At 64.8% G+C, this 44,468-nt stretch carries 48 protein-coding genes, 1 tRNA gene and 1 pseudogene; 19 read left to right on the top strand and 31 right to left on the bottom strand.

The annotated features are described in order from the left end of the window. The 4 genes and pseudogenes from sucC to RMO25_RS09710 form a co-directional block, all read left to right on the top strand. Positions 1–177: pseudogene (gene sucC / locus RMO25_RS09725) on the top strand (succinate--CoA ligase subunit beta); the annotation flags it as partial. Positions 178–196: 19 nt separating this feature from the next. Then, positions 197–946, top strand: a complete 750-nt coding sequence (locus RMO25_RS09720) for an electron transfer flavoprotein subunit beta/FixA family protein (RefSeq protein ID WP_309662405.1) — start codon at positions 197–199, stop codon at positions 944–946. After that, entirely contained in the window at positions 943–1,872 is a 930-nt protein-coding gene (locus RMO25_RS09715; RefSeq protein WP_309662404.1) for an electron transfer flavoprotein subunit alpha/FixB family protein, read from the top strand. The genes RMO25_RS09720 and RMO25_RS09715 overlap by 4 nt, the downstream gene beginning before the upstream one ends. Before the next feature lie 2 nt (positions 1,873–1,874). Beyond that, the gene (locus RMO25_RS09710) at positions 1,875–2,549 is read left to right on the top strand and encodes a phytanoyl-CoA dioxygenase family protein (RefSeq protein WP_309662403.1); all 675 of its coding nucleotides are present in this window, start codon (positions 1,875–1,877) and stop codon (positions 2,547–2,549) included. 60 nt (positions 2,550–2,609) lie between these two features. On the opposite strand, the gene RMO25_RS09705 is transcribed toward RMO25_RS09710, so the two are convergent. Beyond that, entirely contained in the window at positions 2,610–3,230 is a 621-nt protein-coding gene (locus RMO25_RS09705) for a hypothetical protein (protein ID WP_309662402.1), read from the bottom strand. 94 nt (positions 3,231–3,324) lie between these two features. Further along, positions 3,325–4,686 (bottom strand): S8 family serine peptidase, encoded by a 1,362-nt coding sequence (locus RMO25_RS09700; RefSeq protein WP_309662401.1) that lies wholly within the window; start codon positions 4,684–4,686, stop codon positions 3,325–3,327. Between the two features lie 70 nt (positions 4,687–4,756). Between RMO25_RS09700 and RMO25_RS09695 the strand changes: the two genes are divergently transcribed. Beyond that, a complete protein-coding gene (locus RMO25_RS09695; protein WP_309662400.1) occupies positions 4,757–5,266 on the top strand; it encodes an RNA polymerase sigma factor in 510 nt (169 codons plus the stop codon). Further along, positions 5,259–5,948, top strand: coding sequence for an anti-sigma factor (locus RMO25_RS09690; protein WP_309662399.1), 690 nt, complete (start codon positions 5,259–5,261; stop codon positions 5,946–5,948). The genes RMO25_RS09695 and RMO25_RS09690 overlap by 8 nt, the downstream gene beginning before the upstream one ends. Here RMO25_RS09690 and nhaA read toward each other — a convergent pair. Then, the gene (gene nhaA / locus RMO25_RS09685) at positions 5,945–7,153 is read right to left on the bottom strand and encodes a Na+/H+ antiporter NhaA (RefSeq protein ID WP_309662398.1); all 1,209 of its coding nucleotides are present in this window, start codon (positions 7,151–7,153) and stop codon (positions 5,945–5,947) included. The two genes, RMO25_RS09690 and nhaA, sit on opposite strands and share 4 nt — an antisense overlap. Before the next feature lie 125 nt (positions 7,154–7,278). On the opposite strand from nhaA, the gene msrA reads away from it, so the two are divergent. Next, the gene (gene msrA / locus RMO25_RS09680) at positions 7,279–7,893 is read left to right on the top strand and encodes a peptide-methionine (S)-S-oxide reductase MsrA (protein WP_309662397.1); all 615 of its coding nucleotides are present in this window, start codon (positions 7,279–7,281) and stop codon (positions 7,891–7,893) included. A gap of 20 nt (positions 7,894–7,913) precedes the next feature. On the opposite strand, the gene RMO25_RS09675 is transcribed toward msrA, so the two are convergent. From RMO25_RS09675 to RMO25_RS09620, 12 genes are all read right to left on the bottom strand, one after another. Beyond that, positions 7,914–7,989 (bottom strand) — tRNA-Phe (locus RMO25_RS09675). 53 nt (positions 7,990–8,042) lie between these two features. Beyond that, entirely contained in the window at positions 8,043–8,240 is a 198-nt protein-coding gene (locus tag RMO25_RS09670) for a DNA gyrase inhibitor YacG (RefSeq protein WP_309662396.1), read from the bottom strand. Beyond that, positions 8,224–9,180 carry a ribonuclease gene (locus tag RMO25_RS09665; RefSeq protein WP_309662395.1) on the bottom strand — a complete coding sequence of 319 codons (957 nt, stop codon included), beginning with the start codon at positions 9,178–9,180 and terminating at the stop codon, positions 8,224–8,226. Before RMO25_RS09665 ends, RMO25_RS09670 begins: the two co-directional genes overlap by 17 nt. Beyond that, positions 9,173–9,745, bottom strand: coding sequence for a nucleoside triphosphate pyrophosphatase (locus tag RMO25_RS09660; RefSeq protein WP_309662394.1), 573 nt, complete (start codon positions 9,743–9,745; stop codon positions 9,173–9,175). Before RMO25_RS09660 ends, RMO25_RS09665 begins: the two co-directional genes overlap by 8 nt. Continuing rightward, complete coding sequence (gene infA / locus RMO25_RS09655; protein ID WP_309662393.1) at positions 9,746–9,994, bottom strand: translation initiation factor IF-1; 249 nt, start codon at positions 9,992–9,994, stop codon at positions 9,746–9,748. 85 nt (positions 9,995–10,079) lie between these two features. Further along, positions 10,080–11,006 (bottom strand): quinone oxidoreductase, encoded by a 927-nt coding sequence (locus tag RMO25_RS09650; protein ID WP_309662407.1) that lies wholly within the window; start codon positions 11,004–11,006, stop codon positions 10,080–10,082. Between the two features lie 54 nt (positions 11,007–11,060). Beyond that, positions 11,061–13,175: a sodium-translocating pyrophosphatase gene (locus RMO25_RS09645; RefSeq protein WP_309662392.1), complete on the bottom strand. Its 2,115-nt coding sequence runs from the start codon at positions 13,173–13,175 to the stop codon at positions 11,061–11,063. 160 nt (positions 13,176–13,335) lie between these two features. After that, positions 13,336–14,301 carry a thiamine-phosphate kinase gene (thiL, locus tag RMO25_RS09640; protein ID WP_405051863.1) on the bottom strand — a complete coding sequence of 322 codons (966 nt, stop codon included), beginning with the start codon at positions 14,299–14,301 and terminating at the stop codon, positions 13,336–13,338. Then, entirely contained in the window at positions 14,298–14,762 is a 465-nt protein-coding gene (gene nusB, locus RMO25_RS09635) for a transcription antitermination factor NusB (protein WP_309662390.1), read from the bottom strand. Before nusB ends, thiL begins: the two co-directional genes overlap by 4 nt. Continuing rightward, positions 14,762–15,673: an alpha/beta hydrolase gene (locus RMO25_RS09630; RefSeq protein WP_309662389.1), complete on the bottom strand. Its 912-nt coding sequence runs from the start codon at positions 15,671–15,673 to the stop codon at positions 14,762–14,764. Before RMO25_RS09630 ends, nusB begins: the two co-directional genes overlap by 1 nt. Then, entirely contained in the window at positions 15,670–16,569 is a 900-nt protein-coding gene (locus RMO25_RS09625) for a pirin family protein (RefSeq protein ID WP_309662388.1), read from the bottom strand. Before RMO25_RS09625 ends, RMO25_RS09630 begins: the two co-directional genes overlap by 4 nt. Next, positions 16,566–16,850 carry a BolA family protein gene (locus RMO25_RS09620; RefSeq protein WP_309662387.1) on the bottom strand — a complete coding sequence of 95 codons (285 nt, stop codon included), beginning with the start codon at positions 16,848–16,850 and terminating at the stop codon, positions 16,566–16,568. Before RMO25_RS09620 ends, RMO25_RS09625 begins: the two co-directional genes overlap by 4 nt. 59 nt (positions 16,851–16,909) lie before the next feature. Here RMO25_RS09620 and RMO25_RS09615 point away from each other — a divergent pair, with 59 nt between their 5' ends. After that, positions 16,910–17,452: a DnaJ domain-containing protein gene (locus tag RMO25_RS09615; RefSeq protein WP_309662386.1), complete on the top strand. Its 543-nt coding sequence runs from the start codon at positions 16,910–16,912 to the stop codon at positions 17,450–17,452. Here the strand turns inward: RMO25_RS09615 and RMO25_RS09610 are convergent. The 6 genes from RMO25_RS09610 to RMO25_RS09585 are packed head-to-tail and all read right to left on the bottom strand — an operon-like array spanning position 17,449 to position 21,552. Then, positions 17,449–18,105, bottom strand: a complete 657-nt coding sequence (locus RMO25_RS09610; RefSeq protein WP_309662385.1) for a glutathione S-transferase family protein — start codon at positions 18,103–18,105, stop codon at positions 17,449–17,451. The two genes, RMO25_RS09615 and RMO25_RS09610, sit on opposite strands and share 4 nt — an antisense overlap. Then, positions 18,102–18,764, bottom strand: coding sequence for a dihydrofolate reductase family protein (locus tag RMO25_RS09605; protein ID WP_309662384.1), 663 nt, complete (start codon positions 18,762–18,764; stop codon positions 18,102–18,104). Before RMO25_RS09605 ends, RMO25_RS09610 begins: the two co-directional genes overlap by 4 nt. After that, positions 18,757–19,254: a VOC family protein gene (locus RMO25_RS09600; protein ID WP_309662383.1), complete on the bottom strand. Its 498-nt coding sequence runs from the start codon at positions 19,252–19,254 to the stop codon at positions 18,757–18,759. Before RMO25_RS09600 ends, RMO25_RS09605 begins: the two co-directional genes overlap by 8 nt. Before the next feature lie 8 nt (positions 19,255–19,262). Further along, on the bottom strand, positions 19,263–20,108 hold the full coding sequence (locus tag RMO25_RS09595) for a VOC family protein (RefSeq protein WP_309662382.1): 846 nt from the start codon (positions 20,106–20,108) through the stop codon (positions 19,263–19,265). A gap of 35 nt (positions 20,109–20,143) precedes the next feature. Further along, positions 20,144–20,881, bottom strand: a complete 738-nt coding sequence (locus tag RMO25_RS09590; protein ID WP_309662381.1) for a DUF1428 domain-containing protein — start codon at positions 20,879–20,881, stop codon at positions 20,144–20,146. Then, the gene (locus RMO25_RS09585) at positions 20,878–21,552 is read right to left on the bottom strand and encodes a glutathione S-transferase family protein (protein ID WP_309662380.1); all 675 of its coding nucleotides are present in this window, start codon (positions 21,550–21,552) and stop codon (positions 20,878–20,880) included. The genes RMO25_RS09590 and RMO25_RS09585 overlap by 4 nt, the downstream gene beginning before the upstream one ends. A gap of 64 nt (positions 21,553–21,616) precedes the next feature. Between RMO25_RS09585 and RMO25_RS09580 the strand changes: the two genes are divergently transcribed. The 4 genes from RMO25_RS09580 (at position 21,617) to RMO25_RS09565 (ending at position 26,277) form a co-directional block, all read left to right on the top strand. Further along, on the top strand, positions 21,617–22,291 hold the full coding sequence (locus RMO25_RS09580; protein WP_309662379.1) for a helix-turn-helix domain-containing protein: 675 nt from the start codon (positions 21,617–21,619) through the stop codon (positions 22,289–22,291). A 59-nt stretch (positions 22,292–22,350) separates the two neighbouring features. Beyond that, positions 22,351–23,355 carry a cobaltochelatase subunit CobS gene (cobS, locus tag RMO25_RS09575; RefSeq protein ID WP_309662378.1) on the top strand — a complete coding sequence of 335 codons (1,005 nt, stop codon included), beginning with the start codon at positions 22,351–22,353 and terminating at the stop codon, positions 23,353–23,355. Between the two features lie 7 nt (positions 23,356–23,362). Next, the gene (gene cobT, locus RMO25_RS09570) at positions 23,363–25,183 is read left to right on the top strand and encodes a cobaltochelatase subunit CobT (protein WP_309662377.1); all 1,821 of its coding nucleotides are present in this window, start codon (positions 23,363–23,365) and stop codon (positions 25,181–25,183) included. A 128-nt stretch (positions 25,184–25,311) separates the two neighbouring features. After that, entirely contained in the window at positions 25,312–26,277 is a 966-nt protein-coding gene (locus tag RMO25_RS09565; RefSeq protein ID WP_309662376.1) for an esterase-like activity of phytase family protein, read from the top strand. Here the strand turns inward: RMO25_RS09565 and rpmB are convergent. Further along, positions 26,274–26,570 (bottom strand): 50S ribosomal protein L28, encoded by a 297-nt coding sequence (gene rpmB, locus RMO25_RS09560; RefSeq protein WP_309662375.1) that lies wholly within the window; start codon positions 26,568–26,570, stop codon positions 26,274–26,276. The two genes, RMO25_RS09565 and rpmB, sit on opposite strands and share 4 nt — an antisense overlap. A gap of 191 nt (positions 26,571–26,761) precedes the next feature. On the opposite strand from rpmB, the gene RMO25_RS09555 reads away from it, so the two are divergent. Then, positions 26,762–27,055, top strand: coding sequence for a hypothetical protein (locus tag RMO25_RS09555; protein WP_309662374.1), 294 nt, complete (start codon positions 26,762–26,764; stop codon positions 27,053–27,055). A 49-nt stretch (positions 27,056–27,104) separates the two neighbouring features. Further along, positions 27,105–27,557, top strand: coding sequence for a nucleoside deaminase (locus RMO25_RS09550; RefSeq protein WP_309662373.1), 453 nt, complete (start codon positions 27,105–27,107; stop codon positions 27,555–27,557). Here the strand turns inward: RMO25_RS09550 and RMO25_RS09545 are convergent. Then, entirely contained in the window at positions 27,554–28,207 is a 654-nt protein-coding gene (locus tag RMO25_RS09545) for an OmpA family protein (protein ID WP_309662372.1), read from the bottom strand. The genes RMO25_RS09550 and RMO25_RS09545 overlap by 4 nt on opposite strands. Positions 28,208–28,346: 139 nt before the next feature. Between RMO25_RS09545 and RMO25_RS09540 the strand changes: the two genes are divergently transcribed. Then, on the top strand, positions 28,347–29,690 hold the full coding sequence (locus RMO25_RS09540; RefSeq protein WP_309662371.1) for a hemolysin family protein: 1,344 nt from the start codon (positions 28,347–28,349) through the stop codon (positions 29,688–29,690). Positions 29,691–29,696: 6 nt separating this feature from the next. Here RMO25_RS09540 and RMO25_RS09535 read toward each other — a convergent pair whose 3' ends face one another. From RMO25_RS09535 to purD, 3 genes are all read right to left on the bottom strand, one after another. Beyond that, on the bottom strand, positions 29,697–30,197 hold the full coding sequence (locus tag RMO25_RS09535) for a hypothetical protein (RefSeq protein ID WP_309662370.1): 501 nt from the start codon (positions 30,195–30,197) through the stop codon (positions 29,697–29,699). A 112-nt stretch (positions 30,198–30,309) separates the two neighbouring features. Continuing rightward, positions 30,310–30,771 carry a hypothetical protein gene (locus RMO25_RS09530; RefSeq protein WP_309662369.1) on the bottom strand — a complete coding sequence of 154 codons (462 nt, stop codon included), beginning with the start codon at positions 30,769–30,771 and terminating at the stop codon, positions 30,310–30,312. After that, complete coding sequence (purD, locus tag RMO25_RS09525) at positions 30,768–32,024, bottom strand: phosphoribosylamine--glycine ligase (protein WP_309662368.1); 1,257 nt, start codon at positions 32,022–32,024, stop codon at positions 30,768–30,770. Before purD ends, RMO25_RS09530 begins: the two co-directional genes overlap by 4 nt. Between purD and xseA the strand changes: the two genes are divergently transcribed. Both xseA and RMO25_RS09515 read left to right on the top strand, forming a co-directional pair. Beyond that, positions 32,023–33,420, top strand: a complete 1,398-nt coding sequence (xseA, locus tag RMO25_RS09520) for an exodeoxyribonuclease VII large subunit (RefSeq protein ID WP_309662367.1) — start codon at positions 32,023–32,025, stop codon at positions 33,418–33,420. The genes purD and xseA overlap by 2 nt on opposite strands. A 4-nt stretch (positions 33,421–33,424) precedes the next feature. Further along, the gene (locus RMO25_RS09515) at positions 33,425–33,628 is read left to right on the top strand and encodes a DUF2093 domain-containing protein (RefSeq protein ID WP_309662366.1); all 204 of its coding nucleotides are present in this window, start codon (positions 33,425–33,427) and stop codon (positions 33,626–33,628) included. A 1-nt stretch (position 33,629) separates the two neighbouring features. On the opposite strand, the gene RMO25_RS09510 is transcribed toward RMO25_RS09515, so the two are convergent. Continuing rightward, positions 33,630–34,163, bottom strand: coding sequence for a hypothetical protein (locus RMO25_RS09510; protein ID WP_309662365.1), 534 nt, complete (start codon positions 34,161–34,163; stop codon positions 33,630–33,632). Positions 34,164–34,382: 219 nt separating this feature from the next. Between RMO25_RS09510 and RMO25_RS09505 the strand changes: the two genes are divergently transcribed. Further along, positions 34,383–37,487: a TonB-dependent receptor domain-containing protein gene (locus tag RMO25_RS09505; RefSeq protein ID WP_309662364.1), complete on the top strand. Its 3,105-nt coding sequence runs from the start codon at positions 34,383–34,385 to the stop codon at positions 37,485–37,487. A 53-nt stretch (positions 37,488–37,540) separates the two neighbouring features. Here the strand turns inward: RMO25_RS09505 and RMO25_RS09500 are convergent, their stop codons facing one another. Beyond that, positions 37,541–38,554, bottom strand: coding sequence for a hypothetical protein (locus RMO25_RS09500; RefSeq protein WP_309662363.1), 1,014 nt, complete (start codon positions 38,552–38,554; stop codon positions 37,541–37,543). 105 nt (positions 38,555–38,659) lie between these two features. Here RMO25_RS09500 and RMO25_RS09495 point away from each other — a divergent pair, with 105 nt between their 5' ends. After that, the gene (locus RMO25_RS09495) at positions 38,660–39,877 is read left to right on the top strand and encodes an aspartyl/asparaginyl beta-hydroxylase domain-containing protein (RefSeq protein WP_309662362.1); all 1,218 of its coding nucleotides are present in this window, start codon (positions 38,660–38,662) and stop codon (positions 39,875–39,877) included. Between the two features lie 5 nt (positions 39,878–39,882). Here RMO25_RS09495 and RMO25_RS09490 read toward each other — a convergent pair whose 3' ends face one another. The 3 genes from RMO25_RS09490 to RMO25_RS09480 all read right to left on the bottom strand — a co-directional run. Then, positions 39,883–41,349, bottom strand: a complete 1,467-nt coding sequence (locus RMO25_RS09490) for a sulfotransferase (protein WP_309662406.1) — start codon at positions 41,347–41,349, stop codon at positions 39,883–39,885. Positions 41,350–41,415: 66 nt separating this feature from the next. Further along, a complete protein-coding gene (locus RMO25_RS09485; RefSeq protein WP_309662361.1) occupies positions 41,416–42,864 on the bottom strand; it encodes a sulfotransferase in 1,449 nt (482 codons plus the stop codon). Continuing rightward, a partial coding sequence (locus RMO25_RS09480; RefSeq protein ID WP_309662360.1) for an AAA family ATPase occupies positions 42,861–44,468 on the bottom strand: 1,608 nt, incomplete at its 5' end. The genes RMO25_RS09480 and RMO25_RS09485, both read right to left, overlap by 4 nt.

Here is a 44,468-nt window from a genome sequence, read left to right as displayed (position 1 = left end):
GCCGCCGCCCGCGAGGTCGATTTGAAGGTCCCGCTGGTGGTCCGTCTTGAGGGCACCAACGTCGCGGAAGGCAAGCAGATCCTCGCCGAGAGCGGCCTGCCGATCGTCGCCGCCAACGACTTGGGCGACGCCGCGCAAAAGATTGTCTCCGAGGTGCGCCAAGCAGTGCCGGCGTGAGAATGATGGGAGCGAACGCATGAAGCTGCTGGTCGCGGTCAAGCGGGTGATCGATTATAACGTCAAGCCGCGGGTCAAGATGGACGGTTCGGGGGTTGACCTCGCCAACGTCAAGATGAGCATGAACCCGTTCGACGAAATCGCCGTCGAGGAAGCGACGCGCCTCAAGGAAAAGGGTGTCGCGACCGAGGTCGTCGCGGTATCGATCGGGCCCGCCAAGGCGCAGGAGACGCTGCGCACCGCGCTGGCGATGGGCGCCGACCGCGCGATCCTCATCCAGACCGACGAAGAGGTGGAGCCGCTCGGCGTCGCAAAAATCCTCGCCAAGATCGCCGCGGAGGAACAGCCCGGCATGATAATCCTCGGCAAGCAGGCGATCGACGACGACAGCAACGCCACCGGCCAGATGCTCGCGGCGTTGCTCGGTTGGCCGCAGGGCACGTTCGCGTCGAAGGTGGAGGTTAGCGGCGGCAAGGTCAGCGTTGAGCGCGAAGTCGATGGCGGCGCGGAGACGGTGCAACTGACGCTGCCGGCCATCGTCACCACCGATTTGCGGCTGAACGAACCCCGCTACGCGAGCCTGCCCAACATCATGAAGGCCAAGTCGAAACCACTGGCGATCAAGACGCCCGACGAACTCGGGGTCGACATTGCCCGGCGGCTGGAGACTTTAAAAGTGGTCGAACCGGCCAAGCGCAGCGCGGGGATCAAGGTCGGGTCGGTCGACGAACTGGTGGCTAAGCTCAAGAGCCTAGGAGTGGCGGCATGAAAACCCTGGTCCTGGTCGAGCATGACGGTAAGGCGGTCAAGGACGCGACGCTGGCGACGGTGACGGCGGCGGCGAAGCTTGGCGATGTCCATCTGCTGGTCGCCGGCAAGGATGTCGGCGCGGTGGCCGAAGCGGCGGCCAAGATCGCCGGTGTTGGCAAGGTCTATGTCGCCGACGCCGCGCATCTTGAGCATCAATTGGCCGAGGACGTTGCCCCGGTCGCCGCCGCGCTGATGGGCCACCACGACGCCTTCCTCGCTTCGTCGACAACGACCGGCAAGAACATTGCCCCGCGCGTCGCTGCCTTGCTCGACGTGATGCAGATTTCGGACATCCTGTCGGTCGAGAGCGAGGACACTTTCACCCGGCCAATCTATGCCGGCAACGCCATCGCCACGGTCCGCTCGAAGGATGCCAAGAAGGTCATCACGGTGCGCGGCACGGCGTTCGAAAAGGCCGCGCGTGACGGCGGTTCGGGAACTGTCGAGGCGGTCGACGCCGGATCGCACGACGCGAAATCGAAGTTCGTCTCCGAAGAAATGTCGAAGAGCGAACGGCCCGAGCTGACCAGCGCCAAGATCATCGTTTCGGGCGGTCGCGGGTTTGGCTCCAACGAGCAATTCCACAGCTTGCTCGACCCGCTCGCCGACAAGCTTGGCGCCGGCGTCGGCGCCAGCCGCGCCGCGGTCGATGCCGGCTATGCGCCCAACGATTATCAGGTCGGCCAGACCGGCAAGATCGTCGCCCCCGAAATCTACATCGCGATCGGCATTTCGGGCGCCATCCAGCACCTCGCGGGGATGAAGGATTCGAAAGTCATCATCGCCATCAACAAGGATGAAGAAGCGCCGATCTTCCAGGTCGCCGACGTCGGCCTGGTCGGCGACCTGTTCAAGATCGTGCCCGAACTGACCGAGAAGCTGTGAGTGTGGACCCGCTGTTCGAGCGGGTCGGATGCCGGCATTTTGGGCAGGTCATCGACGTAGGCGAAACAGATCGTCTTCGTGCTATCGTCAACCGTGACGGACGACCCGGCATCCGGCTCACTGAGTCAGCGCTCGCTCCAGTCATCGACCTCATCCGGCACGATGGGTCGGTAGGAAAAATTGCTTCGGCACTCCTCGGGCGTCCAGCATTCGGCGTGCGGGCGATCATGTTCGACAAACATGCGGATGCCAATTGGTCACTCGGCTGGCATCAGGATCGGACGATCGCGGTCTCCGAGAAAAAAGAAACATCGGGCTTTGGCCCTTGGACGACCAAAGAGGGACAAGCTCACGTCCAACCTCCTCAGTCGGTCCTCGAAGCGATGGTAACGCTGCGCGTTCACCTTGATGAAGTTCCGGCCGACAATGCGCCGTTACGCGTGCTAGCCGGAAGCCACCGACTTGGCCGGCTGCAGGAGGATGGGATTGACGAGATCGTCCCTCAATCCGAGATCGTCGAATGCTTGGCCGTCAGTGGTGACATCTGGGCGTATCGAACGACAATCATACATGCATCCGCAGCTTCCGGCTCACCAATCGGGAGCCGACGGGTGCTGCAAATCGATTATGCCGACCGAGCATTGCCGGCACCGTTGCGCTGGGCGATGAGCATCTAACGCAAATCGGGCCCGCCTCCGGAGGATGGAGACGGGCCCGATGGCTGGGGACTGATAAGCCTAGTTGTTGTCAGTGCTGGCGTCGCCGCTGGCCGAGCCATTGGCCGACCCGCTGGCTGAACCGCTGGCGCTGACCGAGCCAGCCACACTGCCCGCGAGGTTGCCGGCTTGATCGCGGATATTGCCGACGGCTGCCGTTGCTCGGTCATGGACGTTGCCGACAGCAGTCGTCGCGCGATCGCGGACGGCGCCGACGGTGTTGGCGATCTGGTTGGTGCCAATCGCCTGGAGGCCGAGACCGGCATTGCCGCTGGCCGAGCCATTGGCCGAGGACGAACCGGCAAGACCGACGCTTTGGCCGAGGCCGCCGGCGCCGACCGCCGAACTGGCGACGCTGCTGACCGAACCGGCGAGCCCGGCATTGGCGCTGGCGCTGCCGTTGCGCGTATCGACCGAGCGGCTGGTCGAGAGGCTGCCGCCGACGGTGTTGCTGATCGCGCCGGTCGCGCTGCCGACGATCGAGCCATTGCCCATGGCGCCGCCGAGCGTGCCGCCGATAGCGCCCGATACCGCGCCGCCAAGGCCGCCGCCGGCACTGCCGCCGAGAAGCTGAGCCTGGGCGGGAGCCGCTACGAGGGCCGAACCGGCCAGCGCGATGGCGAGAAGCTTGGTGGTGAACATGCAAATTCTCCTTTGCTTGCGCGAGGCGTCAATTGCCCCGTCTGCAAAGAAGAACGGCGCCGACGGGGGAGTTCATCCCGGTCGGCGCGAATTTTTATTTGAGACCGACTTCGCGCGGGGCGATGCGGCAGCTCTTGCAGACGATACCCTGGCCGACGCGGCCCTTGCCGGGCACCGCTTCGAGCGCGAGCCGGGCCGACGATCCGGCGGCGGCGAGGCGGGCGGCGACGAGCGGTGCGGCAAAGCTGGTGCCGCGCACGGCGGTGAACCCCTTGCCGGGCAGGGCAGCGACCAGATCGGCGCCGGGCGCGGCGAAATCGAGATGCGCCGACCGCCCCGCTTCGCGCAGCGCGCGGTCACCAGCATCAACCCCGGTCACCGCGACCACGCCGGGATAGGAGGCCGGATACATCGGCGGCGCGGCGGGGCCGTCGTTGCCGACCGCCGCGACGACTGAGATGCCGCGCGCCCTCAATGCGGCGATGGCGCGGGCCATGGTCAGGTTGGCCGGGCCGACCAGGCTGATATTAATCACCTGGGGTCGCTTCGACGCGGCCCAGGCGAGCGCACGGACGATGGTGGTGGCGGAGCCGGCGGCGGGATTGCCGCCATAGACGTCGCCGACGAACAGCTGCGCGCCGCGCGCCGCGCCGCGAAAGGGCCCTTGCTCCCCGACCAGAAGCGAGCCGACGGCGGTGCCGTGGCCGGTCGGCTGGGCCGGTCCGGCGAAACCGTGTTGCTCGATCGCGGCGTGGGCCAGCGACGGGTGTGAGGCAACCCCGCCGTCGATCATCGCGATGCGTGCGCCCGGACGAAGGGCGGGGGCGGCGGCCAGCGTCGCGCTCACTGTGGGCAGCAGGGCGGCCCCGGCCGGCTCGAAGATATGGTTATAGTCGGCTTCAAGCGCGGGCGCCGCCTTGTGCAGCGTCTTCAGCCCGTCGCGGGCATTCATGCCCCTCGGCACCGCCAGCGTGACGATTCGCAAGCCAAGCTCGGGCGTTTGCTGATCAGCTGCGATCCGAAAGCCAAGCTGCTGGGCAGCGGCGAGCGACGCCGCATCGGGGTTGGTGACGATCAACTCGCCCTTGCGAACGGGCTGGCCCTTGCCGTCACGGTCAATCGTGTCACGGTTGGCCTGGATCAGTGCGTTGAGCCGCAGCGCGCGAAGTTCGACCAGCTGGGCTGGCGCGGCGTTCGCGATCCCGAGCGGTTCGCCGATCCGGTCAAGGCTCGGTTGCGTTACTTGCTGAACGTCGCCCGCCGGGAGGCCGAGTGACGAGCCGATCTGACTCAGCGAGTGATCGACCACGCCGCCGACCTGACCGATGGCGTCGCCGACGCCACCCAATGGGCCACCGCCGCCCAATAGGCCACCGCCGCCCAATAGCTGGGCCGATGCCGCGCTGGCGGTCAGGCTTGCCACCAGGATGGCGCAGAGAAATGCACGGTTGGACATTGGTAAACCTTTTCTTATGGCGTTGCGGATGAAACGTCGAACGCGCGCCGTTTCATCCGCATGAGGTGCAATGTCTTCTCCATCCCCGTTCGATTCCGAGCTGGCACCGGTGTGGCCGCGACTCAGGCGCTTCGCCTATGCGCTCGCCAGAAACGCCGCCGATGCCGACGACTTGTCGCAGATGACGGTGGAGAAAGCGTTTCGCTCGTTCGATCAGTATCAGGCCGGAACGCGGTTCGACAGCTGGCTGTTCCGGATTTGCCGCACCGTGTGGATCGACCAGATGCGCTCGCAAACGCGCAAGGCGGCTTACGAGGCGCCGCCCGAAGCGGGCGAGGGGATAGGCCACGATCCACGCGCCGCCACCGACGCGGCGATCGATTTGAAACGTGCGATGGCGGCGATGCAGCGCCTGCCGGAGGAGCAGCGCGAGGTGGTCGCGCTAATCCTTGTCGACGGCTTCGGCTATCGCGAGGCGGCGGAAATATTGGGCCAGCCGATCGGCACCGTGTCGAGCCGGCTGGTGCGCGGGCGGCAGGCCTTGCTCGCGCTGTTGGGCGTGGAGACATCCGATGACTAACGACGAGGAATTCTACGCCTGGCTCGATGGCGAGCTGCACGGTGACAAAGCCGACGAGGTCGCGGCGCGCGTTGCCGCCGATCCGGTGCTGGTCCGGCTTGCCGAGCAACATCGCTCGCTCGGCGCCAGGTTGCGCGATGCCTTGGCCCCAGTGATGGAAGATGCACCTCCGGCGCCGCGCTTTGGTGGCGCGGAGGTGGTCGATCTTCAGGCGCGTCGCGAGACGCGTCGCGTGAGCTTCGGCGTCCCGCAATGGGCGGCGATGGCGGCCACGCTGGCGATCGGGATAATCGTGGGCCAGATGGTCGGCTCCGGCTCCGGCGGGCCGATCGAGAGCCGCGGCGGCGTATTGGTCGCAGCCGCCTCACTCGACCAGGCGCTCGATGCCAGGCTTGCCTCGGAAGGTGGCGACGGGCCGGTGCGGGTCGGGCTGTCCTTTCGTTCACAGGATGGCGCTATCTGCCGCAGCTTCACCGACGAGGGCACCAGCGGTCTGGCGTGCCGCGCCGACAAGCACTGGCGGGTCGAGGGATTGTTCGCCGCGCCGCCGGGACAGAGCGGCGAGTACCGGATGGCGGCGGGCGAAGATCCGCGACTGGCGGCAATGATCGACCAGCGGATCGCCGGCGAGCCGTTCGACGCTGCGTCGGAAAAGGCGGCGCTCGACAAGGGCTGGCGTTAGGTTTCGTCGGCGGCGAAAAGCTCGGCGGCGTCTTCCGTGTCGTCGACGGACGCGGGCACGGACGCAGCCAGCCGCAGCACGGTCCAGCCGGCGAGGGCGGACAGCAGCGAGCCGGCCAGGATGCCTAGCTTGGCCGCCTCCACCTCCTCGGGCGATTTCGGGAAAGCGAGATCGCCAATGAAGAGGCTCATGGTGAAGCCGATACCGCACAGCAGCGATGCGCCATACAGCTGTGACCAGCGCGCGCCGGGCGGCCGTGCGCACAGCCGCGCTTTAACCGCCAGCCAGATCGCCCCGAATACGCCGAGCTGCTTGCCGACGAACAGGCCGGCTAGGACCCCGAGCGGCAACGGCTGGGCGAGAGCGTTTACGCCGCCTGCCAGCACGACACCGGCGCTGGCGAGGCCGAACAGCGGCATCACGCCGAACATCACCCAGGGATGGATCGCATGTTCGAGATGCTTGAGCGGGGAACGCGCTTCTCCGGTGCCGAGCGGGATGGTCAGCGCCGCGACGACGCCGGCGATCGTCGGGTGGATGCCGCTGGCCAGCATCGACAGCCACAGCGCGGCGAAACCGAGTAGATAGGGCCACAGCCGGCGCACGCCGAACTTATTGAGGTCGGCCATGATGCCGGTGATGACCACCACGGCGGCGATCGCCGCGAGGTCGAGGCTGGCAGTGTAAGCGACGGCGATAATCACCACCGCGCCGATGTCGTCGATGATGGCAATGGTGACCAGCAGCAGCTTGATCGACGGCGGCGCGCGGGTTCCCAGCAGCGCCAAAACACCGATGGCGAAGGCAATATCGGTCGCCGACGGGATCGCCCAGCCGCGGACTAGGGCCGGATCGAAATCGGTGACGAGCAGATAGATGAGCGCCGGGACCGCCATCCCCGCCGCCGCGGCGACGATCGGCAAGCGGCGCGCGGCGGCGGTTGCCAGCTGCCCCTGATACCATTCGCGCTTCACTTCGAGGCCGACCAGCAAGAAGAAGATCGCCATCAGCCCGTCGGCGATCCAGTGATGGAGGTCGAGCACGCCGAAGCGCGGCAGACTTGGCCCCAACGGCCAATGGAGGAGCGATTGATAGGCGCTCGCGGCGGGGCTGTTGGCGACGAGCAGCGCCAGCAGCGCCGACCCCATCAGGATCAGCCCGGCGAGCTTCTCGCGCCGCTGGATGGTCGTTTGATCGCCCGCCATGCGCTGGAGCTTAGCCGCCGCAGTGAGCGAGCGCTATTTCTAGCCGACAGGCTCGGCTTGGCTTTATTCGGGCCGGGGACGCGGCAGATGCTTGCAGAAATGCGATTACGGACCACATTGGCGGCATGAAACACATCCCACTCGCCGCCGCAGCGCTTCTCAGCCTGACGGCCAGCTCCGCCCCAGCCATCTCCGCCGCTCCGCCGCGCCTTGAACAGGCCGTCCTCGCCGGCGGCTGTTTCTGGGGCATGGAGGGCGTCTTCGAGCACGTCAAAGGCGTCCGCGACGTCGTTTCTGGCTACGCTGGTGGCGCCCAGAGCAACGCCAATTACCGCGCCGTCAGCACCGAGCGCACCGGCCATGCCGAAGCGGTCCGGATCACCTATGATCCGGCGCAAATCAGTTACGCGCGCTTGCTGACGATTTACGCGACGGTCGCGCACGACCCGACCGAGGTCAATCGCCAGGGGCCCGACACCGGCACCAGCTACCGTTCGGCGATTTTCCCGCAGAATCCGGGCCAGAAGCAGGCCGCGGCCGGTTTTCTCGCCCGGTTAAGTGCGTCGCACCTTTATTCGCGGCCAATCGCGACGCGGATTGAAAGCGGCGGCTTTTACCCGGCCGAGGCCGAGCATCAGGGTTTCATGCGGCGCCACCCTTACTATCCGTACATCCTGGTCAACGACCGGCCGAAGCTGTCGAAGCTCAAAAGCAGCTACCCGCAAGATTGGAAGGCGTAGCCGCTCAGGCTAAACGGAAATGGTGCCCAGGGACGGGATCGAACCGCCGACACCGTGATTTTCAGTCACGTGCTCTACCAACTGAGCTACCTGGGCCCAATTTCGGGCGGCGCGTCATGGGCGCGCGGCCCGCTGAAGCGAGGCGGTCCCTAACCGTCGCCTTCTTCGCTGTCCACCCCGCCGGAGCCGTCCGCCAGGTCAGCCGGCGGGCCCGGAATCCGATAGCCTTCGCCGAGCCATTTCAACAGGTCGCGGTCCTTGCAGCCGCGGCTGCAGAAGGGGGCGTGCGGCTCGACGGCGGGCTGGCCGCACAGCGGGCAAGGCTTGGTTTTAGGCGGGTTCGGCATCGCCGGCCGAAATGGGGACAGAGGGGTCGGCGCGCAAGCTGATTGTCCCACCGACCTGGCGGGCGAGCGCTTCGAGCCAGGCTGGATTGCGTTCGAGCACGGCGATCACGGCGGGGTGGGCGACCAGGCGGCGCGACCCCGATCCGGAGGCGGCGCGGCGGAGCAACGCGCGGGCCTCGGCACTGGCGCGGTCGCTCCAGATTTCGAGCAGTGAGGCGCGGCTGCGCGGGCGGATAATCTGGACAAAGCCGAAGCCGTTGACCGCGGTGCGCTCGAAAGGCTGCGGGAGATGGTCATCGATCGCGGCGGCGGCGGCTTGGCGCGGGACTTTGCCGGCGATGGTCGGCAGGTCGATGCCGATCGATCCGCCAATGCCGAGCCGGCGGATCGCGCGCGCTGCCTCGGTTGCGCCAGCGACGGCGAGTTCGGCAGGCGAAATCGCGCCATCGACGTCGATCAGAGTCATCGCTGGAGTGAGCGAGATGCGCAGCGTGCCGGCGGCGAACGCGACCATGCCGGTGCGCGCCTGCTCGATGGCATCGTCCCAGCCGGCTTCGTCGAGGGCGTTGGCGCCGGGCGACGGGAAAGGAAGCTCGCGTCCGGCGAGAGTGGGTGACGGGGCTGGTGGCTGGTCGGTGGCGAGGGCCAGCGGACGTTTCCATGGCTCGCGACCAGGGATCGCCTCGCGCAGGATCTCGATGTTGAACGTCTCGCCTTGGGTGACTCCGCTGGGTGCCTTGGGCAGCAGGTATTCGGTGCCGTTCGCGTCGCGAGCTATGGCGTTGCGGCTAGACTGGCCGACGTCGATCAGGCGTGCGGCGAGGATCGCCCCGGCGGGCGTCACACCGTCGAGCTCGATGCGTGCTTCGACAATCGCGCCGTCCTCGATCAGCGCCGCGCGAGTCTCCCCGATGCCCCGCTCGATCAGCCATTCAGCCAATCGGGTATCCCGCCGCTTTGAGCAGTAGCCGGGTCTCCGCCAAGGGCAGGCCGACAACGTTGGAATAGCTGCCGGCGATGTGGCGCACATAGACTTCGCCATAGCCTTGCAACGCGTAGCCGCCGGCCTTGCCGCGCCATTCGCCATGGGCGGCGTAAAAGTCGATGTCTTCCGGCGACAAGCGCTTCATGGCGATCATCGTTTCGACGAGACGGGTGCGGAGCGGCTGCCCTGGAGCAGCCAGCGCGACGCCGGTCAGGACCCGGTGCCGACGCCCGGAGAGCAATGCCATACAGGCGCGCAGCGTCGCTTCATCCTCGACCTTGGGCAGGATGCGCCGTCCGACCGCGACTACCGTGTCGGCAGCGAGCACCAGCGCGTCGGGCTCTTGGGTTGCGACCGCCTCGGCTTTGGCCCGCGCCAATCGCAGCGCATGGTCGCGCGGCAGTTCGCCATGCGGCACGCTTTCGTCGACGTCAGCGGGAACCACCGCATCGGGAACAACGCCGATCCGGGCGAGCAAATCGAGACGGCGCGGACTCGCCGAGGCGAGAATTAGGCGCATTTAGGGATATCCGGGCGGTCCTGCGCGGCCGGGCATGAAGCGATAGGTGATGCGGCCCTTGGTCAGGTCGTACGGTGTCAGTTGGACCAGCACTTCATCGCCGGTGAGGACGCGAATGCGGTTCTTGCGCATCTTGCCCGCGGTGTGGCCGAGGATCTCGTGACCATTCTCGAGTTCGACGCGGAACATCGCGTTGGGCAATAGCTCCAACACTTTGCCGCGCATCTCGAGCTGTTCTTCCTTGGCCATCAACCCTCACTGTTGTCTTGCAAAAAGTCGCGGAGCCTTACGCTGGCGGGTGCCAAAAGGGAAGGCGGCGGCGAAACGATGCCGGCTAGATGGTCAGGATGGTCGATCCCGACGTTACTCGCGCTTCCAGCGCGCGATGGGCATCGGCCGCATCGGCGAGCGGGAAACGCTGTCGGACCTCGATCCGCACCTGGCCAGAGGTCACAATTTCGAACAATTCGGCCGCCGACGCCTCGAGCTCGGCGCGGCCGGCGGTATAATGCACCAGGGTCGGGCGAGTCAGGAACAGCGAGCCCTTCTGCGCCAGCACGGTTGGAGAAAAGGGTTCGATCGCGCCCGACGACTGGCCGAAGGTGACCAACAGCCCGCGCGGCCGCAGGCAATCGAGCGATTGCATGAATGTATCGCGCCCAACCGAATCATAGACCACCGGCAGCTTGCCGCCGTGGGTGATGCGCTCAACCTCGGCGACGAAATCCTGGCGGGTATAGACAATCGGATGATGGCAACCATGCAGCCGCGCCAGTTCCGCTTTGTCGTCGGTTGAGACGGTGCCGATCACGGTCGCGCCCAAGGCGGCCGCCCATTGGCACAGTATCAGCCCGACCCCGCCCGCCGCCGCATGGACGAGGATCGTATCGCCGGCTGCGACGGGGTAAACCGAGCGCAGCAGCATCCGCGCGGTCATGCCCTGAAGCATCATCGCCGCGGCCTCGTCGAAACCGATGCCGGCCGGCAGTTTGACCAAGCGGTCGGCGTCGATCAGTCGCATTTCGGCATAGCCGCCGATCGGGCCGGAATAAGCGACCCGGTCGCCGGCCTGCACATTGACGACGCCCCCGCCGACGCTTTCGATCACTCCTGCGCCTTCGACACCAGGGGTGAAGGGCAGCGGCTGGGGATAGAATCCGGTGCGGTGATAGACATCGATGAAGTTGAGCCCCGCCGCATGCTGGCGCAGGCGAACCTGGCCCGGACCGGGCTCGCCAACCTCAACCTCTTCCCACTGCAGGACCTCGGGCCCACCGGTCTGGTGGATGACGATCGCGTGCGGCAGGAATCGGTCCTAGGCCGCGCCCGCCGCCAGCGCCGCGAGCAGCAACAGCGCGACGATGTTGGTGATCTTGATCATCGGATTGACCGCCGGTCCGGCGGTGTCCTTGTACGGATCGCCGACCGTGTCGCCGGTGACCGCGGCCTTGTGCGCTTCGGAGCCCTTGCCGCCGTAATGGCCGTCCTCGATATACTTCTTGGCATTGTCCCAGGCGCCGCCGCCGCTGGTCATCGAGATGGCGACGAACAGGCCGGAGACGATCACACCCAAGAGCAGTGCGCCCAAGGCGGCGAAGCCTTCGGCCTGGCCGGCGATCGCGGTGATCGCAAAATAGACGACGATCGGCGCCAGGACCGGCAGCAGCGACGGGATGATCATCTCCTTGATCGCGGCCTTGGTGACGAGATCGACGGTGCGCGCGTAATCGGGCCGCGAGGTGCCGTCCATGATGCCACTATTGGTGCGGAACTGTTCGCGCACGTCCTTGACGACATCGCCGGCGGCGCGGCCGACCGCGGTCAGCCCCATCGCCCCGAACAGATAGGGCAGCAAGGCGCCGAGTAGCAGGCCGACAATCACGAACGGATTTTCGAGGCTGAAGTTGACGGTGACGCCGGGGAAAAACTCCTTGAGGTCGGTGGTATAGGCGGCAAACAGCACGAGCGCGGCGAGGCCCGCCGAGCCGATCGCATAGCCCTTGGTCACCGCCTTGGTGGTGTTGCCGACCGCATCGAGGGCGTCGGTCTTGGCGCGGACGCTGTCGTCGAGGCCGGCCATTTCGGCAATGCCGCCAGCATTGTCGGTAACCGGGCCGTAGGCGTCCAGTGCGACGACCATGCCAGCCAGCGCCAGCATTGCGGTGGCAGCAAAGGCGATGCCCATCAGACCCGCCAGCAAATAAGCGGTGATGATCCCGGCGCAGATTACCAGCGTCGGCAGCGCGGTCGATTCAAGGCTGATCGCCAGCCCCTGGATGACATTGGTGCCGTGGCCGGTTTCCGACGCCTTGGCGATCGACTGGACCGGGCGGTAGTTGGTGCCGGTGTAATATTCGGTAATCCAGATGATCAGCCCGGTGATGACGAGGCCGAGCAGCATGCACCAATAAAGGTCCATGCCGGTGAAGCTGGTGGCGCCGGCGGTGATCGTCGCATGCAAGTCGCCAAGCGCATATTGGGTGGCGAAGTAGATCGCTATCGCCGAGGTAACGGCGGTAACGCCGAAGCCCTTGTACATCGCGCCCATGATGTTGGTCGCCCCAGAACCTTTGGCGCCCAGGCGGACGAAATAGGTGCCGAGGATGGAGGTGACGATGCACACGCCGCCGATCAACAGCGGCAGCGCCATCAGCGCCAGCAGGCCGTCGCCGGCGGTCTTCACTAGCAAAGCCGTCAGGACCATCGTCGCGCCAACCGTAACAACATAAGTTTCGAACAAATCGGCGGCCATGCCGGCGCAGTCGCCGACATTGTCGCCGACGTTATCGGCGATGACGGCCGGGTTGCGGGGATCATCCTCGGGGATACCGGCTTCAACCTTGCCGACGAGGTCGGCGCCGACGTCGGCGGCCTTGGTGAAGATGCCACCGCCCAACCTTGCGAAGATCGAAATCAGCGAAGCGCCGAAGGCCAGCGCAACCAGCGCGTCGACCACGACCCGGTCATTGGGCGCAAACCCGCGCACCGCGAGCAGATAATAAAAGAAGCTGGAGATGGCGAGCAGCGCTAGGCCGGCAACAAGCATGCCGGTGATTGCCCCGGCGCGGAACGCCATGGTCAGTCCCTGCTGAAGGCCGGTGTTCGCGGCCTCGGCGGTGCGGACGTTGGCGCGGACCGAGATGTTCATCCCGACGAAGCCGGTCGCGCCCGAAAGCAACGCGCCGAGCACGAAGCCCGAAGCCGACAGGCCGCCGAGGAAAAAGAAGACGATTGCGGCGACGACCACGCCGACCATCGCGATCGTCGTGTACTGGCGGCGAAGGTAGGCCGAAGCGCCTTCCTGGATCGCCCCGGCGACTTCGATCATCTTGGCGTTGCCGGCCGAGGCGCTTAGCACCTGGCGGCTGGTGAGGATGCCGTACAGCAAGGCGATAACGCCGCAGGCGATCGCGATCACAATCAAATTCATCGGTGGTCTTCCCCGTCGTTCATGGCGGCAAATCAAAACGGCCGGCGATGCTGATGCAGCCGGCGGATTGGCGCCCCTTTATGGGGTGAAAAGGCGGGTTGCAACCTGCCTGAACGATTAGTGGATGAAGAGCGCGGCCGTCATTCCGCAAGCCAGGCCGCTAAGCGCGACCAGCCATTGGCGAAGCGGAATTGCCGTGATGTTCATGACCCAATGTCTCCGGCAGCGCGACGGGCTTTCCACTGCTGACGAGGCGAAGCGTTTCGCCATCGGCAGCGACAGTCCCGATGCAAGTGATGCTGGTCCCCGAAGGTAAAGAAAGGCTTAACGGGTCGAAACCGGCAGGGAGCGCCGCGAGCAGCGCATAATCGTCGCCGCCGGTCGCCGCGAACAGCCGCGCGCCGAGCCCATCTCCGCGCTCGGCGTTGAACGCCGTGGACAGCGGCAGGGCGTCGAGGTCGAGGGCCGCACTGCAACCGCTCGCCTCCGCCAGCCGCCGCGCGTCGAGCAAAAGGCCATCGGACACGTCCATCATCGCGCTCGCGTGTTGTGCGAGCGCCCGCCCTGCGGCGAGCAACGGGACCGGGCGGCGATATCGCTCGACCAGCGAGCCGACAGCCGCCGGATCCCGCTTCAGCAAAGCCAAACCGGTCGCTGAGTCACCCACCGTGCCCACCAACCACAATTGGTCTCCTGGCTTGGCCCCGCTACGCGCCGGCGTGCTTGGTCCGGCGCGCCCGATCGCGGTCAGTCCGAACACGCGTGGTGCCCCGGCGGGCAACGCAATCGTGTCGCCGCCGATCAGCGCCAGGCCGAAATGCTCGCAGGCTGCGCCGATCCCGTCGATGAACGCCGCGTCCCACTGGTCATCGTCGCTGATGGTCAGCGACAGCAGTGCCGCGGCGGGGGTCGCCCCCTTGGCGGCGAGATCGGACAGGTTCACCGCCACCAGCTTCCAAGCGACGCTATCGGCCGGGTCGGCGGGCAGGAAATGCACCCCTTCCGCAATCGTGTCGTGGGTGATGACCAGGCTCTCGAACAGCGCCGCGTCGTCGGCCAGGCCGCGCGCCGCCGGATCGGTCGCGAAACCACGTAAGCGTTCAATCGCGTCGCTTTCTTGCATCAACCGGCGGGCGCGGCCCGCGCTTCTTTGGCGATGGCGTCGAGCAGGCCGTTGACGAAGCCGCTTTCGCGCTTGTCGTAGAAAGCGTGAGCGACATCGACATATTCGGAAATCACCGAGCCGACCGGAACGTCGTTGCGGGCGAGCAGCTCATAGGCGCCGGCGCGCAGGATCGCGCGCATCGGCCGGTCGAGCCGCTTCAAGCTCCAGCCCTTGGCCAGTCGCGCGGTAATCGCTTGGTCGATCTCGTCGCGGCGCGCATCGACCCCGGTGACGACGTCGTCGAAGAAGCTCCGCTCGGCATCGACATATTGCGTGTCGCCGATCGTCGCGCCGAGGCGGTGGTCGTGGAATTCCTTGATCAGGCGGGCAAGCGGCGTGCCTTCCATTTCCTGCTGATAGAGCGCCTGGACCGCGGCAAGACGGGCGGCGGAGCGCGAACGGGAACGGGCGGCGTTGTTCATCAGGCGGGCGCTGTAGCCGTGCCGTTACCGCCAAGGAAGGGCGCGAGCGCGGCCGCTACGGCTTCGGGCGCTTCCCAAGGTGCGAAATGGCCCACCTCGGGCAGCCGCACGATGGTGAGATCGTCGACCAGCCGGTCGAGGCCGTCGAGCTGGATCGGGAGCAGCGCCGGGTCGCGCATCCCCCACACGACCAGGGTCGGCACTGTCACTTTGGGGAACGCGCCGAGCACCCAGCCGGGGATCGGCACGACCGCGTCGGGCGGCGGCACCACCAGCTGTGACGCGCGGTACCAGTTGAGCATCGCCGTCAGCGCGCCGGGCTGCGACCATTCGGCGATGTAGCGGCGTTTCTCGGCTTCGGGGATCAGCGCCAGATCGACGTGGCCGCCGTAGGTCTTGTCGAAAAAGGTGTCAAAGCTCATCGCCGCGACCGCTTGCTCGAAGCCCGCTGCGCGGAAAGCATTCATATATTGCGAAGCGGCGCGCTGGCCCGCGTCCTCAATCAGGCTCTTTTGGAAGATCACCGGGTGCGGCGAATTGATGATGACGAGGCGCTCGATTCGCGGATCGCCCTTGATCGCCGCCGCCCACGCCGCCGCGCCACCCCAATCGTGCCCGACCAGGGCGAAGCGGTCGATGTCCATCGCGTCGGCGAGGGCGAACAGGTCGGCGACGATTCTGTCGGTCCGATAAGCTTCAACGCCCTGCGGCTTGTCCGAGCCGGCAAAGCCGCGCTGGTCGGGCATGAAGAGGCGAAAGCGATCCTGCAGCAGCGGCGCAACCCCCCACCACGTCCGGTGCGATTCGGGAAAGCCGTGGAGCAGGATCACCGGCGGCGCCGCCGGTTCGCCGGCCACCGCCACGTTCAATGTCACGCCGGTCGACAGCGATACGCGCCGGATCTCGCTCACGGGTAACTGACGGTCGTCGGCACTTCGGGGAGCGGGATGAATTCCTGATCGTCGCCGGGGATCAGCGGAAAGCGACGTGCTTTCCAATCCTCCTTGGCCTGGTTGATGCGGTCACGCGACGACGACACGAAGTTCCAATAGACATGGCGCGGGGTGGCGAAGGCGCCGCCGCCCATCAGCATCAGGCGGGCTTCGCTCGAACCGCTCAATCGCGGCGCGTGGCCGGGGGCGAGAACATAAAGCGCGAACGGCTCGAGCCGCTGGCCGTCGAGCTCGGCTTGGCCGCCGACCAGCATCAGCGCGCGCTCGTCGGCGTCGCTGTCGATCGGCAAGCTGCTGCCGGCGGTCAGCATGATGTCGGCGTAGATGGTCGGCGAATGGCACGGCGTCGCCGCGGTTACGCCCCACAAAGTCCCCATCAGCACGCGGGCTGATGCGCCGCCCGCCTCGACCAATGGCAGGCCGTCGCCCGGCACATGGTCGAACGCCGGGTCGAGCTCCTCCTTGCCGTCGGGCAAAGCGAGCCAGGTCTGCATCCCGTAGAAGCTCGGGCCCGCCGCGCGGCGGTCGGCCGGCGAACGTTCGGAATGGACGATGCCGCTGCCGGCGGTCATCAGATTGACCGCGCCCGGCTCGATCACCTTGCGCGATCCCAGCGAATCGCGGTGCTCGATGGCACCGTCGAACAGATAGGTGACGGTGGCGAGGTTGATGTGCGGGTGGGGGCGGACGTCCATGCCCTCGCCAGGGGCGAGGCGCGCCGGGCCGAACTCGTCGACGAAAATGAACGGGCCGACCATCGTCCGTTCCCGCGTCGGCAGCGCGCGGCGGACCTTGAAAGCGCCAAGGTCGTGGGTAACCGGCGTAATGGTCTGGATGATTGCGTCTGCTATCATGATTCCCCCGGCGCGGTGGCGCGGATCGTGAGCGCGTGGACCCGCTCGACCATCAGATCGCCGAGCGCGTGATAGACCAGCCGCTGGCGCTCGATCCGCGACTTTTCGGCGAAAACAGGGCTCTCGATGCTAAGCGAGAAATGGCTCTCGCCGGCGGGATTGTGGCCGCCGTGGCCGCGGTGGGCCTCGCTGTCGTCGACCAGCTCGATCCGGCTCGGGTCCAGCACTGCCAGCCGCCGCAGCATCTCACTTGCGACTGGACCTGTGGATCGAGCGTTCATCGCGCCTATATAGTCCGGTTCAGCAAGTGAGAAAGTGCGTGGCATCGGGAAATCCAAGAATGCATGGCCGGGTCGAAGGCGCGCGGGATCGTTGCGCCGTATCCGGCTGCGGCGAGCCCGGCGAGTATAAGGCGCCGCTCGAGCCGGCCAATTTCAACGGCCCGGGCAGCTGGCGCTTCCTATGCCTCGACCATGTCCGCGAGCATAATGCGAAGTATAATTTTTTCAGCGGCATGAGCCCGGAGGAAATTGCCGAGGCGCAGACGTCTTTTGGCGGCTGGGAGCGCTCGGTCCGCGCTTTTTCAGCGACCGTCGGCGCGTCTCCCGCTTGGACCGACCTTGACGATCCGCTGGACGCGATTGCCGCGCGGTTTCGTCGCCAGCAGGAATCATCGTCGCGATTTTCGACCCCCGAGCGGCGGGCGCTGGCGGTCCTGGGGCTCGGCGAGGATACCAGCCGCCACGCGCTACGGACCCGCTATTCGAAGCTGGTGCGGCGCTATCACCCCGATAAGAACGGCGGCGACCGCACCCACGAAACACGGCTGCGCGAAGTCATCGAAGCTTATCAGTCGCTGCGGCGATCAGCGGTGTTCGCTTAGTCGCGGTCGGGCGCGCCGAGCGGGAAATAGGGGCGGTACGGCCGTGCGCCTTCAACCGATTTGCTGACTGCCGGATGGGCCAGCAAGCGGGCGCGATAGGCCTTGAGGCGCGGCCGCTGATCGCCGATCTCGTCGACCCAGTCGGCGTAGAACAAGGCGGGCGCGGCAGCGCAATCGGCGAGCGTGAACCGGTCGCCGGCGGCCCACTCGCTGTCGGGCAGATTGGTCTCGAGCCAGTCGTAGGCCGTGCGCAAGGCCTTCAATCCCTGCTCGGCGCCATAGGCGTCGCCGCAGCCTTCGGGCCGGAGGGCGTGGTTGACCGACGGCTGCATGTTGCCCTGGATATGGAGGTCGAAGAAGCGATCGAGGAAACGCGCCCGCCGACCTTCCTCGCCCGTCGGGATCCAGTCGTTCGGGCCAGCGTGATAGGCCTGCAGATGCTCGATGATGCAAGTCGTTTCGGCGATCACTTTGCCGTCGTCGACCAGCACCGGGAATTTGCCGATCGGCCAGATGCGCTTGAGCTCTGCCATTACGCCCGGCTCGGACGGGTCGACGTTGCGGTAGCTGTACGGCGTACCGTCGGCGTCGAGCGGGATCTGCACCTTCCAGCAATAGGAGCTGAAGGGATGGGCGAAGAGGGACAGGCTCACCAGGCGCCCGCTTCCATCTTCTCGCGTCGCACCACTTCTTGCTCGCTGGGCGGCTTGGTCTCGAAGGTACCGGTTGGCACGTCTCCAGCCGGCTCGAAGCAGGCGACGGAAACGCCCTTCGGCGAGACAAAATGGTCGACGAGCTTGAGCGCCCCGGCCTTCTCCGACCCGTCGAAAATCCGCTTGCCCCGGCCCAGCACGATCGGGAAGGTGGTCAGCATCAACCGGTCAATCAGCCTGGCCGACAGCAGCGGCGGGTAGAGAGTGCTGCTGCCCTGAATGAGAAGGTCGCGTCCCGCGGAGGCCTTGAGTTTGGCGACCACCTCGGCGGCGTCGCCCGACAGCTTGTGACTATTGGCCCAATCCAGCGGTTCGTCGGAGTGGGTCAGCACATATTTGTTGATGCCCTGGAATTTCGCGCCGATCGGATTGTCCTGGTTGTACGGCCAGTAAGCGGCGAAAATATCGTAGGTCCGCTTGCCGAGAAGCAGGTCGTATTCACCGGTGATCATCGCTTCGAACGGACCCATGTCGGGATCCCAATATGGTGCCACCCAACCGCCGTGCCGGAAGTCGCTGGTGGGATCTTCATCGGGGCCGCCCGGCGCCTGCATGACACCGTCGAGAGATACGAACACGACTCCGGTGAGCTTACGCATTGATGGTCTCGCCCTTCAGCGCGGCTTCGATTGTCGCGACGTCGATTTTCTTCATCGTCATCATCGCCTCGAACGCGCGCTTGGCCGCGCTTTGGTCGGGATTGTCCATCGCTTCGAGGAGCACGCGCGGCGTGATCTGCCACGAGAAGCCCCATTTGTCCCGGCACCAGCCACACATGCTTTCCTCGCCGCCGGTCTTGGTGATGGCGTCCCAATAGCGGTCGGTCTCTTCCTGATTCTCGGTCACGACCATCAGGCTAAACGCTTCGTTGGGTTTGAAGTTGGGGCCGCCGTTGAGGCCGACGAAGGGCTGGCCGAGCAGAGTGAACTCGACCGTCAATTCTTCGCCCTTGTGGCCCCCCGGAAAGTCGGTTGAGGCATCGTGCGCCGGCCCGACATGAGTGTCGGGAAACACCGACGCGTAAAATTCGGCGGCCTTGCGGGCCTCGCCTTTGTCGAACCAAAGGCAAGTAGTCAGCTTGTTGGACATGATTCCTCCTAAGATTTGCGCGGGCCAACGAGCCCGAAACTGGCGCCTTGAGGGTCAAGGCCATTGAGCGAAAATTCGCCGCCGGGGATCTCCATCGGGCCGTGCAGTATTTGACCGCCGCCCGCCGTCACGGCCGCTTGCGCGCGGTCGATGTCATCGACGCCGAAATAATATGTCCACAGCGACACCGGCAGCTGCGGCGGCTTGCGCATGATCGCGCCGATGCCGACGCCGTTTTGCTGGACGAACAAATATTGACCCATTTCCCCCATATCCATGCCGCCTTCCTGCGCCCAGCCGAAGTGCGAGGTGTAGAATTGGACGGCAGCGTCCTGGTCGGCGGTCGCCAGCTCGTTCCAGCGGACGTGCTGGGCCTTGACCGGATCGAACACATCACTGACCGAGGCGGGCCGATCTGCCGGCGGCGTCGGCGTCATGACATAGAATGGCGTGCCTTGCGGATCGGTGACCATAACGATGCGGCCGACATCGGGAATGTCGAAGGCCGGCATCAACGCCTTGCCGCCGGCGGTTTCGATCGAAGCCACCGATGCATCAACGTCGTCGACGCCGACATAACCGAGCCAAATTGGCCTGGCGCCGTGCCCGCGCATCTCATCGGTCAGGCGCATGACGCCGCCGGCATTGCCGCCATCGGCGCGGGTGATCATCCGGTAATCCATCTCACCCGACGGTTGCGGCTCGATCGTCCAGCCGACGACCGCGTCATAAAAGGTCTTGGCGGCAACCGCGTCGGGGGTGATCAGCTCATACCAAATGAATGCGCCTTGGGCGCCGGTGTTCGAAGCCTCGGTCGAAGCCGAATGCGGCTGGGCAAAAGTCGTGTCGGACATATAAATTTCCTTTCCTGGATTGACGTTGTGGCCGGTCAGGCGTGCGCGGACTCGCGCTTGGCGGTGTCGAGGATCGGCGCGAAGCCGCCCCAGAACATCCGCTGACCGGAAAACGGCATATCACCTTCGGGTTTCAGGCTCTCGTCGGCCATGATCGCCTTCCACGCATCGTCGCGGGTCGCCTTGTCGGGCCACTCGATGAAGGAGAAGACCACGGTCTCACCATCCTCGGCCTTCACGGCCCGGTAGAAATCGGTGACTTCGCCGTGATTCACATCGTCGGCGATCGCTTCGATCACGCGCGACGCGCCGTGCTGGCGGAAGACGCCCGCCATCTTGGTCGCGAGCTGGCGATAGGCCTCGCTTTTGCCTTCGGGGACCGGCACCACGAACCCGTCGGTGTAGCTGCCACCGGGAGCGCCTTCCTCGACGATCGCCTCGAAGCCGCCCATGATCATGCGCTTGCCGTCGAACGGCATGTTCGCGCCCATGTCCTCCATCCGCGGGTCGCTCATCATTTTCTCGTTGGCGGCATCGCGAGTCGCTTTGTCGGGATATTCGAACCAGGAGAAGACGACGTCCTCATCGTCCGTCGCGTTGACCGCCTTCTTGAAGTCGGTGACCTTGCCGCCGGCGACGTCATCGCCCCAGGCCTCGACCATACGGGCCACGCCGAATTCCTGGATCATCGGTGCAAATTCGGCTGCATGCTTGCGATAAGCGTCCTTATTGGCTTTCGGCACGGGGACGATGAACCCCTCGAAATAAGTCATGCTTCTGCTCCTTCGGGTTGGTGTGCCTTGAACACGGCGATCTGGTCGGCGAGCGCGCGCTGGAACGCTGGGCGCGCCTCGGCCCGGGCAAGATAGGCTTTGAGATTGGCCTGTTCAGCCACCAAATCGGTGTGCCGGGCGATCCGCAGGACGGATGCCATCATCAGGTCGCCGATGGTGAAATGATCTTCGAGCCATTCCTTGTCGCCAAGCCAATCGGCAATGCGCTTGAGTTTGAGCCGGGCAAACTCCTCGGCGCCCGGACGGCGCAGGGCAGCCCATTCCTCGCCCTTGTAGAACAGGTCGATGGCGGTCAGATTCTGAATCGCCGGCTCGACGCTGTTCAAGGCGGCGTAGGTCCATTGGATGGCCCGGATCCTGGCGATCGCATCGCGCGGCAGCAGCTTCTCGCTTTTCTCGCCGATGTGCTGGATGATCGCCCCGGTTTCGAAGATTTTCAGCGGACCTTCGCGATAGCAAGGCACCTGGCCGAATGGTTGCTCGAGGTAATATTCGGGCGATCGTTCGCCTTCGAGCAGCTGGACTCGATAGGGCAACCCGATTTCCTCTAGCGCCCAGCGCGGGCGCAAATCGCGGACCAAGCCCTCGGCGAATGGTGGCACCCAGGCGAAAGCGGTGATTTCAATCTCAGCGTTGGGATCGATGGGCATGAATTCCTCCTTGGGCGACTCGATTCGGCTTGCGTTTTGCCCGGAGCACTCCTAAATTGCAACTGTGCAGTTAGATAAAGTAACCGAAGAGCGGCAAACCGAGCCAAAACGCGGCTATGACGACGCTTGCGGAACCGCCCATGCGCTCGAATTGATCGGCGAACGCTGGGCATTGCTGGTGCTGCGGGAATTGATGCTTGGGCCGCGCCGCTTCTCTGGACTGAGGGCCGATCTTCCGGGAATTAGCGCCAACGTGCTCTCCCAGCGACTCGATGAACTCGAGGCGCGAGGCCTGGCGCGCAAGCTGCGCCTGCCGCCGCCGGCGTCGGTGCAAGTCTATGAAGCGACCGCTTGGGGTCTCGAGGCAGAGCTGATCGTCCAGGCGCTCGGCCGCTGGGCGGCGCGGTCGACGCGCCACGATCCGACTTTGCCTATCAGCGGGGTCTCGATCCTGCTGTCGTTCCGCACCATGATCGACCGCGACAAGGCGCGCGACATCGATGCGAACATCGGCTTCCGCTTCGGCGAGAGCGGCTATGTCGCCAGATTGCATGGGGGTACGATCACGGTAGCGCGTGGCCTAACCGACCAATGTGACGTGGTGTTTACGGCCGCGCCGACCGCGCTGGCCGCCGTGGTCTATGGCGGGACGCCACTTGACTCGATCGGCGTCGAGGGCGACATCGCGCTTGCGAAGCGTTTTACGACGCTCTTTCCGCTGCCGCCTAAAGTGGCGTGACCCGACAAATTGGCGCCGCTTATTGAGGCGAATGCGCCCTTGGCCTAAGGCCCCCCACCATGACCGATCTCCCCAACGTGAATCCCGAAAGCCGCAGCGACACGGTGATGATGTCGCCCGACAAGATCGCCAAGGTCCGCGACCTGTTTGGCATCGATTCGGACATGGAAGTGCCGGCGTTCAGCGAGGCCGACGAGCGCGTCCCCGACCTCGACCCGGCCTATGTATTCGATCCCGACACGACGCTGGCGATCTGCGCCGGCTTCGCCCGCAACCGCCGGGTGATGATCCAGGGCTATCACGGCACCGGCAAGTCGACCCACATCGAGCAGGTCGCGGCGCGGTTGAACTGGCCGACCGTCCGCATCAATTTGGACGCGCACATCAGCCGCATCGATCTCGTCGGCCGCGACGCGATCGTCTTGAAGGACGGCCAGCAGGTCACCGAATTTCGCGAAGGCCTGCTGCCGTGGGCGCTGCAGCACCCGGTCGCGTTGGTGTTCGACGAATATGACGCCGGCCGCCCGGACGTCATGTTCGTCATCCAGCGGGTGCTCGAGGTCGAGGGCAAGCTGACCCTGCTCGACCAGAATCGAGTGATCCGCCCCAACCCCTGGTTCCGGCTGTTTTCGACCACCAACACCATCGGACTGGGCGATACGACCGGGCTTTATCACGGCACGCAGGCGATCAACCAAGGCCAGATGGACCGCTGGAATATTGTCACGACGTTGAATTATTTGCCGGCCGCGGTCGAGGCGCAGATCGTGCTCGCCAAATCGGGCGAATATGACAATCCCGACGGCAAGGCCGAGGTCGACAAGATGATCAAGGTCGCCGAGCTGTCGCGCCAGGGCTTCATGAACGGCGACATCTCGACCGTTATGAGCCCGCGCACGGTGATCACCTGGGCCCAGAATGCGCTCATCTTCGGTGACCTCGGCTTCGCCTTTCGCGTCTCGTTCCTCAACAAATGCGACGAAGCCGAGCGGCCGCTGATCGCCGAATATTACCAGCGGGTGTTCGGCACCGACCTGCCCGAAAGCGTGGTCGGCAAGGCGTGACGCAGCTGTGAGCCAGCCGGCTCTCCTCGACCAGTTTCGGCGCGCGCTGGCCGGCGCGGCGCGGGCGATCGCCAAGGATCCCGAAGTCGAAGTCGTGTTCGCGTCCGAGGTCGCGCCGCCCTCCGGAAAAACGGCCCGCGTGGTGCTGCCCGGGCCGGCGTTCGAACCGCGGCTGGTGGCCGAGGCGCGCGGTGCGGCCGATGCTTTGGCGCTCAGGCTCCGCCATCACGACGCCAAGCTCCACGCATCGCATGTGCCGATGGACCTGGAAGCGCGGGCGGTGTTCGATGCCCTTGAGACCGCCCGGGTCGAGGCGCTCGGGGCCCGGGCGATGGGCGGCGTGCGGGCGAACCTGGCCGAGCTGACCGAAGCCCGGGTGCGCGGCGATGCGATCACCCGCGCGCGCACCGCCGAGGAAGTGCCGCTGGCGACCGCGGTCGGCTTGATTGCCCGCGAACGGCTGACCGGAGCCGTGCCGCCCAAGGCCGCGCGCGCCGGTCTGAAATTGCTCGCCCCGTGGATCGAGGAGAAAGGCGCCGCCGAGCTCGATGCGCTGGCACTAACGCTCGACGATCAGGCGGCGTTCGCCAAGTTGGCGCGGCGGCTGCTCGAGGATCTCGACCTGGCCGCCGCTGAGGACCCGTCGGACCAGGATCTGGAAGCCGGCGGGGACGACGACCAGGGCGATGACGCCGGTTCCGACGAGGGCGCCGACGAAGGCGACGAGGGCGCCCCCGCCGGCGGCGATGTTGAGCGGCGCGGGGAGGAATCCGAGGACGGGCTGGACGAGGAACAAGGCTCGGACGAAATGGATCTTGGCGACGAGCAATCTTCCGCCGACGATGAGGTCAGTGAAACCGCCCAGGCCGCCGCCGGCCGCCGCAATTGGGATCTGGCGCCGCCAACCGACTACAAAGCCTTCACCACCCGCTTTGACGAAACCGTCGAGGCTGATGATTTGTGCGACGTCGAGGAATTGGGGCGGCTGCGCGCCTATCTCGATCAGCAAATGGCCAGCTCGCAAAGCGTCGTCACCCGGCTCGCCAACCGCTTGCAACGACGATTGATGGCGCAGCAGGCGCGCAGCTGGGAGTTCGACCAGGAAGAAGGGATGCTCGACGCCGCCCGGCTGGCCCGGGTGATCGTCAATCCCGCATTTTCCTTAAGCTACAAGGTTGAGCGCGACACCGAGTTTCGCGACACGATCGTCAGCGTCCTGATCGACAATTCGGGGTCCATGCGCGGCCGGCCGATCGCCATCGCCGCGATTTGCGCTGACATATTGACGCGGACCCTGGAGCGCTGCGGCGTCGCCACCGAAGTCCTCGGCTTCACCACCCGGGCGTGGAAAGGCGGGCAGAGTCGCGAGGCGTGGCTGGCCGACGGCCGACCGGGGCATCCAGGCCGGCTCAACGATCTTCGGCACATCATCTACAAGCGCGCCGACGAGCCCTACCGCCACGCCCGCCGCAATCTCGGGTTGATGATGCGCGAGGGGCTGCTCAAGGAGAATATCGACGGTGAAGCCTTGCTGTGGGCGCATCACCGGCTGATTGCGCGGCCCGAGGAGCGCCGCATCCTGATGGTCATTTCGGACGGCGCACCGGTCGACGATTCGACTGCCTCGGCCAATGGCGGGACCTATCTCGAGCATCATTTGCGACAAGTGATCGACTGGATCGAGCGCCGCTCACCGGTCGAGCTGATCGCCATTGGCATCGGCCATGACGTCACCCGCTATTACAACAAGGCGGTGACGATCATGGACGCCGACCAGTTGGGCGGGGCGATGATCGAACAATTGGCGGACTTGTTCGATATGGGCTGAACCGGCAAAAAAATGGGCCCGGCACGATTGCTCGCACCGGGCCCCCCTCGATACGCGACGCGAGGGAACCAGGACGGGGAAAGGGGGAAACCCCGCGCCTTGAGACGCTTATGTTCGAATGGAGCCATATGGACGCTGAACGGGGAGTGCAGCGACAGTTCAGGATGCGGGCGTTCATCGCCAGCCTGATCCTGGTCACTGTGGTTCTCCAGGCGCATCGCTGGTTCCTCCTCTTTCCCAATCACCACGAACTTGGCTGGCGAACCGCGCGTATCGAATTTCGCCCCATTGCGTTCGACTCGGCCAGCCTGGCGCCGTTCAAGTTGGCTGGGGCATGGCAGTTGACCAGCGACGATCCGCGCTTCGGTGGCATTTCAGCGCTGGCGATCGATCGCGGTCGGATGCTTGCGCTCACTGACTCTGGCGTCCTGGTTCGGTTCAGCGCGCCCGGCCAACCACAGGGCCCGGCGTGGATTGGCGAGTTGCCGGACGGACCGGGTAGCCCGGACTTCAAACGCAACCGCGATTCCGAGGCGCTACTGCGCGATCCGGATGGTCGCGGCTGGTGGGTGGCGTTCGAGAACCGCGACGAATTATGGCTCTACGACGCAGGTTTGGGTCATGCGCTCAAGCGTATTCAGCTTGGCGACCATGGTTGGGGGTCAAATCGCGGGGTCGAAGGGCTGGCGGCGGAAGGCGCGAGCCTGTTGCTGCTGCCCGAAAGTGGCAACAGCCTGTTGCGGGTCACTGGAACCCAAGCTCGCTTGGTGCCCATTGCCGATGCCCGCGGCCGAATCTCCGATGTCGCAGCGGTTGGCCCCGGCCAATATCTCGCCATCGAACGCCGACTGACCCCGTTGGGGTTCCGCAATGTGCTGGTGCAGCTGGAAAAAACGGCGTCTGGCTACCAATTTGGTCGCCGCACGGCGTTACCGCTTGGCCCGCTCGACAATGTGGAAGCGCTGGCTCTCGAACGCTTGCCGAATGGCACGTGCCGGCTGTGGCTAATGACCGATGATAATGTACAGCCGCCGCTACGGACGTTGCTGATTGCGCTGGACATGCCCGCAGTCAGGCGAGCGGCAAACCGTTAGGCTGCGGCGCCCTCTTTCGCCTTCTTGGCGATTTCGCGCTTCAACTTGCGGGCCTTTGCGGACAATTTGCCCGCGCTGGTTTTGGTCAGCCAATTATCGAGGCCGCCGACATGCTCGACTGAACGCAGGCCGTGGGTCGAGACCCGGAGCTTGACGCCTTGTCCAAGAGAATCGGAAAGCAGCGTCACATTCTGCAAATTGGGCAGAAAGGTCCGCTTGGTCTTGTTGTTGGCGTGGGAAACATTGTTGCCCACCTGCCGGCCCTTGCCGGTCAGCTCGCATACCCGCGACATGATGTTTCAATCCTGATTTGCCAGATTTGGCCTGATTTGCCAGATTTGGACTGATTTGACCGAGCACATAAAGGCGCCCGGAACGAGCGGCCCGTTACCCGCTTGCGCATGGTGCGTCAACTTGGCACGGGGGGAAACACCTCGTTAGTTCTGCGTTGTTACAATCCCAAGCACAGTCAGGAACACAGCGCATGCGAGCGATTTTACTCGTCCTCATCCTGGCCGTGGTCGCCATTATCGCTTTGGTGGCCACCGGTCTTATTGATATCCGGCAAGTGCGTGGCGCCAAGGCCCCGGATGTCAGCGCGACCAGCAATGGCGTCACTGCCAAGGGCGGCCAAACGCCCGCCTTCGACATCGAGACCGGATCGGTTTCGGTCGGTACGCGCGACGCCAAGGTCAAGGTTCCGGCGCTGCGGGTCAATCCCGCCAGCGATAACGCCCCGGCGGCGCAGAACCAGGCGGCGCCCGTTAACGGCATGTAGCATTGGCATGCGGCTTCACGGGGCGACCGGCCTGCGCTAGCCGCTCGCCATGAGTTTTCCGCTCCCTCCGCCGATGCGCCGCGCGCTGGTTCTTGCCGCCGAAGCGGCTGCGGCGGGCGAAGTGCCGGTTGGCGCGGTGGTGACATGCGGTGACGAGGTCGTGGCCGAAGCCCGCAACGCCATGCGCGGGTCGCACGATCCCACTGCGCACGCCGAGATGGTCGCGATCCGCAGGGCGGCCGAGAAGCTTGAAACCGCGCGCCTCGACTACTGTACCTTATGGGTAACGCTGGAACCGTGCGCGATGTGCGCGGCGGCGATCGGCATCGCCAGGATTTCAGCGCTGCGGTTTGCCGCCGAAGATCCCAAGGGTGGCGGCGTAGTCCATGGGCCGCGTATCTTCACGCAACCGACCTGCCATCACCGGCCGGACGTGCTCGGCGGGATCGGCGAGGCGGAGGCCGCGGCGCTGCTGCGCGACTTCTTCGCCATGCGGCGTTAGCGCAGCGGCACCACCTTGATTTCGACCCGGCGGTTCAGTGACCGGCCCGCCTCGGTGCCATTGTCCCCAATCGACTGGCTGGCGCCAAATCCCCGGGTGGCGATGCGCGCGGCGCTGACGCCGCGGGATCGCAGCATCGCCGCGACGGCCTGCGCACGCTTTTCTGAAAGGGCTTTGTTGCCGGCCTCGGTTCCCGTCGAATCGGTATGGCCGAGCACATCGACCAGCGACCGATCATATTTTTTCAGGGTCAGGCCGATTTCGCCCAGAGTCGAAAAGGCCTGCTGGCTGATATCCGAGCGCCCGACATTGAAGGTACTGCTCGAAGGCAGTCGCACAAACAGTCGGTCACCCGAGCGGATGACATCGACCCCGGTGCCGGCGGATTCGCGGCGCAGGTCCTGTTCCTGCTGGCTGACATAATCCGCAATCGCGGTTGGCGCGACCGGCTTGAGACCTGCGGCGCGGGCTTTTTTCAGGCGCATCGCATAGCCGCCGATTACGTCGCCGAGCAAATAAGCGGGCACGGCAGGCATCAGCGCAGCTTGCGGCGGCCCGTAGGGAGCGGGCGCAAAAACGTTGCCGCATCCTGCCGTCGCCAACAATGGCCCGGCCAGCGCCAACGCGGCAAGGGTGCGGAAACGACGCATAGAGTGACTCCCCGTTCAATGTCTGGAATAGATGTGCAACCGGCATTCATCATAGGTGGTTCCGCCGGTGAATCGACCATTGAATATAGCGGGCCGCTTGTGGCCGACCCTAGGACAAGGCTAAATCGCCGTTCCGCTTATGAGCGACCACTTACTTCCATTCCCCTGGCTCGACCTGGTGTTGATCCTGGCGCTGATCACCCTCAACGGCGTCCTGTCGATGAGCGAGCTGGCGATCGTTTCATCGCGCGAGGCGCGCCTGAAAGCGATGGTCAAGTCGGGCAGTGCCGGCGCGAAATGCGCCCTGACACTGGCCGCCGAGCCGGGTCGCTTCCTGTCCACCGTCCAGACCGGGATCACGCTCATCGGGATTCTCGCCGGCGCATTTTCCGGCGCCCGCCTCGGCCAGCCGGTTGGCCAGCGGATCGCGCTTCTCGGCATCGACGCGGAGACCGCCGCGACCCTGGGCTTTGGCCTGGTGATTGTGGTCACGACCTTCGCTTCGTTGGTCATCGGCGAAATTGTCCCCAAGCAGTTCGCGCTACGCTCACCCGAGAGCATCGCGGCGATCGTCTCGCGCCCGCTCTATTGGCTGTCGAAAGTCACGGCGCCGTTTGTCTGGCTGCTCGACCGAACCAGCGCGATGATTTTCAAGGCGTTGCGGCTTGACCGGGAATCGCGCAACGCGGTCACGGCCGAGGAATTGCACCTCGTGGTCGCCGAAGCGCAAAACGCCGGCGTGCTCGATGAAGGCGAGCGCGAAATGATTTCGGGGATCGTGCGGCTGGCCGACCGGCCAGTGCGCGAGGTGATGACGCCGCGCACCGACGTCGACTGGATCGATATTCACGCCACCGCCGAAGAAATCCGCACCGCGCTCAAGGAAATCCCGCACAGCCGCATTCCGGTCGCCGATGGCTCGGTCGATAATATTGTTGGCGTCATCCAGACCCGCGATTTGCTGACCCAGGCGCTTGATTGCGAGCCGCTCGATTTGACGACTATGTGCCGGGCGGCGCCGGTGATCCCCGATTTGATGGACGCAATGGACGCGCTAGCGGTGCTGCGTCACGCGGAAGTGCCGCTGGCCCTGGTCCATGACGAATACGGTCATTTCGACGGGATCGTCACCCCGGGTAGCCTGCTCGCGGCGCTGGCCGGGGCCTTCGCGCACGATGTTAGCGACGGCGAAGACCCACCCATCGTCGAGCGGGATGATGGCAGTTGGCTGTTGTCGGGCGCGGGCAGCGCCGACCTTCTCAGCGATCGACTGGGCATGCGCTTGCCGGCCGAGCGTGACTATTCGACCGTCGCCGGCTTTGCTCTGTCGGTACTCAAGCATCTGCCGGTGACCGGCGAGCGGTTCAAGCATGACGGCTGGTCGTTTGAGATCGTCGATATGGACGGCCGCAAGATCGACAAATTGATCGCCACCCGGGCCAAAACAAAGCCGCGCGCGGCCAAGGCGGAAATCGCCGTCTAGGCGCGGCTACAACTTACCGAAATGCTCTTCGAAGCCGTCGCGATCGTCGCGCGCGAGATAGGCCGATTGTTCGACGATCCGGTCGCGTTTGATCCGCCCGGCAAAGGGACCCAACTGCTGGTCAAGCAGGTCAATCTCTTCCGCCGTCAAATGCGCCAGCTGCTCGAAGCGGTAAAAGCCGCGGGCGTGCAGCAATTCCGCAAGCTTGGGCCCGACGCCTTTGAGCCGCAGGAAATCGTCGGCTGTGTCGAGCCCGCCCGACAGCTCCCGGTGCACCGGCGCGCCGATCAGCTCTCCGGCGACATCGCTTGCCGCCGCGGCCGCTTCCGACGCCAGATCCTTGGTTTCGCTCCGCCGATCGCGGCTGCTGGTCATATGCGGGCGCAGCGGCGCGTTGTCGGTCAAGCGAACGCGCTGGCGAGGCCGAAAAATCAAAAAACCGAGCAACAGGACGACCAGCACCGCGACCACGATCGCTGGAAGATTATTTTGCAGCAGTTGTACCATTACCATCTCCACTCGGCGTTCGATCGGCGCCGAAGCTCCACCAGATAAACCAGCCCGAGGCCGGCGCTAAAGCTGACCAACGCAACCGCGAACGCCTCGACGAACAGCGGCATCATTTGGCTCCGCTGGAGGCTTGGGGTGGGGTGGCCCAGCGGACGTCGGCAACGCCGTGAATGTCGTCCAGGATCTGGACCAGCTGGCCCCGCTGGAATTCATCCGCCGGGCCAGACAGGACCAAGCGCCGCCGCAACGGATCGCGCTGCAGCCGAGCGTCGACCTGGGTCATTTCGAGATGGTCGAGCGTCGCCCGCGCAGAACTCTCGACCCGCGACGTCAGCCGTTCACTCCCGCCCAACGGCCCGCTCCACAGCATGGCCGCCGCCAGCGCGGCCACAGCCCCGCCGCCAAAATAGATTTTGCGGGTGCGCTGCCATTCTTGACTCTGTATTGCCCCTCCTGCCGACCGATCGCGACTAGCAATCCGCAATTGCCGGAACGCCAGCTGCCCCGCGACAGCGCCAATCACGATTCCGGCCACGAAGATCGGCCAGAAATACTCCCAGAGTGGGTTCACGACACCCGCTCCAACTCGCGCCAGCCAATGTCGCGGCGATGAAAGCCGTCGGCGAAGTCGATCGCGTCGACGCCGCGGTAGGCGCGGGCGCGGGCATTGGCGAATGTCTCGGCGACGGCAGTGACGGCCAGCACCCGCCCGCCCGTGGCGATCAGCCCGTGGTCGCCGGTCGCGGTCCCGGCATGGAATATGGTCACACCTTGTATCTGCTCGGCCGCTTCGATTGCACGGATGGCGCCGCCGCTGACCGGAGTCCCGGGGTAGCCGCGCGCAGCGACGATGACCGTCACCGAATGCTTGTTGGCAAGGCGAGGCGGCGCGATGCTCGCCAGCTGACCGGCCGCTACCGCGTACAAAAGCTGGGCGAAATCGCCGTCGATCAGCGGCATGATCGCTTCGCACTCCGGGTCGCCGAAGCGAACATTATATTCGATCAGCTTGGGTCCGTCGGTAGTCAGCATCAGTCCGGCATAAAGGACGCCCGAAAATGGTGTGCCGGCCGCCGCCATCGCCAAGGCCGTCGGGCGGACGATTTCGTCCATCGCCCGCGCTTCCAGATCGGCGGTCAGCACCGGCGCCGGGCAATAGGCGCCCATCCCGCCGGTGTTGGGCCCGGCGTCGCCCTCGCCGACGCGCTTGTGGTCCTGCGCCGAGGCGAGCGCCACCGCCGTCTCGCCGTCGACCAATGCGAACAGGCTCGCCTCTTCGCCCTCGAGGAATTCCTCGATCACCATCGGCCCGTCGCCGGCAGCGGTGATTGCCGCCTCGGCCTCGGCGACCGTCATCGCCACCGTGACGCCCTTGCCGGCGGCGAGGCCATCGGCCTTGATCACCACTGGCGCGCCGAACCGTCCGAGCGCGGCCCACGCCTCGGCCACAGTCTCGACCCGTTCGTAGTCGGCGGTCGGGATGCCGTGCGTGCGGCACAGATCCTTGGTGAAGCCCTTCGAGCCTTCGAGCTGGGCGGCGGCGGCGTTGGGTCCGAACACAGCAAAGCCGGCGTCGCGCAGCGCATCGCCGACGCCCGCGACCAGCGGCGCCTCGGGCCCGATCACGACCAGGTCGATCGCCCGGCCCCGCGCCAGCGCAATCACGGCATCGGCGTCCAGCGGGTCGGCGGCGACACATTCAGCCCATCGTGCGATCCCGGGAGTGCCGGGCGCGGCGAGCAATGCTTCACAGCTTGGCGATTGCCTCAGGCGCCAGGCGAGCGCATCTTCGCGGCCACCGGAACCCAACAGCAGGATGTTCATGGATCTTCCCGACGACAAGACTGCCGGCCTGTTAGCCGAGGAGCGTCCCGGCGACAATTCGCCGCCGCTGACCGTCAGTGAACTGTCCGGCGACCTCAAGCGGATGATCGAGACGGCGTTCGACAAGGTCCGGGTGCGCGGCGAGATTTCGGGCTTCAAGCACCATGCGTCGGGCCATTGCTATTTCACCTTGAAGGACGATTCGGCGAATATCGACGCGGTCATCTGGCGCGGCTCGATTGGCGCACTGGCGTTCAAGCCCGAGGATGGCGCCGAAGTCATCGCCACCGGCAAGCTCACCACTTATCCCGGCCGCTCCAAATATCAGCTGGTCATCAGCCGCATGGAGCTGGCCGGCGAAGGCGCCTTGATGGCGCTGCTCGAGCGCCGCCGACGCGCGCTGGCCGGCGAGGGGCTGTTCGACGCGGCGCGCAAGCGGCCCCTGCCGTTTCTGCCGCAAGTCATCGGCGTCGTTACGTCCCCGACCGGCGCCGTCATTCGCGATATCCTTCACCGGCTTGAGGATCGCTGCCCGACGCATGTCCTGATCTGGCCAGTGCCGGTCCAGGGCGAAGGCGCGTCGGGCAAGATTGCGGCGGCGATTCGCGGCTTCGCGGATGTCACTCCGCGCCCGGACCTTTTGATCGTTGCCCGGGGTGGCGGCTCGATCGAGGATTTGTGGGCGTTCAACGAGGAGGAAGTCGTCCGTGCCGCGGCCGAATCGCCGATCCCGTTGATTTCGGCGGTCGGGCATGAGACCGACACGACACTCATCGATCATGCGTCCGATTTGCGCGCACCAACGCCGACGGCGGCGGCCGAGCTTGCGGTGCCGGTCCGTGCCGAATTGTTCGCTGAACTCGCCGACCTTGGCCGCCGCGGCGCGCAATGCCTCGGCGCCCGCGCCGACCGCGCCCGCGAACGTCTTGAGGCGACCGCCTGCCGCTGGCCGCAGCCCGAGGCTTTGTTCCTGCCTGCCATCCAACGCACCGACGAGCTTGGTGAGAGGCTGCCTCGCGCGCTCGCCGCGCGCGCGAGCCATGCGCGCGCCGATTTGAACGCCGTCGCGCCGCGCCTCCGGGTCGAATTGGTCAAGGATCGCATCCTCCGCGCCGGTGAACAACTGGCGTCGCTGTGGCGGCTGGCCGACCTCGCTCATCCCGAGCGGCCCCTCAAACGCGGCTTCGCGCGGGTCACCAGCCGTGCCGGGAAAACTCTGTCGCGGGCCGCCGACGCCGTCGCCGAGCGGCTCCTGACCCTGCACTTCGCTGACGGCCAGGTCGAAGCCATCGCCGGGGAGAGCGCTCCCCCGGCCACACCGAAGCGGGTTGAGCGCCAACCAGCGCGTCCCTATCTCCCACCTCAGCCGGGCCTGTTCGACGAGCCCAAGGAGTGATCAAATGCTAATGAGGGGCGCCGGGAAAGTTGCCCGGCTGCAGTATCTGCCCAGTACCTTCCGGATGATCTCGGACGGCGATCACGTGATTTGCGCGGTGACCGGCGTCGCTATCCCTTTGCACGAGCTGCGCTACTGGAGCGTCGCGCGGCAGGAACCCTATGTCGATGCGGCCGCCAGCCTGCGCGCGGAGCAGAAAGCCGGCTGACCTAGCCGACTCGGCGGCCCTTAACCCCACGCTGTCCGTTGATGCGAACGAAGTAGCTACCCATCGGACCACGTTTGATCGAGATCTTCTGGCCGGACTTGGGATCCCTTAAGCTGATCGAAGTCTCTGTCGTCTCCCACACCGCATTGCCCTCGGTCAGAATGATTCGGAATTTGCCATAGCCGATCGAGCCTGCCGCTTTGATGGTGGTTTCGATCTCGTCGGCTACATCATTGGCACTCTCATCGCCGGCGAAGAAGGGTAGCTTGGGCATCGAAAATCCAAATAGCGAGCGGCGCGCCTGGCGCAGTTCGCCTCGATCGACGACGCTGACCTGGCCACTGCGGGCGGCGGCAACCAGCGTTGCTGATGTCTTGTCGAAGCAGGCAAGGCGCTGGGTAGGATCGGAAATCGTTCGGCATTGATCGAGGGCCGTGACCAACGGCGATTGCGGGGGCGGGGCTTTCGCGGCAGCAGATACGGCACCCAGCGCGGCGATTGCGGCGATTGAAATCATCCGAGTGGCAACGCGCATTTCCATTCTCCCTTGGGGCTGACCCCGCGCAATTCCTGACCAAGTTTGGCCGGAAAGCAACCTGTGCTCCAAATGCCACAGGCAGCCATGATTTGTGTTCGCTGGCCAACGTTCGATTGCTTTGAGGCCGCGCTTCACAATAGGTAGCCTGTGACAAGAGCCGGGGTCCGGCCGCAAAGTCATGGCCATGCGCCACGTGTATTCGAAGAGGGGAATAGAATGTCCAAGAGCTATCTCAAGGGGTCGCTGCTCGCGACGACGGTCATCGCCGGTTTCGCCATTGCAGTTCCGGCTTATGCGCAAGATGCGCCGCCTCCGCCCGCAACGACGGATGAGGGGACGACTGCCAACACCGGACCGGGCGCCCAGCCGGCCGAAGCCGTTCCCGCAGCTCAAGACGAAGGCGGCGAAATCGTCGTCACGGGTACACTCATTCGCAACCCGAACTTGACGTCGTCATCGCCGGTCGCGGTCATCGGACAGGAAGAAATCCAGCTTCGTCAGCCGACTTCGGCCGAACAAATTCTTCGCACCATTCCCGGCGTCACGCCGAGCCTCGGCCAAAACGTCAACAACGGCTCAAACGGTACGGCGCAAGTCGATCTTCGCGGCTTCGGCTCGAAGCGTAACCTGGTCATGCTCGATTCGACCCGCCTCGTTCCGGCCAACACGGGCGGCGTGTTCGACTTGAACAATATCCCGATCGCGCTGATCGACCGGGTCGACGTGCTGACGGGCGGCGCCTCGACGACCTACGGCGCGGACGCCGTGACCGGCGTGGTCAACTTCATCACCAAAAAGGATTTCGCCGGCGTCGATCTCCAGCTCAGCGAGAACATCACCGAGCGGGGTGACGCGAACGTCTTTCGTTCTGATCTGACCCTCGGCGCCAACTTTGACGATGGCCGCGGCAACGCCGTCCTCTCCGTCAGCTATATCGAATCCGATCCGCTTTACTTCGGCGACAGGCGGATCGGCGCGTGCGTGGTCAACTCATTCAGCGGTTTCTGCGGTGGCGACTCCGCGACCTCAAGTCCAACGGCGTTCCAGTTCACTGCAGAGCAGAACGCCCTGGCCGGGTTGCCGCCGGGCAACATTCAGACTCCGGTTGGAGCTAATGGACTGCTTGTTCCGCAATATTCGGTCTTCAACTTCAACCCGTACAATCTCTATCAAACCTTGTTCAAGCGCTACAATTCATATGGCGCGGCGCATTACGACGTCTCGGACAAGGTCTCGGTCTATGCCCGTGCGATCTTCTCCAAGAATTACACGAGCAGTATCGTCGCTCCGTCGGGTGTGTTTGGTGAAGGGCTGTTCGTTCCGGGCAACAATCCGTTCCTCTCGCCGACGGTTCGCGACCAGTTGTGCACCATCAACGGCATTGCGCTGGGCGCGGCTTGCAACACCAACCCGGCTATTCCGCTCGGTTATGTGTATCGCCGTACGACCGAGGTTGGCCCCCGCATCGACCAGCAAAACACCACCATGTTCGATTTCAAGGCGGGCGCGCAGTGGAACATTACGAACAGGATCAATTTCGACATCTATGGGGCCTACGGTGAATCCGCGATCCAGCAGCGCCGCCAGAATTACGTTCTGCGCACAACTCTGCAACAGGCATTGAACGCGGATAACACAACCACCTGCACCAATGTCTTATTCCCGGGCGCACCAGTGCCCGCCGGCTGCGTGCCTTTGGACCTGTTCGGACCTCCGGGCAGCATCACGCCCGCGATGGCACGATTCATCGGCGGCACGGAAAGCACCATCAACCGCGGAGCGACGCTTGCCCAGGTTCATGCCGTCGTGTCCGGCGACTTTGGCTGGACACTGCCTTGGGCGACGACACCCGTCGCATTCGCTCTCGGCGCGGAGCACCGCGACTACACCGCTTTCACCCGTCCGGACTTCCTGGCCCAGCAGGCGGGACAGCTCGGCGGCGCCGGCGGCGCGATCTTGCCGGTCGAGGGCGGCTATACTGCCGAGGACGCGTTTGCCGAGTTGATCCTTCCGATCGCGGCCGACCGTCCGTTCTTCCAGGAACTCCAGATCGAAGGCGGCTACCGCCGGTCGCATTATGTTGTGAATGCTCCGGGCCAGCCGACGTTCAGCGCCGATACCTACAAGATTGGCGGAACCTGGGCCCCGATCGATGCCGTCAAGTTCCGCGGCAACTGGCAACAGGCGGTGCGCGCGCCGAACATCTCCGAGCTGTTCGCTCCCGTGGTCACCGGCTTGACCGCGCTCTCTGCCGATCCGTGTTCGGGCGCGCAGACGGCGGGTCAGGTCACGGGGACCAATCCGCTCAACCCAAACCTCTTGGATCCGAATTTTGTCGCAGTCTGCCTGGCGCAGGGCGCATCGCCGGGGTCGATCGGTACCATCCCGCAGCCGACGGCGGGTCAGGCCAATGCCACCGGCGGCGGCAATCCGCTCTTGAAACCGGAAACTTCGCGCAGCTGGACGGTCGGCGTGGTGCTCTACCCGCGGTCGATCCTTCCGGGCTTCAACGCCACGCTCGATTATTACAATATCAAGATCAAGCAAGCGATTAACGCTCCACTGCCGGCCGACGTGATTAATGCCTGCTTCGCCAACATCACCGCGGCTTCGGCGACAAACCCGGCCTGTACGTCGATCCGTCGCAACCTGAAGAGCGGCGGCCTCAGCGGTTCGACCGCGAACGTTCAGGGACTTCCGGTGCCGCTGAGCAACTCGGGTAGGTTGGAAACCGATGGCTTCGATCTCACGGCCAATTATCGCCGTAGCCTCGGGTTCGCCGACCTCATCTTGAACTTTAACGGCAACTACACACGGACGGCGAAGTTCTTTGCTTCCGACAGCATAACGACGGCGCCGAACTGCCCGGGCTTGTACAGTGCCAACTGCGGTATCGCATTGGGTCAGCTCCAGCCGAAATGGAGCTGGAACCAGCGGACCACGCTGTCCTTCAAGCCAGTCGATGTGTCGCTGTTGTGGCGTCACCTCGGCAGCTTCAACTATGAGTTCGCCGATGTTGCCGGCAAGACATTGTGCGATCCGACCAAAGGCTGCACCGGCGTGATCCGCGGTGGCTCGTTCGCTGGCGCGCCGTTTAATCCCAACCACATTCCGGCGTTTGACTATTTCGATATGACGGCCCGGTTCTCGATCACGGATCATTTCGACCTGACCTTGTCGGCCTTCAATCTCTTCGACAAGCAGCCGCCGATTGTCGGCAACCAGGCCGGCACGACCACCGCTGGTAGCGGCAACACCTTCCCGTCGACTTACGACGCGTTGGGCCGCCGTTACGGTGCTGCGGTACGGGTCAAGTTCTAGACTTCGGTCTAAGCTAGCCAATTAAGGGCGGGCCTTCGGGTCCGCCCTTTTTTTTAGATCAGCGATGCCGGCAGCTCGAGCGGGATGCTCGCGGTCTGGGCGACAATCTTCGCCCACGCTTCCACCTTGATAATCTCGTCCCCATAGCTTGCGCTGGCTGCCGCATAGTCCGCTTCTCGGGCCGCTCGGTCGTAGGTCCCGCCGTCCTTGGAGTTGCGTTGCATCGGGCCCGTCTGAGCAAACTCGAGCTGACTGCCGCTGAATTCGAGACCAAACAGCTTTGCCGCCGCGCGGAGCGACTCGGTTGGCTCATCCAGGAAACGCTTGCTATCGATCGTCCGGACACGGTTGGGGACTGCCGCGGCCAACTCGGCAAAAAGGGCTTGTTGCCCAAGCCAGGCGCTGGCCGCGATTTGCAAGTCGGTTTGCCCGAAAAACTGCTCGTCGCTGAAACCGAGTCGCTGCATCCGTGATTCGGTCCGCATCGACAGGAACAACTCGCGCGCCCAAAGTCGGCCGTCGATACCTTTCTTGGCGATCGAGGTCAGGAAATCGCGCAGCGGCGCATGCATCAGAATAGCCGCCGATGCCGGTCGCAACCGCAGCATGGCCATGGCCAGGCCATTGACCACCGTCGACGGTTTGACGATCGCCGCTTTGTCGCCGTCAAATGGCCGCGACAGCAAAGCAAGACTGTCATTGAGCAATTGCCCCACTGGAGCTGGCGCCGCGCCCCGCTTCCGCCATCCGATGACGTCGTTCAGAATCATCGGCTCGCTGAACGTCGTCGCCAGCCCGGGTTGGTCAAAGCAGCTGGAAAACAAGGTCGAACAACAAAAACCTGAGTGAAAAACGAAGTGAATCGGTGCGGTGGCGGGCGCGACCTGCCCGAGGCTCGCGCGCGATGCCGCCGCGAACGGCTTGGCGGGAAGATATTGGTCGGTCAGGAACGGAACCGAAGCCCGCGTTGCCCGGTCATATTCGACAAACCGTATTTGGTCGCTGCTCTCGTCATAACGATGCGCAAGCCACTGCGGTCCAAGCCTGTGGTTCGTATCAATGGCCAAAATAAACTCCTTGCACCGATTACGGCTGCCGCGCTTGCGCGTCCCCACCCCTTGTGATTATCCCGCAGGATGGCGGAAGCGGCATTGGAAATACAGAGCAAGCTAATGGCGGCCGCCAGCGCACGGCAACGCGGCGAACTACAAGAAGAGCTGCGCCAGCTTGATCAAGCGCTGTCATTGGGCCCCGACAACCCGATTGCCCTCAATGCCCGCGGCATGCGCGCCCTGGCCGATCAGCAACCGGCGGCAGCGGCCCAATTCTTCGCCAGGGCAACGGAAGCTGAGCCACGTGAGGCCACGTTGTGGATGAATCTCGCCACCGCTGGCCGCGCGCAGGCCGACGCCGACGCAGAACGTCGGGCGCTCGACCGGGCGCTCGAACTGGACCGGTTCCACTTTATGGCGCTGCTGCGCAAGGCCGAGCTTGAGGAACGTTGCGGCCGCACCCGCGAAGCGGTGCTGGGCTGGAACGCGGTCGTCCAGGTGGCCGCATCAATCGTCGATCGACCGCCGATGATGGACGAGGCGATTCGTCGCGGCCAAGCCTATCTCGCCGCGCAGGTGGTTGACTTGGCCGCGAATCTCGACCGCGAGTTCGGCGCGGATCGCGCGGCTGATCCGGACCTGCGCCGGTTTAACGCGTGCATGGACCATTTGCTTGGCCGGCGCGCCATCTACCGCAATGAATGCCAGGGCATTCAATATCCGTTCCTTCCCGCCGACGAGTTCTTCGACAAGCGCCTGATGCCCTGGCTCGCCGATGTCGAGCGCCACACCGACGCCATTCGCGACGAAGCCCTGGCGCTGCTGGAGTCACCCGGCGAGGCGCTGCGGCCTTATATCCGCATGGACAAGGGGATGCCCGAGAACAAATGGACGGCGCTCGATCAGTCGCTCGATTGGGGCGCCTGTTTCCTGTGGGAATATGGCGAGCCGAACCCGGCGGTGCTCGATCGCTGTCCTGCCACCGCCGCGGCGCTCAAGCTCGCGCCTCAGAACCGCATCCCGGGGAAAGCGCCTTCCGCATTCTTTTCGATCCTCAAGCCCGGGGCGCACATTCCCCCGCACATCGGGGTGACCAACACACGCGCCATCATCCATCTGCCGTTGGTCGTCCCCAAGGGGTGCTGGCTCCGCGTTGGCGGAGAGCGCCGCGAATGGGTCGAAGGCGAGGCGCTGGCATTCGACGATACCATCGAGCATGAGGCCGAAAACCCGACCTCGGAGCGCCGGATCGTGCTGATTTTCGATGTCTGGAACCCGCACTTGACGACCGCGGAGCAGGACCTGCTGATCCGTTTTTACAGCTTGCAGCAGGATTGACTGGGCTAGACCTCGAGCAGGCCCATCGCGATTAGCTTCTGACGCGCTGCTGCAAGTTCGATCGCATAATTGCGCCACCGTCCTGACGAGCCCGTGTGCAGGGCCTTGCGGGCCTGCCAATTGCTCGCTGTCCGAACGATCGCCGACCCTGCGTCGGGGTCGAGACATGAATCGTCCCAGGCAAGCCCGAGAAACGCCAACAGGCCCTCTAGAACCGGCCGCGGCTCGGCGACCAGTCGATCATAATCCACGGTGTGGATATCGCCGCCGTACAACTGCTGCCAATGGCGCATCAGCCGGCGGTATTGGCCGTAATAATGGACGATATCGTCGAGCCGCTCGCTGTAGCGAATCGTGTCGGCAAAATAGAGGAAAAGGACCGACAGGAAATTGTCGAGCGGATGGCGGACCGTGAGGACGATACGCGCATTGGGGAACAGCGCCTTGATGAGCCCGATGTGCAGGAAATTGTCCGGCCGTTTGTCCGTAGCCCGCTTCGCGTCTGGATAGAGGCGATGCAATTGCTGCAGATATTTATCGCGCAGTACGTGCAATCGCTCTGACGAAGCCTGGCCCAGTGCTTGAGGGTAGGGATGCAGATCCTCGGCAACTATCGCTGGAATGAACTCGAGTTCGCCGCCCGCTGTAATGGCCGGATGCCGGCCAAGCAGCTGCTCAACCAGGGTCGAGCCCGAGCGGAACATGCCGCAAATGAAAATCGGACTGCGCTCGGCCGGAAGGGCATCGTCGGATTGCGGCGGCGGCAATGCGATGAGCGCGTCAACCAGTCGCTCCTGGGCAAGCGGATCGTAGCACATATTTGCCGGCCGAACGCTGGCGCCGATTCGGTTGGCGTCGATAATCGCCTGAAATGCCAGCGGAAACATCCCTGCCGCATCAAGCGCGTTGCCCAGCGCGAAATGGATTTCGGCGGCATCTTCTGCCCGGTACGAACCCTTCCCAAGCGCGGTCCTGAGCAAAGTAACGGCCCGCTCCGGTTCCCCTTGGTGGACATCGATCGCGGCCAGCCGCGCCACGGCCCGACCGTTATCCGGCGCGGCCTGCAAGGCTTTTTGATAAGCATCGCGAGCCGCGCCGCTGTCGCCGAGATCCTCGTATAAATTGCCCAGGTTGAGCCACGCCGACACGGCGTTGGGATTGGCCGCCACGGCCAGGCGAAGCTCCGCCGCCGCGTCGCTCGCCCTGTGGAGATATTCCGAAAGGATCACCGCGCGGTTGAGATGCACCTCTTCCGGGCTGGCCACGCCGCGGTTCAGAGCTTCGCCATATGCCTCAAGCGCCGTTTCATATTGCCGCGCCATGCGCCGCGAATAGCCAAGGTTGAACCAGCTATTGGCATCGTCGGGCCGAAGCTGGGTCATCTGCTGGAAGAGTTCCGCGGCCTCGGCGGCGCGCCCCTGGCGAAGGCACTGGACTGCCCCGGCACTCAGTGCCTGCCAATCCTGGTTCATCGTTTTCACGCGGTCCTTCGTTTCCCGAGAGGTCGGAATAGGCGCCAACCTTTGCGCTCGTCCACTTTAGAGTGCCGTCAGCGCGGCCTGCAGCGGCCCCAGATGGCTGGCGTAGTTCCGCCAGCGGCCCGACGAGCGCTTGTACAAAGGTTCACGCACTTGCCACACGCTGGCGGTCCGCACCGCCCGCCCCGGGCGATTGAATTCGAGGCAGCCTGCGTCCCAATCGAGGCCACAAAATTCGAGCAGCTCGCGGACAACCACGTCGGGATTATCGACCAAGGCATCGTAATCGACATCGAGAATGTCGTCGCCATAAAGCGATTTCCAATGCGCCATTAGCCGGCGGTATTGGCTGTACCAGTGCGCCGCATCCTCGAGGTCGAGCGCGTAGGACATTCCGGGATCGAGGTGGAGGAAATACATCGACAGCAAATTGTCGGCCGGGTTGCGGCATGTGTGGACGATCCTGGCGTTGGGAAAAATGGTCTTGATGAGGCCGATGTGCAGGAAGTTATCCGGACGCTTGTCCGTGACGATTTGCTCCGGTCCCGGTTGGGCAGGCAGGCCGCCGAGGTAGAAATCTCGCCATTGCGCGATGGTGTTCGCATCGGCCGTCGCGACCGACCGGGGATAGTCCGCGATGCCGGCGACCAGCGTTGGCAAAAGGTCGAGCTCGCCGCCGGCGGTGACGCGGCCGTGGCCAGCCAGGATTTGTTCGACGAGGGTCGATCCGGAGCGATACAGTCCGCAGATGAAGATGGGGGCAGGGGCGGCTCCGTCGGCGAGTTTCGGGCGGTCGAAGGTTTCGATCAACCGGTCGATCAAACCTTCCTGCGCGGCGCGATTGTAATGCGCTTTCGATCCAGCGGCGGCGCGACTTGCCGCGTTGGCTGCGACAGCGGTGGCGAATGCATCGTCATATTGCCCGGCCGCGTCGAGAATCGCCGCCCGCGCGAAGCCGAGGCCGGCCTGCTGCGACGCGGTCGCGCCGGGCTGCTCGATCGCGCTGCGCAACCGCGCTTCGAGTTCGTGATCAAGCTCGGGGGACAGCGATGCGGTCGCCAGCCGAGCAAGCGCGAGCGTGTTGCCGGGCTCGATGTCCAATACGCGGATGTACGCGTCGCGGGCCGGATCCCGTTCGCCGAGATCTTCACACACATTGCCGAGATTGAGCAAAGCCTGGACGTAACGCGGGTTGCGATCTAGCGCGGTCCGTAACTCGCGCTGCGCGTCGAGAGGGCGATGCAGATAATCCGAGTAGATCGCCGCCCGATTGAGGTGGACCTCTTCGGGCTTGGCGACATGGTGATCGAGCGCTTGCTGGTAGGCGGCGAGCGCGTCCTCGAACGCGCGGGCCTGGCGTTGCAGCCAGCCCAGATTGTACCAGCTGTCGGGCAGGTCAGGCTTGGCCGCGAGCAACATCTTGTAGGCGGCAATCGCCTCGATGACGCGGCCGGCGGCGCGCAGCCGCGATGCCTCCTGAAGCAGTGCCTGCCAATGCTCCTGTTTCACGCTTGCTTCGCGACCAGGGTCAGCTTGAGTTGACCGTCGCCTTCGTCGACGCGGACGGTCGCGCCGTCGGGGATTTCCCCGGCGAGGATCTTGTCGGCGAGCGGGTCCTGAAGGTGCTTTTGCACCGCGCGTTTCAACGGCCGCGCGCCATACACTGGATCGTAGCCGACCCGGCCCAACCAGGCGCGAGCGCCGGCGGTCAACTCCAGCGTCACCTTGCGGTCGTCGAGCAGCTGCTGCAGCCGTGCCACCTGAATATCGACAATCGGGCCCATGTGCCCGGCGGACAGCCGGTGGAACAGGATGATCTCGTCGAGGCGATTGAGGAATTCCGGCCGGAAATGGCCGCGCACGACGTCCATCACCTGGCTTTCGACCTTGGCTACATCCTCGTCCTCGCCCAGCGACGCCATATACTGGCTGCCAAGGTTCGACGTCAGTATGATGATGGTGTTGGTGAAATCGACCGTGCGCCCCTGGCCGTCAGTCAAGCGGCCGTCATCGAGCACTTGCAATAGGACGTTGAATACGTCGCCGTGGGCTTTCTCGACCTCGTCGAACAACACCACTTGATAGGGGCGGCGGCGGACGGCCTCGGTCAGCGCCCCGCCTTCTTCATAACCGACATAGCCGGGGGGCGCCCCGATCAGCCGCGCGACCGCGTGCTTTTCCATATATTCCGACATGTCGATGCGGACCATTGCCGAAGAATCGTCGAACAGGAATTCGGCCAGCGCTTTGGTCAGCTCGGTCTTGCCGACACCGGTCGGGCCAAGGAACAGGAATGATCCGAGTGGTCGGTTGGGGTCCTGCAGGCCGGCCCGCGCGCGCCGGACAGCCGACGAAACGGCTTTCACCGCTTCTTCCTGGCCGATCACCCGGGCGCCGATGGTCGTTTCCATCTGCAGCAATTTTTCGCGTTCGCCCTCCATCATCCGCTCGACCGGAATCCCGGTCCAGCGGCTGACGACTGCGGCGATATCCTGGTCGGTCACTTCTTCGCGCAGCATCGCGCCGTGGGTCGCCGCCTCGGCCTCGGCGAGCTGTTTTTCGAGTTCGGGGATGCGCCCGTACTGGAGCTCACCGGCGCGCGCGAGATCGCCGCCGCGCTGCGCCTGCTCCAATTCGAGCCGCGCCTGGTCAAGCTGTTCCTTGAGCTTGGCCGCGGCGCCGATCTTGTCCTTTTCGGCCTGCCAGCGCTGGGTGATCTCGGCCGACTGCTGCTCAAGATTGGCGAGCTCCGCCTCGAGCTTGGCCAGCCGCTCCTGGCTCGGCTTGTCGCTCTCTTTCTTCAGCGCCTCACGCTCGATCTTCAGTTGCATGATCCGCCGGTCGAGATTTTCAATTTCCTCGGGCTTGGATTCGACCTCCATGCGGATGCGGCTGGCGGCTTCGTCCATCAGGTCGATCGCTTTGTCGGGCAGGAAGCGATCGGCGATGTAGCGGTTGGACAGCATCGCCGCGGCGACGATCGCGGCATCGGTAATCCGCACGCCGTGGTGGAGCTCATATTTCTCCTTGAGGCCGCGCAGGATCGAGATGGTGTCGGGGACCGTCGGTTCGCCGATGAACACCGGCTGGAAACGCCGCTCGAGCGCCGCGTC

It is taken from the genome of Sphingomonas sp. (genome assembly GCF_031361285.1).
In the GTDB taxonomy this organism is placed as follows: domain Bacteria; phylum Pseudomonadota; class Alphaproteobacteria; order Sphingomonadales; family Sphingomonadaceae; genus Sphingomicrobium.
The sequence above is the reverse complement of the archived record's forward strand: the minus strand, read 5'-3'. Positions and strand labels throughout refer to the sequence as shown.

Excerpts from the sequence above, each read along its gene's own strand:
- purD (WP_309662368.1), bottom strand. The coding sequence starts at position 32,024 with ATGAACATCCTGCTGTTGGGTTCCGGTGGCCGCGAAGATGCGCTCGCC.
- RMO25_RS09505 (WP_309662364.1), top strand. The coding sequence starts at position 34,383 with ATGTCCAAGAGCTATCTCAAGGGGTCGCTGCTCGCGACGACGGTCATC.
- RMO25_RS09625 (WP_309662388.1), bottom strand. The coding sequence starts at position 16,569 with ATGATAGCAGACGCAATCATCCAGACCATTACGCCGGTTACCCACGAC.
- RMO25_RS09585 (WP_309662380.1), bottom strand. The coding sequence starts at position 21,552 with ATGCCCATCGATCCCAACGCTGAGATTGAAATCACCGCTTTCGCCTGG.
- cobS (WP_309662378.1), top strand. The coding sequence starts at position 22,351 with ATGACCGATCTCCCCAACGTGAATCCCGAAAGCCGCAGCGACACGGTG.
- RMO25_RS09595 (WP_309662382.1), bottom strand. The coding sequence starts at position 20,108 with ATGTCCGACACGACTTTTGCCCAGCCGCATTCGGCTTCGACCGAGGCT.
- RMO25_RS09515 (WP_309662366.1), top strand. The coding sequence starts at position 33,425 with ATGCTAATGAGGGGCGCCGGGAAAGTTGCCCGGCTGCAGTATCTGCCC.
- nhaA (WP_309662398.1), bottom strand. The coding sequence starts at position 7,153 with ATGGCGGGCGATCAAACGACCATCCAGCGGCGCGAGAAGCTCGCCGGG.
- RMO25_RS09715 (WP_309662404.1), top strand. The coding sequence starts at position 943 with ATGAAAACCCTGGTCCTGGTCGAGCATGACGGTAAGGCGGTCAAGGAC.
- RMO25_RS09605 (WP_309662384.1), bottom strand. The coding sequence starts at position 18,764 with ATGCGTAAGCTCACCGGAGTCGTGTTCGTATCTCTCGACGGTGTCATG.
- RMO25_RS09565 (WP_309662376.1), top strand. The coding sequence starts at position 25,312 with ATGGACGCTGAACGGGGAGTGCAGCGACAGTTCAGGATGCGGGCGTTC.
- RMO25_RS09540 (WP_309662371.1), top strand. The coding sequence starts at position 28,347 with ATGAGCGACCACTTACTTCCATTCCCCTGGCTCGACCTGGTGTTGATC.
- RMO25_RS09590 (WP_309662381.1), bottom strand. The coding sequence starts at position 20,881 with ATGACTTATTTCGAGGGGTTCATCGTCCCCGTGCCGAAAGCCAATAAG.
- RMO25_RS09720 (WP_309662405.1), top strand. The coding sequence starts at position 197 with ATGAAGCTGCTGGTCGCGGTCAAGCGGGTGATCGATTATAACGTCAAG.
- RMO25_RS09545 (WP_309662372.1), bottom strand. The coding sequence starts at position 28,207 with ATGCGTCGTTTCCGCACCCTTGCCGCGTTGGCGCTGGCCGGGCCATTG.
- RMO25_RS09600 (WP_309662383.1), bottom strand. The coding sequence starts at position 19,254 with ATGTCCAACAAGCTGACTACTTGCCTTTGGTTCGACAAAGGCGAGGCC.
- RMO25_RS09645 (WP_309662392.1), bottom strand. The coding sequence starts at position 13,175 with ATGAATTTGATTGTGATCGCGATCGCCTGCGGCGTTATCGCCTTGCTG.
- RMO25_RS09555 (WP_309662374.1), top strand. The coding sequence starts at position 26,762 with ATGCGAGCGATTTTACTCGTCCTCATCCTGGCCGTGGTCGCCATTATC.
- RMO25_RS09620 (WP_309662387.1), bottom strand. The coding sequence starts at position 16,850 with ATGAACGCTCGATCCACAGGTCCAGTCGCAAGTGAGATGCTGCGGCGG.
- RMO25_RS09660 (WP_309662394.1), bottom strand. The coding sequence starts at position 9,745 with ATGCGCCTAATTCTCGCCTCGGCGAGTCCGCGCCGTCTCGATTTGCTC.
- RMO25_RS09490 (WP_309662406.1), bottom strand. The coding sequence starts at position 41,349 with ATGAACCAGGATTGGCAGGCACTGAGTGCCGGGGCAGTCCAGTGCCTT.
- RMO25_RS09550 (WP_309662373.1), top strand. The coding sequence starts at position 27,105 with ATGAGTTTTCCGCTCCCTCCGCCGATGCGCCGCGCGCTGGTTCTTGCC.
- RMO25_RS09690 (WP_309662399.1), top strand. The coding sequence starts at position 5,259 with ATGACTAACGACGAGGAATTCTACGCCTGGCTCGATGGCGAGCTGCAC.
- RMO25_RS09695 (WP_309662400.1), top strand. The coding sequence starts at position 4,757 with ATGTCTTCTCCATCCCCGTTCGATTCCGAGCTGGCACCGGTGTGGCCG.
- msrA (WP_309662397.1), top strand. The coding sequence starts at position 7,279 with ATGAAACACATCCCACTCGCCGCCGCAGCGCTTCTCAGCCTGACGGCC.
- RMO25_RS09535 (WP_309662370.1), bottom strand. The coding sequence starts at position 30,197 with ATGGTACAACTGCTGCAAAATAATCTTCCAGCGATCGTGGTCGCGGTG.
- RMO25_RS09510 (WP_309662365.1), bottom strand. The coding sequence starts at position 34,163 with ATGCGCGTTGCCACTCGGATGATTTCAATCGCCGCAATCGCCGCGCTG.
- RMO25_RS09670 (WP_309662396.1), bottom strand. The coding sequence starts at position 8,240 with ATGCCGAACCCGCCTAAAACCAAGCCTTGCCCGCTGTGCGGCCAGCCC.
- RMO25_RS09495 (WP_309662362.1), top strand. The coding sequence starts at position 38,660 with ATGGCGGCCGCCAGCGCACGGCAACGCGGCGAACTACAAGAAGAGCTG.
- nusB (WP_309662390.1), bottom strand. The coding sequence starts at position 14,762 with ATGAACAACGCCGCCCGTTCCCGTTCGCGCTCCGCCGCCCGTCTTGCC.
- RMO25_RS09615 (WP_309662386.1), top strand. The coding sequence starts at position 16,910 with ATGCATGGCCGGGTCGAAGGCGCGCGGGATCGTTGCGCCGTATCCGGC.
- RMO25_RS09700 (WP_309662401.1), bottom strand. The coding sequence starts at position 4,686 with ATGTCCAACCGTGCATTTCTCTGCGCCATCCTGGTGGCAAGCCTGACC.
- RMO25_RS09705 (WP_309662402.1), bottom strand. The coding sequence starts at position 3,230 with ATGTTCACCACCAAGCTTCTCGCCATCGCGCTGGCCGGTTCGGCCCTC.
- xseA (WP_309662367.1), top strand. The coding sequence starts at position 32,023 with ATGGATCTTCCCGACGACAAGACTGCCGGCCTGTTAGCCGAGGAGCGT.
- infA (WP_309662393.1), bottom strand. The coding sequence starts at position 9,994 with ATGGCCAAGGAAGAACAGCTCGAGATGCGCGGCAAAGTGTTGGAGCTA.
- rpmB (WP_309662375.1), bottom strand. The coding sequence starts at position 26,570 with ATGTCGCGGGTATGCGAGCTGACCGGCAAGGGCCGGCAGGTGGGCAAC.